General features: G+C 69.5%; 47 protein-coding genes (1 of these 47 running past the window's edge). 28 read left to right on the top strand and 19 right to left on the bottom strand.

The features are described from left to right. On the bottom strand, positions 1-1,187 hold the 5' portion of the coding sequence (gene hemG / locus FJV41_RS08625) for a protoporphyrinogen oxidase (protein ID WP_141641943.1). It extends 199 nt beyond the left edge of the window; the window shows 1,187 of its 1,386 coding nt (coding positions 1-1,187); it begins with the start codon at positions 1,185-1,187; its stop codon lies beyond the left edge, outside the window. 106 nt (positions 1,188-1,293) lie between these two features. Between hemG and FJV41_RS08620 the strand changes: the two genes are divergently transcribed. Then, positions 1,294-1,983 (top strand): SDR family oxidoreductase, encoded by a 690-nt coding sequence (locus FJV41_RS08620; RefSeq protein ID WP_141641963.1) that lies wholly within the window; start codon positions 1,294-1,296, stop codon positions 1,981-1,983. Positions 1,984-1,998: 15 nt separating this feature from the next. Here FJV41_RS08620 and pdxH read toward each other — a convergent pair whose 3' ends face one another. Beyond that, positions 1,999-2,583 (bottom strand): pyridoxamine 5'-phosphate oxidase, encoded by a 585-nt coding sequence (pdxH, locus tag FJV41_RS08615; RefSeq protein WP_141641942.1) that lies wholly within the window; start codon positions 2,581-2,583, stop codon positions 1,999-2,001. 77 nt (positions 2,584-2,660) lie between these two features. On the opposite strand from pdxH, the gene glgA reads away from it, so the two are divergent. Genes glgA through FJV41_RS08600 form a run of 3 tightly spaced genes read left to right on the top strand, consistent with a single transcriptional unit; the run spans position 2,661 to position 5,532 of the window. Further along, on the top strand, positions 2,661-4,094 hold the full coding sequence (glgA, locus tag FJV41_RS08610; protein WP_141641941.1) for a glycogen synthase GlgA: 1,434 nt from the start codon (positions 2,661-2,663) through the stop codon (positions 4,092-4,094). A 35-nt stretch (positions 4,095-4,129) separates the two neighbouring features. Then, positions 4,130-5,047 (top strand): serine/threonine protein kinase, encoded by a 918-nt coding sequence (locus tag FJV41_RS08605; RefSeq protein WP_141641940.1) that lies wholly within the window; start codon positions 4,130-4,132, stop codon positions 5,045-5,047. Then, the gene (locus FJV41_RS08600; protein ID WP_141641939.1) at positions 5,047-5,532 is read left to right on the top strand and encodes an LEA/WHy family protein; all 486 of its coding nucleotides are present in this window, start codon (positions 5,047-5,049) and stop codon (positions 5,530-5,532) included. Before FJV41_RS08605 ends, FJV41_RS08600 begins: the two co-directional genes overlap by 1 nt. 140 nt (positions 5,533-5,672) lie before the next feature. Here the strand turns inward: FJV41_RS08600 and FJV41_RS08595 are convergent, their stop codons facing one another. Next, the gene (locus tag FJV41_RS08595; RefSeq protein ID WP_141641938.1) at positions 5,673-7,016 is read right to left on the bottom strand and encodes a hemolysin family protein; all 1,344 of its coding nucleotides are present in this window, start codon (positions 7,014-7,016) and stop codon (positions 5,673-5,675) included. A 54-nt stretch (positions 7,017-7,070) separates the two neighbouring features. Here FJV41_RS08595 and FJV41_RS08590 point away from each other — a divergent pair, with 54 nt between their 5' ends. Further along, complete coding sequence (locus FJV41_RS08590) at positions 7,071-7,856, top strand: pilus assembly protein N-terminal domain-containing protein (protein WP_141641937.1); 786 nt, start codon at positions 7,071-7,073, stop codon at positions 7,854-7,856. Here FJV41_RS08590 and FJV41_RS08585 read toward each other — a convergent pair. Continuing rightward, the gene (locus tag FJV41_RS08585; RefSeq protein WP_181790491.1) at positions 7,853-9,412 is read right to left on the bottom strand and encodes an LVIVD repeat-containing protein; all 1,560 of its coding nucleotides are present in this window, start codon (positions 9,410-9,412) and stop codon (positions 7,853-7,855) included. The two genes, FJV41_RS08590 and FJV41_RS08585, sit on opposite strands and share 4 nt — an antisense overlap. A gap of 244 nt (positions 9,413-9,656) precedes the next feature. On the opposite strand from FJV41_RS08585, the gene FJV41_RS08580 reads away from it, so the two are divergent. Together FJV41_RS08580 and FJV41_RS08575 are read left to right on the top strand one after the other, a co-directional pair. After that, complete coding sequence (locus FJV41_RS08580; RefSeq protein ID WP_141641935.1) at positions 9,657-10,664, top strand: hypothetical protein; 1,008 nt, start codon at positions 9,657-9,659, stop codon at positions 10,662-10,664. 58 nt (positions 10,665-10,722) lie between these two features. After that, entirely contained in the window at positions 10,723-11,715 is a 993-nt protein-coding gene (locus FJV41_RS08575; protein WP_141641934.1) for a WD40 repeat domain-containing protein, read from the top strand. Positions 11,716-11,717: 2 nt separating this feature from the next. On the opposite strand, the gene aat is transcribed toward FJV41_RS08575, so the two are convergent. Beyond that, on the bottom strand, positions 11,718-12,416 hold the full coding sequence (gene aat / locus FJV41_RS08570; RefSeq protein WP_141641933.1) for a leucyl/phenylalanyl-tRNA--protein transferase: 699 nt from the start codon (positions 12,414-12,416) through the stop codon (positions 11,718-11,720). A gap of 12 nt (positions 12,417-12,428) precedes the next feature. Next, a complete protein-coding gene (locus FJV41_RS08565; protein ID WP_174487811.1) occupies positions 12,429-13,271 on the bottom strand; it encodes an LEA/WHy family protein in 843 nt (280 codons plus the stop codon). Positions 13,272-13,327: 56 nt separating this feature from the next. Between FJV41_RS08565 and FJV41_RS08560 the strand changes: the two genes are divergently transcribed. The 11 genes from FJV41_RS08560 to FJV41_RS08510 all read left to right on the top strand — a co-directional run bounded on the left by FJV41_RS08560 (position 13,328) and on the right by FJV41_RS08510 (position 25,535). Continuing rightward, positions 13,328-13,966: a hypothetical protein gene (locus tag FJV41_RS08560; RefSeq protein WP_141641931.1), complete on the top strand. Its 639-nt coding sequence runs from the start codon at positions 13,328-13,330 to the stop codon at positions 13,964-13,966. Positions 13,967-14,078: 112 nt separating this feature from the next. Further along, a complete protein-coding gene (locus tag FJV41_RS08555; protein WP_174454862.1) occupies positions 14,079-14,258 on the top strand; it encodes a hypothetical protein in 180 nt (59 codons plus the stop codon). A gap of 138 nt (positions 14,259-14,396) precedes the next feature. Beyond that, positions 14,397-16,535 carry a TonB-dependent receptor plug domain-containing protein gene (locus tag FJV41_RS08550; RefSeq protein ID WP_246137095.1) on the top strand — a complete coding sequence of 713 codons (2,139 nt, stop codon included), beginning with the start codon at positions 14,397-14,399 and terminating at the stop codon, positions 16,533-16,535. A 27-nt stretch (positions 16,536-16,562) separates the two neighbouring features. Further along, a complete protein-coding gene (locus FJV41_RS08545) occupies positions 16,563-17,285 on the top strand; it encodes an HmuY family protein (protein WP_141641930.1) in 723 nt (240 codons plus the stop codon). Positions 17,286-17,317: 32 nt separating this feature from the next. Further along, positions 17,318-18,409 carry a hemin-degrading factor gene (locus tag FJV41_RS08540; protein WP_141641929.1) on the top strand — a complete coding sequence of 364 codons (1,092 nt, stop codon included), beginning with the start codon at positions 17,318-17,320 and terminating at the stop codon, positions 18,407-18,409. Next, on the top strand, positions 18,406-19,323 hold the full coding sequence (locus tag FJV41_RS08535) for a heme/hemin ABC transporter substrate-binding protein (RefSeq protein ID WP_141641928.1): 918 nt from the start codon (positions 18,406-18,408) through the stop codon (positions 19,321-19,323). The genes FJV41_RS08540 and FJV41_RS08535 overlap by 4 nt, the downstream gene beginning before the upstream one ends. Next, positions 19,320-20,417, top strand: a complete 1,098-nt coding sequence (locus FJV41_RS08530) for a FecCD family ABC transporter permease (RefSeq protein WP_141641927.1) — start codon at positions 19,320-19,322, stop codon at positions 20,415-20,417. The genes FJV41_RS08535 and FJV41_RS08530 overlap by 4 nt, the downstream gene beginning before the upstream one ends. After that, positions 20,414-21,217, top strand: coding sequence for a heme ABC transporter ATP-binding protein (locus tag FJV41_RS08525; protein ID WP_141641926.1), 804 nt, complete (start codon positions 20,414-20,416; stop codon positions 21,215-21,217). The genes FJV41_RS08530 and FJV41_RS08525 overlap by 4 nt, the downstream gene beginning before the upstream one ends. 304 nt (positions 21,218-21,521) lie before the next feature. Continuing rightward, positions 21,522-23,189 carry a hypothetical protein gene (locus tag FJV41_RS08520; RefSeq protein ID WP_246137094.1) on the top strand — a complete coding sequence of 556 codons (1,668 nt, stop codon included), beginning with the start codon at positions 21,522-21,524 and terminating at the stop codon, positions 23,187-23,189. 432 nt (positions 23,190-23,621) lie between these two features. Beyond that, on the top strand, positions 23,622-24,230 hold the full coding sequence (locus tag FJV41_RS08515; protein WP_220137841.1) for a hypothetical protein: 609 nt from the start codon (positions 23,622-23,624) through the stop codon (positions 24,228-24,230). A gap of 456 nt (positions 24,231-24,686) precedes the next feature. After that, complete coding sequence (locus FJV41_RS08510; protein ID WP_141641924.1) at positions 24,687-25,535, top strand: EamA family transporter; 849 nt, start codon at positions 24,687-24,689, stop codon at positions 25,533-25,535. A gap of 60 nt (positions 25,536-25,595) precedes the next feature. On the opposite strand, the gene FJV41_RS08505 is transcribed toward FJV41_RS08510, so the two are convergent. Genes FJV41_RS08505 through FJV41_RS08470 form a run of 8 tightly spaced genes read right to left on the bottom strand, consistent with a single transcriptional unit; the run spans position 25,596 to position 36,914 of the window. Continuing rightward, positions 25,596-27,515, bottom strand: coding sequence for a tetratricopeptide repeat protein (locus tag FJV41_RS08505; RefSeq protein WP_141641923.1), 1,920 nt, complete (start codon positions 27,513-27,515; stop codon positions 25,596-25,598). Further along, positions 27,515-28,153: a hypothetical protein gene (locus FJV41_RS08500; RefSeq protein WP_141641922.1), complete on the bottom strand. Its 639-nt coding sequence runs from the start codon at positions 28,151-28,153 to the stop codon at positions 27,515-27,517. The genes FJV41_RS08505 and FJV41_RS08500 overlap by 1 nt, the downstream gene beginning before the upstream one ends. Continuing rightward, positions 28,150-28,668, bottom strand: coding sequence for a hypothetical protein (locus tag FJV41_RS08495; protein WP_141641921.1), 519 nt, complete (start codon positions 28,666-28,668; stop codon positions 28,150-28,152). The genes FJV41_RS08500 and FJV41_RS08495 overlap by 4 nt, the downstream gene beginning before the upstream one ends. Beyond that, complete coding sequence (locus FJV41_RS08490) at positions 28,665-31,940, bottom strand: tetratricopeptide repeat protein (RefSeq protein WP_141641920.1); 3,276 nt, start codon at positions 31,938-31,940, stop codon at positions 28,665-28,667. The genes FJV41_RS08495 and FJV41_RS08490 overlap by 4 nt, the downstream gene beginning before the upstream one ends. After that, positions 31,937-33,598, bottom strand: a complete 1,662-nt coding sequence (locus FJV41_RS08485) for a hypothetical protein (protein WP_141641919.1) — start codon at positions 33,596-33,598, stop codon at positions 31,937-31,939. Before FJV41_RS08485 ends, FJV41_RS08490 begins: the two co-directional genes overlap by 4 nt. Further along, entirely contained in the window at positions 33,595-34,230 is a 636-nt protein-coding gene (locus FJV41_RS08480) for an outer membrane beta-barrel domain-containing protein (protein WP_141641918.1), read from the bottom strand. The genes FJV41_RS08485 and FJV41_RS08480 overlap by 4 nt, the downstream gene beginning before the upstream one ends. Before the next feature lie 53 nt (positions 34,231-34,283). Beyond that, complete coding sequence (locus FJV41_RS08475) at positions 34,284-36,497, bottom strand: AgmX/PglI C-terminal domain-containing protein (protein ID WP_141641917.1); 2,214 nt, start codon at positions 36,495-36,497, stop codon at positions 34,284-34,286. Positions 36,498-36,536: 39 nt separating this feature from the next. Beyond that, positions 36,537-36,914 (bottom strand): hypothetical protein, encoded by a 378-nt coding sequence (locus FJV41_RS08470; protein ID WP_246137093.1) that lies wholly within the window; start codon positions 36,912-36,914, stop codon positions 36,537-36,539. 318 nt (positions 36,915-37,232) lie between these two features. On the opposite strand from FJV41_RS08470, the gene FJV41_RS08465 reads away from it, so the two are divergent. The 6 genes from FJV41_RS08465 (at position 37,233) to FJV41_RS08440 (ending at position 48,956) form a co-directional block, all read left to right on the top strand. Further along, entirely contained in the window at positions 37,233-39,533 is a 2,301-nt protein-coding gene (locus FJV41_RS08465) for an MtsA protein (protein ID WP_181790493.1), read from the top strand. Between the two features lie 143 nt (positions 39,534-39,676). After that, entirely contained in the window at positions 39,677-41,272 is a 1,596-nt protein-coding gene (locus FJV41_RS08460) for a thrombospondin type 3 repeat-containing protein (RefSeq protein WP_141641915.1), read from the top strand. Positions 41,273-41,442: 170 nt separating this feature from the next. Beyond that, positions 41,443-42,768: a cell-cell cohesion MYXO-CTERM protein MtsC gene (gene mtsC / locus FJV41_RS08455; protein ID WP_141641914.1), complete on the top strand. Its 1,326-nt coding sequence runs from the start codon at positions 41,443-41,445 to the stop codon at positions 42,766-42,768. A 34-nt stretch (positions 42,769-42,802) separates the two neighbouring features. Next, positions 42,803-44,791, top strand: coding sequence for a cell-cell cohesion protein MtsD (gene mtsD, locus FJV41_RS08450; protein WP_141641913.1), 1,989 nt, complete (start codon positions 42,803-42,805; stop codon positions 44,789-44,791). Continuing rightward, entirely contained in the window at positions 44,788-46,536 is a 1,749-nt protein-coding gene (locus FJV41_RS08445) for a vWA domain-containing protein (RefSeq protein WP_141641912.1), read from the top strand. Before mtsD ends, FJV41_RS08445 begins: the two co-directional genes overlap by 4 nt. A 14-nt stretch (positions 46,537-46,550) precedes the next feature. Beyond that, positions 46,551-48,956, top strand: a complete 2,406-nt coding sequence (locus tag FJV41_RS08440) for a hypothetical protein (protein WP_181790487.1) — start codon at positions 46,551-46,553, stop codon at positions 48,954-48,956. A 334-nt stretch (positions 48,957-49,290) separates the two neighbouring features. Here FJV41_RS08440 and FJV41_RS08435 read toward each other — a convergent pair whose 3' ends face one another. Then, complete coding sequence (locus FJV41_RS08435) at positions 49,291-49,728, bottom strand: hypothetical protein (protein WP_141641910.1); 438 nt, start codon at positions 49,726-49,728, stop codon at positions 49,291-49,293. A gap of 48 nt (positions 49,729-49,776) precedes the next feature. On the opposite strand from FJV41_RS08435, the gene FJV41_RS08430 reads away from it, so the two are divergent. Then, positions 49,777-50,265 (top strand): hypothetical protein, encoded by a 489-nt coding sequence (locus tag FJV41_RS08430; RefSeq protein WP_246137092.1) that lies wholly within the window; start codon positions 49,777-49,779, stop codon positions 50,263-50,265. On the opposite strand, the gene FJV41_RS08425 is transcribed toward FJV41_RS08430, so the two are convergent. Beyond that, positions 50,262-51,932 carry a GMC family oxidoreductase gene (locus FJV41_RS08425; RefSeq protein ID WP_141641908.1) on the bottom strand — a complete coding sequence of 557 codons (1,671 nt, stop codon included), beginning with the start codon at positions 51,930-51,932 and terminating at the stop codon, positions 50,262-50,264. The genes FJV41_RS08430 and FJV41_RS08425 overlap by 4 nt on opposite strands. Beyond that, positions 51,929-52,636 carry a gluconate 2-dehydrogenase subunit 3 family protein gene (locus FJV41_RS08420; RefSeq protein WP_246137091.1) on the bottom strand — a complete coding sequence of 236 codons (708 nt, stop codon included), beginning with the start codon at positions 52,634-52,636 and terminating at the stop codon, positions 51,929-51,931. Before FJV41_RS08420 ends, FJV41_RS08425 begins: the two co-directional genes overlap by 4 nt. 81 nt (positions 52,637-52,717) lie before the next feature. On the opposite strand from FJV41_RS08420, the gene FJV41_RS08415 reads away from it, so the two are divergent. Together FJV41_RS08415 and FJV41_RS08410 are read left to right on the top strand one after the other, a co-directional pair. Then, positions 52,718-54,082 carry a hypothetical protein gene (locus tag FJV41_RS08415; RefSeq protein WP_141641907.1) on the top strand — a complete coding sequence of 455 codons (1,365 nt, stop codon included), beginning with the start codon at positions 52,718-52,720 and terminating at the stop codon, positions 54,080-54,082. Beyond that, positions 54,079-54,633, top strand: coding sequence for a hypothetical protein (locus tag FJV41_RS08410; protein WP_141641906.1), 555 nt, complete (start codon positions 54,079-54,081; stop codon positions 54,631-54,633). Before FJV41_RS08415 ends, FJV41_RS08410 begins: the two co-directional genes overlap by 4 nt. 66 nt (positions 54,634-54,699) lie before the next feature. On the opposite strand, the gene FJV41_RS08405 is transcribed toward FJV41_RS08410, so the two are convergent. Beyond that, positions 54,700-55,344, bottom strand: a complete 645-nt coding sequence (locus FJV41_RS08405; RefSeq protein ID WP_141641957.1) for a DUF3332 domain-containing protein — start codon at positions 55,342-55,344, stop codon at positions 54,700-54,702. 138 nt (positions 55,345-55,482) lie between these two features. On the opposite strand from FJV41_RS08405, the gene FJV41_RS08400 reads away from it, so the two are divergent. Next, entirely contained in the window at positions 55,483-56,316 is an 834-nt protein-coding gene (locus FJV41_RS08400; protein ID WP_246137090.1) for a M15 family metallopeptidase, read from the top strand. 3 nt (positions 56,317-56,319) lie between these two features. On the opposite strand, the gene FJV41_RS08395 is transcribed toward FJV41_RS08400, so the two are convergent. Further along, on the bottom strand, positions 56,320-57,671 hold a 1,352-nt coding region (locus FJV41_RS08395; protein ID WP_246137089.1), incomplete at its 5' end, for a sigma 54-interacting transcriptional regulator.

Below are 57,671 nucleotides of genomic sequence, written 5' to 3'. Positions count from 1 at the left end.
TGCGTGAGCGACGGCGTCGCGGTGACACCCGCGAGCGCCTTCAGCTCCTCGCGCGCCAGGGCCACCAGCGCGGGCTCGTCCAGCCCCACCAGGTCCGGCCGCTTCGCGCCGCCCACCATGCAGGTGTACAGCACGCGGCCCGCCTCCACGCGGAAGGGGAACACGGTGGAGGCGTGGATGGAGCCCAGCAAGCGGCGTCCCTCGGTGGGAGGGACGAGGAAGCCGAAGCCGTCCGGTGCGGGCGTCGTCCCCGCGTCGAAGCCCAGGTGCACCACGGCGATGGGCGCGTACTCGATGCCGCCCACGCGCGCCGCCAGCTCCGCGTCCAGGGGATGCAGCAGCCCCTGCGTCACGTATGCGGGCGCCGCCAGCACGACTTCGCTCGCGTCCAGCTCCGCGCGCCGTCCCTGCTCGCTCACCGCCAGTCGCCAGCCGCCGTCCACGCGCGTCAGGCCCTCCACCGTGGCGCCCACGCGCACAGCGTCTCCCAGCGAGGTGCCCAGCGTGTCGATGAGTGTCCCCAACCCGCCCTCGAAGGTGCTCAGCGCGCCGCTCAATTTCGGCGCCGGAGTCCCGCCCGCGGGCAGGGCCTTGCGCTGGGCGCGCTGTGCTCGGATGGCGCCCAGGATGAGACTGCGGTGCTCACGCTCCAGCTTCACGAGCTGCGGAAACGTGGCGCCCACGCTCAGCCGCTCCACGTCTCCAGCGAAGATGCCCGTCTGCACCGCGTCCAGCAGCACCCGCGTCGCGGTGCGCCCCAGGTGCCGCCTGCCGAAGTCCGCCAGCGATTCATCGACGCCCGCCGCCACCCGTCCACTGAACAGCTCCCCCATGACGCGCAGCTTCGCGCCCAGCGGGAGGATGTCCGAGCCGAGGAACGCGGGCGGAGACGCGGGCACCGAGCGCAGCCGGCCTCGGGTGTAGACATACCGTCGCTTCGCCGCCGGGTCCGCCGCGCGAATCCTGTCTTCCAGTTTCAGCGCGGATGCCAGCTCTCGCGTGGCGGGCTCGCGGTCCAGGAAGCTGTTGGGGCCTGTTTCGAGGAGGAAGCCCTGGTGCTGTCGGGTACCCACTGCCCCGCCGAGCCGGGTGGATGTCTCCAGGACAACGGCAGCCCTACCGCGTGAGCGCAATCGCCAGGCGACGACCAGACCTGAAATCCCACCTCCTACGACGGCGACAGTCATCGGTTGTCCCTCCTGAATCAAATTTTCCGGTGACCAGCGTGCACTCGGTGCTCGACAACATCGCGTGTTTTGCCAAGGACAACCATTCGGCGCGTTAATGAAGGGTATGCGCTACGTCATCACCGGAGCGAGCAGGGGCATTGGTTTCGAGTTTGTCCACCAGCTCCTCGAGCGCGGCGACATCGTCGACGCCGGGGTGCGCACCGAGGAGGGGCTTCAGCGACTGGAGCCCTTGAAACGGGGCAGTGCGGGGCGCCTGCGTCTTCATCCGCTCGACGTGGCGGAGGAGCGCAGCGTCAGGACTTTCGCCTCGGCGGTGTGCACCGAGCCGGTGGATGTGCTCATCAACAACGCGGGAGTCCCGGGGCTGTGGTGCGCCTTGACGGACGTGGACTACGCGGACGTGGTGCGCACGTTCGCCGTCAACGCGCTGGGGCCCTTGCGTGTCACCAGCGCGTTGTTGCCCGCACTGCTGCGTGGTGTCGCGCGCAAGGTGGCGCACGTCACGTCTCGCATGGGCTCGCTCGCGGGGAACAGCGAGGGCGGTGCGTATGCCTATCGGATGTCCAAGGTCGCGCTGAACATGGGCGTGCGCAACCTGTCCAATGACTTGCGTGGCCAGGGCATCGTCTCCGTGTTGCTGCATCCCGGCTGGGTGAAGACGGACATGGGCGGCCCGGACGCGCCGCTGCCACCAGGCGACTCGGTGCGCGGCATGCTGAACATCATCGACGGGCTGCGCGCCGAGCACAGTGGCCGCTTCTTCGACTACCAGGGCGAAGAGGTGCCCTGGTAACCGGCGCGGGACGCGTCACGGATAGAGCATCTGCGCGTGCCAGCCATCCGGCTCGCGCAGGTAGACGTGTCGGTCGTGCAGGCGACTTTGGCGCGAGTGCCAGAACTCGATGCGGTCCGGCACCACGCGGAAGCCGGACCAGTGCGGAGGCCGGGGCACCTCGGCTCCGGCGTAGCGCTTCTCCACGTCCTCCACGCGCGTCTCCAACTCGTCGCGCGAGCCGAGCCGCTGGCTCTGGAGGCTGGCCCACGCGCCCACCTGGCTGCCGCGCGCGCGGCTCTTGAAGTACGCGTCCGCCTCCTCGTCGGAGACGACCTCCACGCGGCCCTCCACGCGGACCTGCTCCTCCAGCGGCTGCCAGTAGAAGCACAGCGCGGCGAAGGGATGGGCGAGCAGCTCGCGGCCCTTGCGGCTCTCGTGGTTGGTGAAGAACACGAAGCCGCGCGAGTCGAAGTCCTTGAGCAACACCACGCGCGCGCTGGGGCGACCGTCGGCGCCCACGGTGGCCACCACCACCGCGTTGGGGTCCACCGGAATGGCCTGTTTGGCGCGCTCGAACAGGTCCGAGAATCGCTGGATGGGGTCGGGAGGTATCAGCACGGGCGCAACATAAGGGACGGGGAAAGGGCGCGCACGTTCGCGGTTGACTCATCCCGTGCAACCGTCATGGTTGCCACATGAAGATTCTCTTCATCTCCTCGGAGGTGGCGCCCTTCTCCAAGACGGGAGGGCTGGGGGACGTGGCCGGCGCGCTGCCCGTCGCGCTCGCGTCGCTGGGCCATGACGTCAAGGTCGTCACCCCGCGCTACCGGGATTTGCGGGACGCTGGGCGCCTGTCTCCCACGGGCCAGTCGCTCCAGCTTCGCTTCCCCTTCGGAGAGCAGGGCGGCCCCATCCTCTCCGCGCGGATGTCGGAGCGGCTGGAGGTCCTCTTCCTGGAGAACGAGTTCTTCTTCGGCAACCGCCACGGCCTGTACGGCGATGCATGGGGCGAGTTCGGCGACAACGCCCGGCGCTTCGCCTACCTGTCCGTGGGCGCGCTCCAGGCCGCCCAGCGGTTGGGTTTCGTGCCGGACATCATCCACGCCAACGACTGGCAGACGGGGCTCGTCCCGGTGGCGCTGCGGCGCGGCTTCCAGTCCACCGCGCTGGCTTCCGCCAGGAGCGTGTTCACCATCCACAACCTCGCGTACCAGGGCCAGTTCCCCAAGGGTGTGATGGCGGACCTCGGGTTGCCGTGGGACTTGTTCACCTCGGAGGGGGGGCTTGAGTTCTACGACACCGTCAACCTGCTCAAGGGCGGCCTCGTCTTCGCCGACGCGCTCACCACGGTGTCCCCCACGTACGCGCGTGAAATCCAGACGCCCGAGCAGGGCTACGGGCTGGACGGCCTGCTTCGCCGCCGCTCCCATCGGCTGCACGGCATCCTCAACGGGGTGGACACCCACGAGTGGAACCCGGCCACGGACCCGTTCCTCCCGGAGCGCTTCGGCCCTCGGGAGCTCGCGGGCAAGGCGGTGTGCAAGCGCGAGCTGCTCAGGCGCTTCGGGTTGCCGGAGGGGGATGCGCCGGTGTTCGCCATCGTCAGCCGGCTGGCGTGGCAGAAGGGCATGGACCTCCTGCTGGACGCGCTGCCCACCGCGCTCCAGGCGGACATCCGCTTCGTGGGCGTGGGCAGCGGCGAGGGTCCCCTGGAAGAGGGGATGCGCGCGTTGCAAGAGCGTTACCCGAAGCAGGTGTCCGTGCACCTGGGCTTCGACCCGGCGCTGTCACATCTGGTGGAAGCCGGGGCGGACTTCTTCCTGATGCCCAGCCGGTATGAGCCGTGCGGCCTGAATCAGATGTACTCCCTGCGCTACGGGACGGTGCCCATCGTCCGGGCCACCGGAGGGCTGGTGGATACCGTGGAGGGAGGGCTGGACGGCAACGGAATCCTCTTCGAGGCCTTCCACCGGGCCGCCCTCCTGGCCGCCTTCCGCAGGGCCCTCTCCCTCTACGCGGACCCGCTCCGGCTCGGGGATTTCCGGCGTCGAGGCATGGAGAAGGACTTTTCCTGGGATGCGTCCGCCACCCGGTACGAGGCGCTGTATTCAGCCCTCGTTGCTGAATAATGGGTGCGGACGGAAAATCGCAGTAGGCTTGTGCCGTGGCGGAAGCTCCGGACCTGGGTGGTTATGAGGTAGTCGGCCGGTTGGCTGTCGGCGGCATGGCGGAGGTGTACCAGGCGAAAGCCCGGTCCACGACGCAGCGCTCGCCGGGCGAGCCGGACGAAGTCGTCATCAAGCGACTGCATCCGTCGTTTCGCAACGACACGGCCTATGTGAAGGCCTTCGTCGACGAGGCGAAGCTGACGGTGCGCTTGCGGCACGCGCACATCGTCCGGACGTTCCGCCTGTTCAAGGCGGGGCCGGACTACCTCATGGTGCAGGAGCTCGTGAGTGGCCGGACGCTCGGCTACATGCAGGAGCTGTTGCTCAAGGCCGGCGCGGCGATGCCGCCCGAGTCCGCCTGCTACATCGCCTGGTGCATGCTCAAGGCGCTCGACTACATCCACCGGGCGAAGGTGGGGGAGAACGGCGCCACCATCGTCCACCGCGACATGAATCCGGCCAACGTGCTGTTGGGCATCAACGGCGACGTGAAGGTGACGGACTTCGGCGTGGCGGAGGTCGAGGGGATGATGCGCGGTGATTCCGGAGCGCTGCGCGGCACGCTGCCGTACATGAGCCCCGAGCAGGTGCTGGGGCAGGCGGTGGATGCGCGCACGGACCTGTATGCGGTGGGCGTCATCCTGTGGGAGCTGTTCGCCAGCCGGCGGCTGCACTCCGGGGAGAACGAGTCGGACCTGATGCACCAGGTGCGCGACGCGCGGGTGCCGCTCTTGTCGTCGGTGACGTCGGACCTGCCGGACTACGCGGTGCAGGTGGTGCGCAAGGCGCTCTTCGCGGACCGGGTGCGGCGCTTCCAGTCGGCGGCGGAGTTCATCAAGGCGCTGGAGGCGCTGTCCCGCCGCGCGGGCTGGCCCCTCACGGTGGAGGCGCTCCAGCCCCTGCTGGGCGGCTGATGCGAGAGCGTCGCGAGCTGCTGGCGCTGCTGGCGGGCGCCCTCCTGTCTTCGGGGTGCCTGGGCTCGGTGCCCTTCCAGCCGCGCGCGTATGACGACGCGGTGAGGGTCGAGTCGCTGAGCGTGGACTTCCATGCGGACGGCTCGGGGGTGCTCGACGTGGGGCTCCAGGTGAAGAACCCGTCTTCGGACGCGGCCACCCTCACGTCGGTGGACTTCGAGCTGTGGGTGGACGGACGGCGGGTGGCCTCGGGGCAGCAGCACGTGGACGCGGCGCTGCCTCCCGATGGGGAGGCTCCGCTGCGCGTGCTCTTCCCACTGGCCGCCGAGCGCGTCATCGCCGTCACGGGAGAAGCGCCGGTGCCGGTGCGCGTGCGCGGTGGCGTGGTGCTGCGCTTCGGGCGCACCGAGCGGCGCGCGCCCTTCCGGGTGCAGGGCTCGCAGAAGCTGACGCATGTGCCGCCGCTCGAGGGCGCGAGCGACTGAATCACGCGACGGGTTCGCCGCAGCGGTAGCATGTGCCGCCGCTCGAGGGCGCGGCCGACTGAAACACGCGGTGCTCGCAGCGACGGGTGCCCGTGCCGTCGCTCGAGGGCGCGAGCGACTGAGGTGCTTGCGCCGTGCGCTCAGGACTTGGCGGCCGGCGACTCCGCGCGAGTCTCCTTGGCGCGGGGCTCCTTGCCGGGCGTGCTGCTCTTGAGCCGGGACATGCGCACGCGGTCGATGCGGGCGCCTTCCTTGTTGGCGACGACGAACTGCCAGCCGTTGTAGGTGAAGCGCTCGCCCACGTCGGGCAGATGCCCGGCCAGTGACGACAGGTAGCCGCCCAGCGTGTCGAAGTCGCCCTCGGGCAGGGGGAAGCCGAACGCCTGCGTGAAGCGGTCCACCTCCATCGCGGCGTCCACCATGAAGCTGCCGTCCGCCATCTTCTCGACCAGCTTCTCCTCCACCTCGAACTCGTCGCCGATGTCGCCGACGATTTCGCGCAGGATGTCCTCCAGCGTCACGATGCCCATGAAGCCGCCGTACTCGTCGACGACGATGGCCATGTGAATCTTGCGCTTCTGCATGTCCCGCAGCAGGTCGCCGATGGGCTTCATCCACGGCACGAAGTGCGCGGGGCGGATGATGTCCTGCAGGACGATGAGCTCCGGGTGCTGGAGCAGCGGGATGATGTCGCGCGCGTGCAGTACGCCGATGATGTGGTCCACGTCGTCCCGGTACACGGGGATGCGCGAGTGGTTCTCCTCGGCGAGCAGCCGCAGCAGGTCCTCGGAGGAGATGGTGCTGTCCACCGTGACGACTTCCGTGCGCGGCACCATGACGTCGCGGCAGCGCTTGTCGGACAGCTCGAAGATGGAGCGGATGAGCTGCGGGGCGCTCTTGTCGACCTCGTTCTTCGCCGCCTGCGCGGCCAGGAGCTTCTCCAGCTCCTCCAGCGGCGGGGGAGGGGGCTCGAAGCGCAATGTGCGGCCGAACGTGCGGGCCACCAGGTTGAGCACCCCCAAGACGAAGCGCATCGGCGGATACAGCACCGCCACCAGCAGCGACACGACGCCGGACAGCCGCAGCGCCCAACGCTCCGGGTTGGCATTGGCGAGCCCGCGCATGGTGACTTCCATGAGGCTTGCCAGCACACCGACGAAGAGCGCGCCCGCGGCGACCGTGGCCACCGGCAACCAGGCGGCCTCGCCGTAGCGCGTCAAGTCCAGCATGCGCGGCGGGACGAAGGCGCCGATGGCGGCGGCCAGGAATCCGCTCAGCAACGTGCCCAGCCGCAGCGCGGTGGCGGTGGCCTCGCGCTCCGTCTTGTGGCGGAGGACGCGTCGGCTCGACGCGCCTTTGTGCTGTTCCGCCAACTCCTGGGCGCGCAGGTCGGAGGTTCCGTAAAGCGCGGACTCCGCCGCGGCGACCAAGGACCTGACGAAGCACAGCGCCAGGCAGGCGACCCAGAGGGCCCAGGTAGGCATAGAGGCCCGTTCTTATCCCGTGCTAAGGGTCCGTTCCACCCCGCCGGAGCCCTCATGCCCGCTCGCATGTATTTCCTTGGCGCACTCCTGGCCCTTCTCGTCCCCGCCGTGGCTGGCGCGTGGCCGGTGGACATGGTCCTACCCCTGGAGGCGGGCAAGGAGCGCTTCCAGAAGCTGGCGGCAGTGGACTGGGTGGAGGTGGAGGACGCCTCCGTCGCCACCGCCGAGGTGCTCCCGGGCACCAACGAACTGTTGCTCACCGGTCAGAAGGAGGGGCGCACGCTCCTCCTGCTGTTCGCGGAGGGGCGCTTCGCGGTGTGGCGCCTCACGGTGGGAAATCCGCCGCCGGAGGACGTCTCGTCCAAGCTGACCTCCGCGCGCAAGGCCTGTCCGGACCTGAAGGCGACGCAAGGCGCGGAGCGCTCGCTCACGGCCACGGTGAAGGACGCCTCATGCCGCGCGGCGCTGCTGGAGATGCTGCGCACGGATGCGTATGTGGCGCGCGAGCTGGAGCTGACCTTCGAGGTGCCGGCGCTTCAGGAGCAGCTGTCCTCGGTGGTCGCCGCTCTCCAGCCGCTGGGCCTGACGGCGAACTACAGCGGCGCGGGCCTGGTGGTGACGGGCACCGCGAGTCGCGAGGACTGGCACCGGGCGCTGTGGGAGCTGTTCCGCCGCTCCGTGGGCCGCGTGCCCCTGGAAGACCGGGTGGAGCTGAAGGCTCCGGAGCCGGCCGCGGCGGTGCCGGACGCTGGCCCCGCTGTCCAGGTGGAACCGCCGGTGGAGGTGGAGATTCTCTCTCCGCCTCCGAAGAAGCCGCCGCGCAAGAAGCGCGGAGGCTAGGGCGCTGTCTCTCGCAGGATGATGAGTCCGCGCGACGAGTCCACCGTGTAGATGTAGCCGTCGCCCGGCACGCGGATGCCGAGGGCGCCGTCGTAGAAGCTCTCTCCCCGTCCCGCGTCGTCCGGCCGGAAGGTGCGGTAGTGGGCCACCTCGCGCGGAGCCTCCGGAGTGGACACATCCAGCACGCGCACGCCCTCGTGGTACCAGGCGACGTAGAGCTTCGTCCCGGACAGCACCATGTTGTGGATGGAGATGTGCTCCCGCATCCGGTGCTCGCCGAGGAGCTTCACGGAGGCTGGGTCCGTGACGTCGAGCACGCGCAGATGCGCGCCCCAGTCCTCGCCGCCCTCGAAGGCGATGATGCGCTCGCCGTAGCGCGCGACGGCGCTCGCGTGGCTGGTGGAGTGCGCGTAGCGGTAGGAGCCGAGCTGCCGGGGCGTCCCGCTCTGCTCCAGCGCGCCGATGACATAGCCGGCGCGCCAGAAGTTGACGTAGAGCTTCCCCTCGAAGGCGAACATGTCGTGCGGCCCGTAGGAACTCGCGGCGTCGAAGCCCGCGGCCTGGAAGGCGCCCGTCAGCCGTGGAGACAGGGGGGTGGTGACGTCGTAGACAAGCACCTCTCCGGTGGGCGCGGGCGAGGCGGCGAGCAGCGTGTTCTCGTACACGAACACGGTGTGCACGTTGGTGCGCGTGCCTCCCGTCGCGAACGCCTCCACGGGATGGGCGGGGTCGGTCAGGTCGAAGACGATGACCCCGCGCACGCCGCTGGCGACATAGAGCGCATCGCCGTGGGACCAGACGCCGTTCCAGTACGTGTCATTGGTGCGCTGGATGTGCTCGGTCAGCACGGGGCGCGCCGGGTCCCTCACGTCGTAGACGAAGAGGCCTCCGCCGAGCGAGACGACGTAGGCGTGCCCGTGAGTGACGTACACGTCGACGGGCAGTCCCGGTGTCACAGGCGTCTCGGACACCCGTTCCAGACCGGAGGACTCCGGTTCGTCCGTGGGGACGGTGACCTTCTTCGCGTCGAAGGTTCCTTCGCCCTCCACTCGTCCGTTGAGGCATTCCACGAAGCAACCCTGCAGCCGTCCGGGCTCTGGAGACTGGCAGCCCAGGAACGAGCGGCGACGGACACCGTTCGTGCCTTCTGTGCGCGAGGCGGAGAGGAAGATATTGCCGCCAGCCACACCCACCAGTCGCGTGTCCAGGTTCAGTCCACCCGCGGACTGGGTGCCGGTGGAGGCCAGCCTCATGGACAGGGGCGCGAAGCTGTAGGTGTTTCCGTAGCGAGGATTCCTCGCGCGGACGTGAAGGGTATAGACGCCGTCCAACTCCAGTGTCGCGAGCCCTCCCGGAGTGCAGCCGCTCGCATCGAAGCTGCCCTGGCTTCCGCAGGCATTGGAGGCTGTGTCCACCTTGCATGCGGCGAAGGCGCCGTTGTCCTTCCAGTCGCCCTCGTCCGAGCCGCCCGAGGGGCCGGGCATTGGTGTCTGCTTGTCGTTGCTGCAGGCCGTCAGGGCCAGGGTCACCGCGGCCAGCGTCAACAGGGCACGCATGGAGCTCATCCTGATGGGGGTGGGGTGTGTCCGCGTCGGAGGGACGCGGAGGTGTTCATATCGCGACGGCCGGCGCTTCGCCTGTCGCGTCCGCATGCGGCAGGTATCCGCGTGGGAAGGGTCGACGCTGGGGACGTTTCAGGGTGTGCCGTGAGGAGGCCGGCATGAGGTATGACGTCGCGTGTTTCCGGCCCGGGCGTGGCGGGTTCGTGCGTCACGGCGCCGGGGTCTTCTGGAGGAGCCGATGCGATTCAAGATGCGGTCGACTTCACTGGTGCTGAGCCTGACGCTGCTCGCGCCGCTGGGGGCGAGCGCCCAGTTCGATGATGGCGAGGTGGTGCTCACCGCGCCCACCGAGCCGGAGCGGGGCTGTCCGAAGCGCCCGGACCTGGTGCCCTTCACGCCGCGCGCGCAGGTGGGCATGGAGGGTTCGGGTTGGCTGGTGCATCAGGCCATCATCCCCGAATCGAAGGACACCTTCTTCAAGGGCCGCGAGCGGGAGCGCTCGGGGGTGAAGCGGGTGCCGGAGGAGGAGGTGCGGCGGCTCGGCGCGCCGGACCCGACCATCCCGCTGTGGGTGTTCGGCAAGGCGGACACGGCGGCCTGTCGCGCGGTGCCCGTCAGCTGGTGGGCGGCGCGGATGGGGGCGACGGACGTGGACCGCAAGACGTTCCTCATGGCGGAGATTGAAGTGGACTGCGACGTGCTGCCACCCGGGCGTCTGTCCGGCACGCCGGTGGCGTTGCGGCAGAAGGATGAGCCCACGGGGTGCAAGCTGCGCAGGCCCACCGAGCGCGAGACGGGCAAGGATGGAGAAGGCCTGCCGCCGGATGTGTTGGAGTTCATCCCCGCGCGCGACTGTGAGTCGCCGGAGTGCATGCGACTGTGGGAACGCATCGGCGCGAGCTGGGATGACAGCACCACGGTGGGTGACTTCACGGTGTCGTGGATGGAGCGCAAGGGGAAGAAGGACCCATGCGACTGGCCCACCGAGGACCTCTCGCTGTTGCTCTACCGTCCTCCAGGGGCACTCACCCCGGCGCTGTTGCGCAACGGGGGCACGCAGTTCTTCGGCGGCTTGCACGACAGTGCGGGGCTGAGGTTCGTGCTCAGTCGAGACCTGGGCTCGCTCTATATGCACGAGGCCGCGAAGCCGAAGGCCGCACCGAAAGCCGTGCGTTATGGGAGTCCGACGGAAGAGGACCTCATCCTCACCAAGCGCACCCTGTCTCCGTGCAAGGTGAAGCGCTGACCTCGATTTTCGCGGGGCCTGTCAGGCCGTGATGGCGCCGCCTTCGGTCAGCGCCATCATGGACTCTCGCTTCCAGGTCATCACTCCGGCCAACGTCTCGCGGTTGAAGCAGGTGGGGCAACTCGGCCCCGCGCTTCCGTCCTACACCTCGGGCCAGAAGCTCGCTTTCGAGCCGGGCGGCACCGCGCTCCTCGCGTTGAGCAACAGGGGAGCACTGCTTCGGTGGTGGGACGTGAGGGCGCCGTCGGAGGGGCCGCTGCATGCCCACGAGCAGCGGCTCGAAGGGAACGCGGCGATGTTTCTCGACGCCGAGCGCGTCCTGGCCGTCGCTCCCGCGAACCGCTCGCCCTCGGGGCTTTGGCGCCCGAGGTTGGTGCTCCTCTCCACGAAGGATGGGTCGCTGATGCGTGAGCAACACCTGGCCCATGCGGTGACCCTGTTCGCCATGTCTCCGGGCGGGGAGCGGGCTCTGCTGATTCCGTTGGATGGCGATGCGCCCCTGATTTGGGACGTGAAGTCCTGGCGTCCCCACTGCGAACTCGCGCCGCTGGACACGGGCGTGTCCCTGACGGCGTGCGCGCTGTCTCCGGATGGGCGCTTCGCGGCGGCGACCGTCACCCCGGACGACAAGCGGAAGGAGAACCTCTGGCTCTGGGACATCGCCGACGGGGCGCGCCCGGTGGCGCTGTCCATCGAGGCGCCGACGACGTGGAGCCTCGCTTTCCATCCGACGGAGTCCCTTCTCGTCGTGGGTGGCAACACGGAAGATGTTGCCGTGGTGCACGTGGGCGAGCGTCGGCTGGTGAGGACGCTTCATGGCTTCAGCGGCTATGCGTGCAACCTCAACTTCAATCCCCAGGGTGACCTGCTCGCGGCCTCACGTGATGGACAAGGTTTCGGTGTCCATCACTTCGATACGGGGGAAGAGTTGTTCAGCATCAGCGACCAGGATTCCCTGCAGACGAGCGATGCGCTCTTCTCGCCCGATGGCCGGCTCGTCGCCTGGGGCTGGGGTGATGGCACCGTGGACCTTTGGGCGGTGACCGACTGAGGTCACTGCGCGGGGACTTCCGTCCACTTCCCCTGCCGCGTCGGCTCGCGCAGGGCCTTGTGGAGCGCGGCGAGGAAGCGCTTTCGTGGCCATGACTCCGCACCGAACCTCGCCAGGTGTTCGGTCTCCACCTGGCAGTCCACGAGCTGGAAGCCCCAGTCCTTGAAGCGCTCCACCGAGGACACGAACGCAACCTTCGACGCATCCGGCGCCAGCGCGAACATGCTCTCACCGAAGAACGCCGCGCCCAGCGACACGCCGTACAGCCCGCCCTTCAATTCGCCGTCCTGCCACGCCTCCACCGAGTGCGCGAAGCCCCGCTCGTGCAGTTCGACGTACGCCCCCAGCATCTCGTCCGTAATCCACGTCCCGTTCTGCCCGGGACGTGTCACGCGGCCGCACTCGGTGATGACGCGCGCGAAGGCCGTGTCGTAGCGCACCTCGTACTCACCCCGAGCCATCGTCTTGCGCAGGCTGCGGCCCACGTGCAGCGTGTCCGGCGTCAGCACGAAGCGCGGGTCCGGCGAGTGCCAGAGGATGGGGTCCCCTTCACTGAACCAGGGGAAGATGCCGCGCGAGTACGCGGCGAGCAGCCGCTCCGGGCTCAGGTCCCCGCCCACGGCGAGCACGCCGCTCTTGTCAGCGCGCTCCGGAGGCGGGAACAGCTCCGGGTGCTCGTCACTCAACAGATAGATGGGCACGCACCGCCCACTCTACCGGGACACGTTCAGCTTCACCTCGCCCGAGAGTGAATACGGCACCCGCATCAGTGGACCGGTCAGCTCCCCTGTCACCCCATAGGGCAAAACGCCCCGGGAGATGAGGGCCTTCACCTCCGGCCCCCACGAGTCTTTCGTCACCGCCACCTCCACCGGATACACCCCCGTGGCGGACGCATCCACGCTGTCCGACTGGGCCAGCGTTCCGCTGTCCAGCGCCTTGCCCGCCACCGCCATCTGCCACGTCAGCCCGCTGAGCTTCAGCGGGAAGGGATTGGGGTTCTGGATACCCAGCCGGAGGTTGAGCTGCACCTCCTCGGCGGAATAGCGCGCCCCATCCAGCTCCTCCACGACGATGGTGGGCAGCCGGGGCACGCGCACCGCGCGACTCGCGGCGAACGGAATCTGTTGTTCGGAGTCACCCGAGCGCACCACCAGCACACCCCTGAGCGCCAGGAGCACCGTGCCACCCTGGGCGCTCAGCCGCGCCAGGTCTTCCGCGCTCTGCACGTAGGCCGCGCGCTCCTCGAAGGACACGTCGCCCGGAGCGCCCGGCGCAAGCCGTGTCTCCAGCTTCATCGTGCCCTTCTTCAGCACCTTCCCCTCGGAGACCAGCTCGTAGTCGGCGCGCTCCACCACGCCGGGCGCGGCGCTGGACACCTGGGCGCTGTAGCGCAGGGTGGCCTCTGTCAGGCCCTGCGACACGACGGACGTGTCCTGCGCGGTGAGGGTGGCGGAACCAGCCGGCCGGGTGGAGGACGAGGCACACCCCAGACCCACCAGGAGCAGTGCGGCAAGCTGGACGACGGGCGAAGTCGAGCGCATCACGTTAGACATTGTGTGCACCCCGGAAGCCGCCCCCAAGGGCTTTTCCGCTAGACTGTCCACCACTCGTGGTCCGACGCCGCCCCAACTTCAACAAGACGGTTCGCTCCCTCATCAGGGACATCGCGACGAAGCTGCCGGAGTTCGCCCACGTGAAGGCGGGCCGCATCCTGGTGGTGGCCGGTGAGGCGCGCCGCGCTTCCCGTGGCACCGTGAAGCCCTTGTGCTTCCGGGGCGGCAAGTCCACGGACCGCACGGGTCGGCGCAAGCCCGTCATCCGCATTCGCGGCCGGCGGATGCTCTACTGCATCACCCTGCGACCCCTCTTCTTCAGGGGCTCCACCGCCCAGGCCCGCCTGGAGACGGTGCTGCATGAGCTCTTCCACCTGTCGCGCCGCTTCGACGGCACCCTGCACTCGGGCCGGCGCCACGCCGTGCTCGGCAAGGACTTCTCCCGGAAGCTGCGCCCGCTCGTGCGCCGCTACCTCAAGCTGTGCCCTCCGGAGCTGCTGTCCGCCCTGGCCCTCACCGGCGAGGTGCGCGTGCTCCAGTGGCTGGAGCGCCCAGGTCCCGCCTATGTCCCGGGGACGCACCGACGTGTGCGCAAGGTCTACACCGAGGACCAGCTGTACTACGGCATCGCGCGCATGGTGACGCCCAAGCCCCGCGTCCCTCGCGAAGCCGCCGTCCGCCTCAAAGTCCACTAGCAGTCCGCTTCCTGGCCGCCCCTGTACACCCCAGGACACTGCCCGTCTGAATGGTTTGACTTTGATAATGAGTATCAATATCGTCCGTTGCGTTTCAGACAGCGGAGCGGTGATGAGCGACGGGTGCCAGCAGGGCGGTGGAGCGGACGAACTGCGGTGCCTGTGCGGGAGTCTGCTGGCGAGGTTGGTGCCGGAGGGTGTGGAGCTGAAGTGCCGTCGCTGCCACCGCACGCGAGTGGTGCCGCTGGAGCGACCGCCGGGTGGTGGGAGCGCGCCGAACACGGGCGGCTGAGCAGGTGGGAGTGCCCGGGCGTGACCAGGCCCGGCGTGTATCGAGAGTTGACTGAGGCCAGAGGCCCTTGAGCCCAGCGCCCCGCGGGGATTCCATCCGGAAGTGGAGTCCCACCGGCCATGAGCCGGAGGACGTTGAATGCGTGGGAGTTGGTGTCTCCTCGTGCTGGCCTGCGCCGCCCCCCAGGTGGCGTGGGGCCGCGCGTCGCCCGAACTGGCGCAGGCCGCGGCCCCGGGTGAAGCGGTGTCCGCCGAGGCGGAGCAGCCTTCTCCCGCGTCGAATCCGTCCCTGAATGAGCAAGCGCCTGTCGCGGCCGAGCCTGGCTCCGCCGAGTCGAGCGCTTCCGAGGATGCGGCAAAAGTGTCGAAGCAGGCCGAGGTCGTCGCGGGTCCAGGGGCCTCGACGACCTCGGCATCTTCGACACCCGCCGAGGCCTCGCAAGACGAGGTGCCGGTGGCGCGCACCGTGGTGACGGCGTCGCGCACCCAGGAGCGCCTGGGTGAGACGCCCGTGGCCACCGAGGTCATCACCCGCGCGGACATCGTCGCGAGCGGCGCGCGGGACGCGTCGGAGTTGCTCGCCGCGCATCCGGGCCTGGAGGTGGTGCAGACCTTCGCCGGAGCGTCGCTCCAGGTGCAGGGCCTGGGGCCCGAGTACGTGCTGGTGCTGGTGGATGGAGAGCGCGTCGCGGGCCGTGTCGCTGGCAGCGTGGACCTGTCCCGGCTGTCGCTCGAGGACGTGGAGCAGGTGGAGATCGTCAAGGGGCCGTCGTCAGTCCTCTACGGCAGTGACGCCGTGGGCGGCGTGGTGAACTTCATCACGCGACGGGCTCGCAAGCCGCTCGGCGGTGAGCTGCGCGTGGCCTATGGCGAATTGGAGCGGCTGGACCTGGATGCGACGGGCGAGGCGCGTGGCGAGAGCTGGGGCCTGCGGCTCAGCGGTGGCTTGCAGCGCCGTGCGTCCTACGATTTGGAGCCCGCGGACGTCGGCACCACGGGCAGCAGCCTGGAGGGCTTCGACGTCTCCGCCAGCGGAGACCTGAAGGGCGAAGGTCCCCTGTCACTGGAAGGGTCCGCAGGCTTCTCCCGACGCACCCAGCGCGGCGTCGACCTGGGCGTCGCGGGCGCGGTGTTCGACAGGGCGAGCCGCGACACGTCCATCAACTCGCGGCTGGCGCCGTCCTGGAAGTTGAACAGCGGCGCGACGCTCCGGGTGGAGGGTTCGTATTCCCACTTCCAGCGTCGCTACCTGAGAGACCAGCGCCGCGCCTCCGCGCTGGACACGGTGGAGGACACGCGCGAGCAGCAGGGCCGACTGGGCACGCAGCTCGACGCGCGCGTGGGCGAACGTCACGCGTTCGTCGTCGGCGCGGAGTTCCTGGGCGAGTGGCTGGTGGCGGACCGACTGGAGACGGGCGAGGGTGACCGGGGCCGCGCGTCGCTCTACGCGCAGGACAGTTGGACGCTGGCGACGGGCCCCAAGCTGGTGGTCGTCCCGGGCGCGCGCGTGGACGTGGACACGCAGTTCGGCACGGCCGTCACGCCTCGACTCGCGGCGAAGGTGGACCCGCTGTCCTGGCTCACCGTGCGAGGCAGCTACGGCTGGGGCTACCGGGCGCCGGGCTTCCAGGAGCTGCTCCTCGACTTCGAGAACCCCAGCGTCGGCTACTCGGTGCGCGGCAATCCGGACCTGAAGCCGGAGCGCTCGCGCAGCTTCAGTGTGTCCACGGAGGTTCGGCCGTCGGATGCCTCGCTGATCTGGGTGAGCGCGTATCAGCACGCGTTGCGCGACATGATTGGCACCACGCTCCAGCAGGGCGGAGAGCAGCAGCTCTTCACCTACGTCAACGTGGCGCGTGCGCGCGTGCGTGGCGGTGAGCTGGGCTTGCGCCAGCGCTTCCCGTGGCGCCTGTCCGGCGAGGTGGCCTACACGCTCACCGACGGACACGACGAGGAGCTGGACCGGGCGCTGGAAGGTCAGGCGCTCCACCGGCTCACCGCGCAGGCCACGTGGCGTCACCGCGAGTGGGGCCTGGAGACGTGGGTCCGCGCGGCGCTCGTGGGCAAGCGTCCCTTCTATCCGGACACGGATGGTGACGGCGTCGCCAATCCCTACAAGTCGGAGGCCTACGTCACGGTGGACGCCCGCATCGCCTGGAGGGCGCGCGAGTCGCTCCAGTTCTTCGTGCTCGGCTCCAACCTCGCCGACGCGGGCAATCCCACGGACCTGCCCATTCCACCACGCACCTTCCAGGCCGGCCTCTCGTTCCGGCTGTGAGTCACCCCGAACCTTCAAGGAGCCTGAATGTCCCGCCCCACCTTCTTCTCCGTGTCTCGTTTCGGCCGCGCCGCCGCGGTCCTGTGCCTGTCCGGCCTGCTGTCCGCCTGCGGTGACGACCTGGTCCCCACGCCTGGGGACGACGATGACAACACGCCGGAGCAGCCGGGCGTCGAGGTGCCGGCGAACGGCACGCACGTGCGCCACGTGGGCAACACGGACGGCTCCATCACCACCGTCGTCGACGCCACGAGCAAGACGGATTGGGTGGGCCTGGACCTGGACACCGGTCTGCAGGTGAGCGCGAGCACGGACGCGACGTGGGACCTGTCGTTCCAGCGCTTTGGCATCCGCTCGCGCGGCGGCGTGAATGGCACGGGCGGCGTGGAGGTGGCGGTGCTGCCCTCGCAGGACTTCGCCCAGCTCACCCAGGCGCCCGCGGGCGGCTACTCGGTCGACGCGGATGACGGCGACGACGAGGGCGTGGACCCGGACACCGTCTTCCAGGCCAACGGCGCCTGGTACGCCTACGACGTGTCGACGCACAAGCTGTCCCCGCGCGCGCAGGTGTACGTCGTGCGCTCCGACGCGAAGGCGTACTTCAAGGTGGAGATGCTGTCCTACTACGACGACGCCGGCACGCCCGCGATGCTCAAGCTGCGCTGGACGAAGGTGACGGCGCCCGTCTCGGCTGGCGCGCTCGAGGATGGCGTCTCTCCCAGCGGTCTCCCTGTCGAAGCGTCTCACTGAAGTCGAAGTCTTCCTTTCCCCTGGTGTCTGCCATGATTTCCCAACCTGTTTCGCCGGCGTCTTCTCTCGAGCCCACCGCCCTCCGTCAGCGCTGGCAGTCGCTGCGCGAGGAACAGCCGCGCACCCGTATTCGTGACGCGGCGGAGCAACTTGGCGTGAGCGAGGCGCAGTTGCTCGCCACCGGTGTGGGTGAAGACGTCGTCCGGTTGGACCTGCGCCTCGACACGTTGTTGCCGCGCCTGGAGTCGCTGGGCAAGGTGATGACGCTCACGCGCAACGAGAGCGCCGTGCACGAGAAGCGCGGCCTGTACCGCAACGTCGAGGTGAACGGCGCCGTCGCGCTGGTGCTGGACGAGAACATCGACCTGCGGCTGTTCCTTACGCGCTGGCGCTTCGGCTTCGCGTTCCGAGAGGTCCGTCCGGAGGGCACGCGGCGCAGCCTGCATTTCTTCGACGGCACGGGCATGGCCGTTCACAAGGTCTACCTGGAGGACGAGTCCGGCGTCAGCGCGTTCGAGCGACTGGTGGAGGACTACACCCACGCGGAGCAGTCGCGCGGGGTGCCGGTGGAGGCGGCCACCGCGGCGGAGGCCCCCCGGCCCGATGGCGACATCGACGTGGAGGGCCTGGTGTCCGGCTGGCGTGCGCTCCAGGACACGCACGACTTCTTCCCGCTGCTGCGCCGCTTCAAGGTGGCGCGGACCCAGGCGCTCCGGCTGGTGGGGAGTGAGTTGACCACGCCCGTGGCGACCTCCTCGCTGACGTGGGTGCTGGAGAAGGTGGCGGCCTCGGGCCTGCCCATCATGGTGTTCGTCGGCAACCCGGGCGCCATCCAGATTCACACCGGCCCCGTGCACACCGTGCGCGCCATGGGCCCGTGGATGAACGTGTTGGACCCGAGCTTCAACCTGCACCTGCGCACGGACCACGTCCACACGGCCTGGATTGTCCGCAAGCCCACGCGTGATGGCGTCGTCACCTCGCTGGAGCTGTTCGACGCGGCCGGTGAGAACATCGCGCTGCTCTTCGGCAAGCGGAAGCCCGGCATCCCCGAGCAGCCTGAATGGCGGGCGCTGATGGAGGAGCTTATCGCCGCGCTGCCCGCGACCGGGGTGGCGTCATGAAGCGCGTGACGGTGCTCCTGGCGGCGCTGCTGCTGTCGCAGGCCGCGCTGGCCGCTGCTCCGGCCGCACCCGCCGCCGCGAAGGCGGCACCTGCTCCTGTCGCGGCGAAGACGGCCCCGGTTCCCGCCGCGCCCAAGCTGGTGACGGTGGGGCCCGCTGTCACCGAGACGGTGTTCGCGCTCGGCGCGGGAGCGCAGGTGGTGGGCGTGGACGACACCAGCCTGGCGCTGCCCGTGGCCCGGAGCCGGCCGAAGGTGGGCTACCAGCGCGCGCTGGCCGCGGAGCCCCTGCTCGCGCTCGGCGCGGCGTGGCTGCTGGCGTCGGAGGAGGCGGGACCTCCTGGTGTCCTCGAGCAGCTTCGCACGGCGGGAATGGAAGTCGTGGTGCTGTCCAACCTGCCCACGCTGGATGCGGCACGGCAGCGCATCCGGACGCTCGCGACGAAGCTGGGCCGGGTGTCCGAGGGTGAGGCGCTCGTCGCGGAGCTGGAGGCGGACCTGAAGCGCGCCGCTGCTCGTGCCGCGTCGGCGAAGCAGGCGAAGCCCAAGCGCATCCTCGCGCTGTATGCCCGGGGCGCCAACGCCCTCATGGTCGCGGGCAAGGACACGGCCACCGATGAACTCATCCGGCTGGCGGGGGGTGTGAATGCCGTGACGGGCTACACCGGTCACCGGCCGCTGACGGCCGAGGCCGTGGTTGGCGCGGCGCCCGACATCATCCTGCTTCCCGGCAGCTCGCTGGAGGCCGTTGGAGGTGAGGCGGGACTTCGGCTGGTCCCTGGCCTGTCCCAGGTGCAGGGCTGGAAGCTGACCACCATCGAGGACGTCCACTTCATGAGCCTGGGGCCCAAGCTGGGCAAGGCCGTGCAGCGCTTGCAGGACGGCATGGGACTTCCGGCGCAGGACGGGACATGAGCGCTTCGGACGTGGCTCCCGCTCCCGCGACGTATCCGGCGCGGGAGCAGGTGAGGGTGCCTGGTGGCCGTCCTCGCCCATGGTTCGTGCTGGGCGCCGCGCTCGTGGTCGTCACGCTCACGTCGCTCTCGGTGGGCTCCTACCGGGTGCCACTGTTGGGGCTGTTCGGCAGTGCGCTGGAGGCGTTGGGGCTGGAGACGGGATATCGGCTGGAGCCGATGCAGCAGGCGGTGTTGCTGTCCATCCGTCTGCCTCGCGTGGTGCTCGGGGTGATGGTGGGCGCGGTGCTGGCCACCAGCGGTGCCGCGCTCCAGGCGTTGTTCCGCAACCCGCTCGTGGAGCCGGGCCTCCTGGGGACTTCCAGCGGCGCGGCCCTGGGCGCGGTGGCCGCCATCGTCATGGACGTGGCCCTCAGCTCGCGGCTGGGGCCGTTCCGGTTGCTCGTGGTACCGGGCGCGGCGTTCCTGGGCGCGCTGAGCGCCACGTTGCTCGCGCAGAGGTTGGGCGGGGGTGGTGGGCGCACGGAGACGGCGCGCATCCTCCTGGCGGGCGTGGCGGTGAGCGCGGGCGCGGGCGCGGGGATTGGCCTGCTCACGCAAATGGCCACCGACGCGCAGCTTCGCACCATCACCTTCTGGACCTGGGGCAGCCTGGCCGGCGCCTCCTGGAGCGTGGTGGTGGCGTCCACGGTGCCGCTGCTCATCGCGCTGGTGTTGCTGCTGAGGGATTCACGCTCGCTCAACCTGCTGCTTCTGGGAGAGCGCGAGGCATGGCACCTGGGCGTGGACGTGGAGAAGCTGAAGCGACGGCTCATCCTCGCGGCGGCGCTGGGCGTCGGCGCGGCGGTGTCCGTCACGGGCATCATCGGCTTCGTGGGGTTGCTCGTTCCGGCGCTGCTGCGGCTCGCGCTCGGGCCGGACCACCGGCGGTTGATGGGGGCTTCGGCGCTCCTGGGCTCGGCGTTGCTCGTCGCCGCGGATGTGCTCGCTCGCACGGCGGCGGTGCCCCAGGAGCTTCCCGTCGGTGCGCTCACGTCCATGCTGGGCGTTCCTGTCTTCATCTCGATGCTGGCGCGCGGCAAGGGGATGTCATGAGCCTGGAGGCACGGGGAGTCGAGGTGTGGCGAGGCCGGGGTCGCGCGCTGGGACCGGTGTCGCTGAACCTGGTGCCTGGCGAGGTCCTCGCAGTGGTGGGGCCGAACGGCGCGGGCAAGTCCACGCTGCTCTCGGCCTTCTCCGGGGAACTTCCCTGCACCGTGGGCGAGGTGCTGATGGATGGGCGCCCGCTGTTGAAGTGGCCTCCCCGGGAGCGCGCGTTGCGGCTGGGCGTGCTTCCCCAGGAGTCGTCACTCGGGTTCGGCTTCACCGTGCTGGAGGTGGCGCTGCTGGGACGCAGCCCTCACGCCACGCGGGGCGAAGGAAGCGCGGACATGGATGCGGCGCAGGCCGCGCTGGAGGTGATGGACATCCGGCACCTGTCGTCGCGGCCGTATACCTCTCTCTCGGGAGGAGAGCGTCAGCGGGTGCAGCTCGCGCGCGTGCTCGCGCAACTCTGGGAGGCGCCCGAGCACGGTCATCGTTATCTGTTGCTCGACGAGCCGACGTCGAGCCTGGACCTCTCGCATCAGCATCTCGTCCTGGAGGAAGCGACGCACTTCGCGCGGGACGGAGGTTCGGTGCTCGCGGTGCTCCATGATTTGAATCTGGCCGCGCGTTACGCGCATCGAATCGCGGTCCTGGCGGACGGCAAGCTGGTGGAGCTGGGGTCTCCCGCCCAGGTTCTCCGTCCGGAACTCATCGCCAGCACCTTCGGTCTGCAGGTCCGTCTCGTCGAGTATCCAGACTCACCCGCGCCTTTCATCATTCCCTCGGGCCGGGCCCCGCATCATCCATGAGCGGGTGTCTTCAAGTTTCGTGAGTTGCTTCTCGCGGGGGTGTGCGGCGAACCCGGCCTCCCTCCATGTCGCACCGCCGGGCGCCCGCCCCCGCGAGGAGTGTTTGTCGATGGGCCTGCCTGCCCCTGAGCAGACGAGCAGGCTGGAAACAGAGCCTGTCGTGTCGGATGTCTGACATTGCGACACGGTGAATGCGGGCAAGCAGGGGACCCCCGCGTCTCCTGCTCATGCTGTTCTTCGAGGGCACCATGTTGTCCTGCCGCGCACTCGTCACCAGTGTGGCGGACGTGGAGGTGGGACGGCGTTGGGCTTCGAGTCGGCTGTTCGCGCGAGTGGGTGGGCGCTCGTGTACTGGGCGCTGGGCGTGGGGTTGCTGGCGTGTGGCGCGGGCTCGGGAGCCGTTCCGTGTGATGCCGCGTGCGAGGCTTCCGACGAAGCCTGCCGGATGAGCGCGTGCTCCACCGGGCCCGAGGAAGCCGTGAGGGCCCAGGTCGACTGCGGCGCGCTTCCTGTCGGAGGACGGTGTCTGGGGCCTCGCGTGGTGGAGCGCTGTCACGACGGACAGCTCGCGCGCGAGGACTGCGCGGTGAGCGAGGCCTGCGTCGAATCGCAATCCTCCGATGGCGCGCACTGCGAGCCAGGCGCGGCCTGTGTGGAGAGCACCACGCGCTGCTCGGACATGGGCGCGCTGGAGCGGTGCTCGGCGGGGCGCTGGCTCGAACAGCGATGTGAGGCGGGCTGTGTCGCGGAAGGGAACCGGGGCTGGTGCGGCGCGCCCGGGCGCACGCTGAGCGGTGTCGCGCGTTACGAGCGCCGCTTGCCCGACGCGGCCTTCCACGACTGGACGCCGGAGACGGAGTGGGTGCCGGCCCGAGGCTTCCTCGTCGCGTCCTTCCATGCGGGCACGCTCATCGACCTGGGGGTGACGGACTCAGTGGGGCGCTTCACCGTGCGCCTGCCGACGGAGGTGGGCCCGGAGGACCTCGTCGTGGTGTACGCGGCGGGGCAGGGGAAGCCCGGCACGGTGGACTACGCGGTGGCGGACCCGGGCCTGTCTGGGCCACAGACGCTGCCTGTGACGCCGGGGGCTTCCGCGCGGCTGTGGAGCTGGGCGCGCCCGACGCGGGAGTTGATGGACGCGCCCGTGGTCGCCATCGAGGAGTCGGAGGGCTCGGGCGCGGCGGCGGTCTTCGAGGCGCTGAGCGCGGCGTGGAATGGCACGCGGGAGCGGTTTGGCCGGACGGGGTTGCCCGTGGTGGCGTGGTTGGGCTTCGGCACGACGTGGTCGTGTGGGGCGTGCTTCGCGCCGTGGCAGGTGACGGCGGCGGGGCGGCGCTGGGGCGCGCAGCTCTGGCTGCCGGGAGACTCCGACGCGGCGTGGTGGTCCGAGGCGATGGTGCTCCACGAGCTGGGGCACTGGGCGATGGCCAGCCACGGGACGAGCCCCTCCGAGGGCGGACCGCACTATGTCGGGGTGCCCACCTTCCCGGGCCAGGCGTGGAGTGAGGGCTGGGCCACGTGGTTCAGCTCCGACACGCGCGGCAATCCCCGCTACTACGACAGGCAGGGCGGGACGATGTTCTGGCTGGACCTGGAGACGCGTTCACCGGAGCTGGTCGCGTGGTCTCGGCCGAAGCCCGAGGACGGATTGCTCCAGCCCATCGAGGAGAACGAGGTGGCCGCCATGCTCTATCGGCTGGGCACCGGTACGCCGTCGCGGCAGGTTTTGTACGAAGCGCTCGCGGCTCCGGCGATGAACCTGGCGCCATGGGCGCGGGGGTATCGCAAGCACACGTGGAGGATGGTGGAGGGAAGGCAGGTGGACGTGGTGGAGACGACGGAGGCCGCACCGTGTCTCGCGGACTTCCTGGACACACTGATGTGCAAGGGCTACCCGCGGGCATTGATGGACGCGGCCACCGAGCCGACCCTGGCGTATCCGTATCCCAGCCATGAGCCCCTGTGCCGGTGAGGCTGTGATGCGCAAGTTGGAGCGGCAGGGGCCAGTTCTGGAGTCCGCGGTGTCGATGATGGAACGTGTCCGGCGGGATGGCCGGGAGGCCCTCGTTCGCCCTGATGTTGTGTCGGTGTTCGACGTGGTGGGGCTCGTTGCCCGAGCGCGCGTGGGGCGTGCCATTCGGGGTGCGTGCTCATGACGTCACGACGACGCATCGTGGGCGCCGTGCTGGCGCTGGCGCTGATTGGAGCACTTGCGGCGGGAGTGGCTTCGGGCGTCGAGCGAGCCCGAGGCCGACTGCGCAAGCCTCCCGAGCCTCGACCTCCCTTCTCCCAGAGAGACGAGGTTCCGTTGAGTGGTCCCGTGCACGGGGAGGAGGCTTCGCGCCTCGCGACGCGGACTCGAGCAGCTCCGGTGTCCGCATCGAGGCCTGTGTCGGCGGTACGCATGTCGACCGCGTCACCGTCGAAGGGGAAGTCTGGAGGCGCCGGTCTGGTGCGCGATGCGGTCCACCGCGTGCATCCGCGAGGCGTGGCGGTTGGCGAGGAGCACACGGAGGAGTCCTCGGACGACAGCGCGGCCACCGCGTTGAGCGGAGGTTCATTGGCGGGGCTCACCACGCGAGTGCCCGCTCCGATGCGCGTGAACTGGCGCGTGGTGGACGCCGAGGGCGGAGGACTCCTTCTCGTGGCCGAAGTCGAGCGGAGGGCGGGCTTCAACGTGCCCATCGCGGTGAGCATCGTGCTGCCTCCGGAGGCGCGGCTCATCGAGGGGACGACGGACTTCGTGCTGCCGGAAGGTGAGGGTGAGGATGTGCGCGCGGTGCCGTGTGTGGTGAGCGTGACGCCGGGGGTGGTGCCGCGGACGGACCTCGTGATGGTGGCTCATGCGGAAGGCTCGGCCTTCGGAGCCCATGCGGAGGCGCGTTACACCTTCGGTCGACAGCACCTCGTCGAGCGGCGGCCTTCGCCCACGGGGCCTGTCCTGCCAGCGCGCTTCCTCTCGGGCGACGTGTCGGGGGACTCCGAGGACTCCGGTGAGGATGATGCTCCCTGAGTGAGCGGCGATGAGGCGAGCGAAGCCTGTCGCACTTCCGACAGGCGCACCCTGCTCAAGCCCTTGCGGGAGATGCGAAACCTCCTCGTGGGGTGCTCGTCGCCCCGGGAGTGGAGCGAGTGGCTTGCGTGTCCTCGCCACGCGCGAAGCACCGCTCCCCGAGAAGGCACGGCTTCTTCGAGTGGACTGATGCTCCGCGCTCCAGGTCTCGCGGAAGGAGCGGTGCGCCTCTCTCCCGAGCGGTGAGCACGTCACGCCACGCGGTACCAGTCGCCTGCCGAGCCTTCCCTGTCTGCCCGCTTGTCCGCGGCCGACGCACCGACGGTTCGGGCGAACTCCGAGGAGGACTGTGCTCCCCTCGCATGACCAGGAGTGTGCCTCCCTCGCATGAGGACTGCGAGGCGCGCGGCGACGCGCTAGATACAGGCCTTCGCCGCTGTCCAGGAGCCTCGCCCGTTGGAGACCGTCGCGCTGGGGTTGGTGTTGGTGTCCGCGTTCCTTCACGCGTCCTGGAACGCGATGCTCAAGAAGCATCCGAATCCCGAGGCAGGCGTGGTGGGCGTCATCACCGTGGCGGTGGTGGGCGGTGGTCTGTGGTCGCTCGGTATGAAAGGGGAAGCGTTCCCCTCCTGGCGGGGGCTCGCATGGGCGCTCGGGGCAGGCGTCTGTGAGAGCGTCTATCTGGCGGCGCTGTCTCGTGCTCTGCACCGCGCACCGTTGGGCCTCGCGTACACGGTGTCGCGAGGTGGCGCGATGCTCCTGGTCTGGCCGGTGTCCGTGCTGGCACTGGGTGAGCCCATCTCCGCGTGGACCGTCACGGGCGCGGTGGTGCTGGGCGGTGGGCTCGCGGTGATGCATCTGTCGCGTCCCACGGGGCCCGCTGCGTCTGGAGTCGCGTGGGCCGCGCTGTCGGCGGTGGCCATCGCCGGCTATCACCTGAGCTACAAGATGGCGCTCTCGGACGGCGCGCAGCCACCCGCCCTCTTCACCACGGGCCTGCTCGTCGCGCTGCCCGTGCTGGTGCTGGAGCGGAGCCGGCAGATGGGGTGGGCCACCCTCCAGCGAGAGGCGTGGAGCCGTCCCGGTCTGGTCGTCTTCGCGGGGGCCATCTGCATGCTGTCCTTCGCGCTGCTGCTCTCGGCGCTGAACGACAGTGGGGCAGGGGCGGTGCTCACGCTGCGCAACACCTCCATCGCCTTCGCGCTGGCCCTGGCCGCGCTTCAGGGAGAGAGGCTGGGACGCCGCCAACTCGTGGGCGCGGCGTTCGTCTCCGTGGGCGCGGTGTTGCTCGGCATGCCCGCGTAGCCGCCCAGCCTCGTCCGCCTGGGCCGAGGCTCCGCGCCAGACGGGGCGGAGCCGTCGCGCCTACTCCGCCTTGGCCGATGCACCCAGCCGCTTCAAGGACAGCTGCGCGTCCTCGTGGTTGGGCTGGAGCTTCAGCGCCGTCTCGTACTCCTGCTTCGCCTCATCCAGCCGCTTCGAGGCTTCCAGCAACTGGCCCAGCGCGTTGTGCGGCTCGGCGAAGGTCGGGTCCACCTGAGAGGAACCCCGGAAGGACTTCTCCGCGTCCTTCGCGTTGCCCTGCTGGTACAGCGCGTGGCCCAGGTACAGCAGCGCCAGCGCGTTGCGAGGCTCCACCGCCAGCGCGTCCGTCAGCACCTTGCGCGCCTTCGCGCCGTCGCCGCCGCGCAGGTACAGGAAGCCCAGCTCGGCCCGCGCTTCAATCTGCGCCGGGTCCTTCGCCACCACTTCCTCCAGCTCCGTCACCGCCAGGTCCGGACGCCCGCGTCGCGAGTGGACGATGCCCAGCCGCGCCAGCGCCGCCGTATCCGACTCCTCGCCTTCCTTGGGCCGCAGGTACGTCTCCGCACCGGCGTAGTCCCCCATGGCCATCAGGAGGTCCGCCAGGGCCAGCTTCGCCACGCGGTGGTTCGGGTCCTCCTTGAGGACCGCCAGGTAGAGCGGCTGCGCCTTCGCCGACACGCGCTTCTTCGCGTAGGTGTCCGCCAGCGCCAACCGGTTCTCCACCGTGGGCGACAGCGCGACACATTCCTCGTACTGGGCAATCGCGCCGTCGAAGTCACCCTTGGCCTTCAGCGCCTCGCCGTAGCCCGCCCTCGCGGCCGCGTCCTTGGGGAACGCCTCCACCGCCGTCTTCAGCGTGGCCACGGCCTCCTCGGCCTTGCCCAGCGACAGGTACGCACGCGCGAGACCCTGGTACGCCTCCGTCGTCTTCTTCCCGTCGTCGGTGCTCTTCTCGATGGCCTTCTTGAAGGCCTCCACCGCCTGCTTCTTCTTGCCCTGCTCCAGGTACAGGTGGCCCAACTGCGTGTACGGCCCGCTGGCCCGACGCGGCTCCAACACCAGCGCCTTCTCGAAGGACTTGGTGGCGCGCACGTTGTCGCCCAACTGGTAGTAGGCGAGCCCCAGATTGAAGTGGGCCTCCGCGTACTTCGAGTCGGCGGCGATGGCCTTGAGGAACGCCTCGGTGGCCTTGCGCGGGTCGCCCTTCTCGTTGAGCGCCACGCCCAGGTTGTTCTGCGCGCGTGCGTGCTTCGGGTCCGCGGCGATGGCGCGCTGGTACTCGGCGATGGCACCGTCGAAGTCGTTCTCGCGCAGCAGCAGGACGCCCAGGTTGTAGTGCGCCTCCGCGTCGCCCAGCTTCTCGCGCGTGGCCTCGCGCAGCGTCTCCTTGGCCTCGCCGTTGAGCCCCTTCTCCGCCAGGGCCTTGCCCAGGTTGACGCGGGCGACGTTCAGCTTGGAGTCCAGCTTGAGCGCCTCACGGTACGCCTCGATGGCGTCGTCCGTGCGGTTGGCGCGCTGCAGGGCCTCGCCCAGGTTGAAGCGCAGCTCCGCGTCCTTCGGCGCCAGCTCCACCGCCATCGAGTACTGGCTGATGGCCACGTCCGTCTCGTCCAGCACGCGGGCCAGAAGGCCCCGCTCCGAGCGCAGCGACGCATCCTCGGGAAACGCGGCGATGGCCTGGTCCAGCAGCGTGCGCGCGGCCTCCGCGTCGCCCGCGAGCCTCAGCGCCCGACCCAGTGCCAGGCGGGGCGGAATCAGGTCCGGCTCCACCTCCACCAGCTTCTTCAGCGGCTCCACCGCCTTCTTCGGCTTGTTCAGCGCGAGAAAGGCCGTGCCCAGGCGATAGAGCGCATCGGCGTCGTCCGGAGACGCGCGCAGCCGGGCACTCTCCACCGCCGCGGTGCGCTCGAGCGCGGCCGCGTCGGGTGGAGGCGTCTGGGCGGTGAGCAGCTGGAGGACTAGGACGCCGGCTTTCGTCATCACAGGTTCTCCACGTAGGGACTGGCACGCGCGTCGAACGTCTTCTTGGCGAGGGCCGTCTTCTTCGCCTCCCAAGCCTCCCGCGCCGTCTTCTCTTCCTTCTGGTCCTCGGAGAGGTCGGCGAGCTCCTCCTTCACCTCCGCGTCGCACTCGGCCACCTGCTCCTCGAACTCCTTCGGGTCCAGCTCCTCGCTGCCCTCCACCTTCGCCTTGCGGGCCGCAGTCAGCTTGGCCAGCTCGAACTTGGCGAAGGCGCAGTTGCGCGCCAGCTCCGACACGTCACGCAACCCCACCGACAGCCGCTGCTTCGCGCGCAGGTACTCCACGCGAGCCTCGGACTCCTCGATGGCCAGCTTCGCCACCTCGCGCGAGACTTCGTCCGTCGCGCGGTCCACCTCGTCCTCCGCCGCCTCCTGGCGGGAGCGGGCGCGGCGGATGTTGTCGCGGGCGCGGTCAATCTCGTTGTTGTTCTCGTCCACCTTGTCGACGGCGAGCGCCAGCTCGTTCTCCGCCTCCAGCAGCTCGATGCGGACTTCAAACGGGAGCTTCTTCACCAGCGAGCCAGGCACCTTCATGCCGTAGCTGGGGCCGCACGCGGCCAGGAAGAGCGGGAGGGTGAGCAGGACGATGTGCTTCATGGAACGGTCGCCTCGAAGCTGCCGAAGATGGTGCGGCCGGAATAGATGTCGATGCCGTTGACGAAGGTGACGTGGAAGTCACCGGTGACACGCTGGCCCTGCGCCGTGGGGAGGTTGTCCACCACGAGCGAGCCTCGCTCCAACTGCGGGAAGACGCGCGCCGGCTCGTCCAGCACGCTGCGGCCGATGACGCCGCGCTGCGCGCCGCCTTCCAGGGCCTCGGCCAGGTTGATGGTGAGCCCGCCGGTGTAGCCCTCGGGAATCATGTCCCCCACGCGCGCGCTGACCTTCAGCACGGTGTTCACCCCGGAGCCCTGGGGCGAGACGAAGTTGATGGACAGCTCTCCTTCGGCCAGCACCGCCTCCGCGCGCTTGTACTTCAGGTCCAACAACGGCGACACGCTGCCTTCCAGCGCGCCGCCCTCGTCGCTACACGCGCACAGCCCGGCCACCAGCGCCACGAGCGCCAGGGTCCGGAAGCCGTGCGAGTGCGTCGGGTGGAGACGCGGGCTCACTTGCACGCCTTCCAGCCCGCGGTGTCCACGTCGGCGCCGTTGAGCGAGCCCACGTCCTTGAGGACGGCCAGGTCTCGCCGCGCCCCGTCCACGTCGCCGAAGCGGCAGCGCAGCGCGGCCAGGTTGAGGCGCGCCTTGTCGTAGGTGGGGTCGGAGTCCATCGCCTTGGCGTACGCGGCGCGCGCGCCCATGGCGTCACCCATGTTGAGCAGCGCCCAGCCCAGCGCCGAGTGCGCCGAGGCCTTGGTGTCCTGGAGCTCCGTGACGCGGCCGAACGTCAGCTGCGCCACGCCGAACTGGCGCGCCTCCAGGTACGCCATGCCCAGCGCTTCCAGCGACTCCACGCTGAGGGTGCGCTCGGCCTTCTTGCGCAGGTCATCCAGCGCGGCCAACTGCGTGGGCGCACCCGGCTGGGGCACCGGCAGCGCGGCCTGTTCGGCGCGCGAGCGGCAACCCACCACCGCCGCGCTGAAGACCTCCAGCGACTCCGCGCGGGACAGACACGCCTTGAACGCCTCCTCCGAGCGCGTCTTCAGCGGGCCGACCTGCTCCTTCACCGCCGCCTGGAACTGCTGCGACTCCGAAGCGGAGAGGCCGCCCGGCACCGGCGTGGACTCGACGACGTCCGCGATGTGCCCGTACGCCAGCGCCAGCCGCCACAGCGAGGCCACCGCCCACTCGGGGTAACCCAGCGACGCGGCCTGCGTGTAGATGCCCTCCAGGCTCTGGAGCGCGGCGACCTTCTCCTCCACCTTGTCCGCCGGCAGGTCCTTGTAGCCGCGGTAGAGAATCTCGCCCAGGAACCACAGGCCCCTGGCCGCCTCTTCCGTCTGGCCGTTGGGGCCCTGCACCGCCGTGGTGAGCGTGGCCACCAGCGCGTCCGCGGACGCCGTGGGCGCCGTGACTGCCTGCACCTCCGCCAGCACCGCCGCCGCGCCCGCGCTCCTCGGGTCCAGCTTCAGCGCCGCGTCGGCCGCGAGCTTCGCGCGCGAGTAGTCCTTCGCCTTCAGCCGCGCCTCGGCCAGCAGCACCAGCACCTCGGACTTGCGCGCGCCCGACACTTCCGCCGCCGTCTCGAGGTTGCGGGCCGCTTCCTTGTACTCACCCAGCGCCATGCGCAGCCGCGCGCCGGCGAGCCACCCATCCACGCCGGCGATGTCCGCGCCCAGCTTCTGGCCCACCTGCTCGAACCACGTGGCCGCCTCGCCGAACGCCGCCGCTTCCGCCGCGTGCCGGCCGAGCGTCAGGAGCACGTCCGACAGGTACTGGCTCTTGGGGTAGTCCTGCACCAGCTTGGCGCCCAGGTCGCGCTCGGCCTGCAGGTCGCGCTTCTCGCGCGCCGCCGTGAAGGCGCCGTACAGGGCCTTCTCGCCGATGTCGCTGTTCTTGTTCTCGTCGGCCACCTTCACGAGGCCCTGGATGACGTCGCCCGTCTCCTGGGCGCTCTGCAGCGCGAGCTCGTCCAGCGCCTCGGCGCGGCTCTGGGTGAGAATCTTCTGCACCTCCGCGCGGAAGTTGCCGGGCAGGGGTGAGGTGAGGAACTTCTTGCCCGTCTCGTCCAGGCCCTTGAAGTCGTTGACCTGCCGCAAGCTGTCCAGCGCCAGGTTGCCGGCGACGGTGGCTTCCTTGTGCTGCGGATGGGTGAGGGCGAAGGCGGTGAACAGCTCCGCCGCCTTGGGGTAGTCGCCGTCCTCGTAGAAGGCGCGCGCGATGTTGAACTTCACGTCCAGGACGTTGGGGCTCTTGGGGTAGCGCGAGACGTACTCCGCGCCCAGCAGCTTCATCGCCTGACGCGCGTCCGCGACTTCATACGCGTTGCGCTTGAGCGCCTCCTCCGGCTTGAGCGTGGAGAAGTGCGCGAGCAGCGCGGCGTAGAGGGCCTCTTCCTCGCCCTTGGCGTCCTTCGCCTTCGACTCGTAGCGGGCCAGCTCCTCGAACTGACGCGCGGCGCGCGTGTAGTCCTTGGCGGAGAAGAGCGCCTCCGCGCGGTTCTTCATCATCGGCCGCACGTACTGGTCGGGACGGAAGAGGCTCAGGTACGCCTCGTACGCCTCGGCGGTGCTCAGGTAGAGCTCCTTCTCCTCCTTCTTCTGCGCCGCCAGGTGGAGCAGGGTGGCCAGGTCGCGCCCCATCTCCTCCAGCTCCACGAGCTGCTTCTTGCGGTCGACCTCCGACAGCTCCGGGTCGGTCTTGGACTGCACCGCCGCGCGCACGAGGATGCGCAGGTCCTCCGGCTCCGGCAGCACCTTGCCCTTGGACGCCTTGAGCGCGTCGTAGAGCTTCTGGCCGCGCTCCAAATCCAGCTCGGGATCGTGCTGAATCTCCATCAGCTTGCGCAGCGCGGGGATGGCCCACTCGTACTGCTGTTTGATGAAGTAGCGGTTGCCCAGCTTGTCGAGCGCCAGCGCGTAGGTGGCGCGGCTTTCGCTGAGCTTCTCGAAGTAGTTGAGCGCGCCCTTGGGCGGCTTCGCCTCCGTGTAGCTGTAGACGAGGTCAAGCAGCGCCTCGCGCTTCACGTTGAGCGCCTTCTTCACGTCCATGCCCGGCAGGGGGGCGCTCGCGGCCGCGGCCTCGAAGAACGTGACGGCCTCCGCGTGCTTGGCCTGGTTGACGCGAATCCAGCCCATCTTGTAGCGGGCCAGGTCGTGCACGGGGGAGGGCGGGGCCTCCAGGATGGCCTGATAGTGGCGCTCGGCCTCGACGAGGTCCGCCTTGTCGAAGAAGTGGTCGCCGAGAATCTGCTCCGACTCCAGCCGCAGCGGGCTGTTGGGGAACTTGCGCGTCAGGTCGCCGAGCGTCTTGAGCATCTCGTCGAACTGACCGAGCTCTCGCTGCTCGTGCGCCAGGTAGAACGTCACCTGGTCCCCGTCCTTGAAGTCCGGGTACTCGCGCAGCAGCCGGTAGTACATCTGCACGGCCTTCTGCTTCATCAGCCGCGTCTCGGGGGAGACGATGGCGCCCGAGGCTCCCTCTGGCCGGGACTCGGCCTGGAGGTAGTACACGTAGCGGCTCTTCTCCACGAAGAGCTCGGCGAGCCGGAACTGGAGGTCCGGCAGGTACGGCGCGTTGCGGCTCTTGGAGATGAGCTTCTCCGTCTCGCCGATGGCGCGGTCGACCTTGAAGATGTCTCGCTTGAGCTTGGCGATGAACTCGTCGCGCTCCTTCGCCTTCGAGACCATCGGATTGAGGCCGGGGCCCGCCGCGCGGCCCGTGCCTCCGGGGGACGCCGCGAGCAGGGCGGCGGTAATCAGGCCGGTCAGGGGGCCGGTCATGGGGTCTCCTCGATGCAGCGGCTCTCGATGCTGACCCGGTACGACTTGAGCTCGTCGTTCCAGTATTCGCCGTCGAAGCGGAAGGCGACGCTGTCGGGCGTCAGGAGTTGTTCATCCTCGGGCGCCACGATTTTCGCGCCCTTCTTCACGCGCTCGTACAGCTTCAGTCCCACTTCGTATTCCATCAGTCGCACCTGCTCCGCGGCGCGCAGGAGCGTGTCCGCTTCCTGGCGCACGGCCTCCGCCAGTCGCGCGTCGTACACGCGCACGGCCTCGGCGCGAGACAAGTCGTACAGCTTCGTCAGGTGCGAGAAGAGCCGGTCGCCGAAGCTGCCGGCGTAGCGGCCCAGGCGCTCGCCCTCCAGGTCCAGCGTCTCCACGAAGCGCGAGGCGCGCTGGGTGCCACCGTGCGAGTTGGCCGCGCGGCGCAGGCGGAGGTCCTGGGTGAGGTCGTCGCGGTTGCGCACCGCCTCCAGCGAGTCCGCGAACCTGCGCGTCAGCTCCTTCGCCGCGCGCTTGGCGGGCAGGTAGTGGCAGAGGTCGCGGTAGATGAGGGCGCGCAGCAGGTACTTGTCCGGCAGGAACTCGTCGCGGAACGACGGAGCATCCAGGGTGGTGAGGATGCCCAGCGACGCGCGCGGCTCACCCAGCTTGTAGCGGGTCCACGCTTCCTCCAGGTAGAGGCTGGCGCGGCCCGGGTCCAGCTCCGGCAGCTTCACCAGGTTGTACGCCTCCAGCGCGCCCGTGTAGTCCAGCCGCTCGTAGCGCAGGCGGGCCACCGCGAGCGCCGCCTCGTTGCGCGCCTCGCGCGTGAGCTTCTCGTCCTTGGACAGGCCCAGGAAGTCCGCGATGAGCTCCTCGGAGGGCTCCTTCACCTGCTTGAGCCGGGTGACGAGCAGCGCGAACTTCGCGCGGCTGGCCTCGGCGCTCGTCTCCGACAGCTTGGCGAAGTGCGTGTTGGCCCAGCGCTCGTTGCCCACGCGCAGGTCGACGAGGCCCTGCTGATAGTGCGCGTACGCGCCCGTGTCTTCCGGGAGGAAGCCCAGGTCGAGCGCGCCGAAGACCTGCTCGTCGATCATCACGTCGTCGTGCGGCCGGTCCGTCAGCTCCTTCAGCGTGTCGAGCGCGCGGGGGATGACGTTCGGGTTGGAGCGCTCACGGGCGATGCGCGCCAGATACGACGCGCCCGCGTGCGTCAGGCCCAGGTCGATGAGGCTCCGGGCGAGGAAGTACTGCGCCCAGGCGTAGTTGTCGTCCGTCTTGGGCGCGGCCTGGAGCCACGCGTAGAGGGGACCCGCGGCGTCGCGCGGCTTGCCGTCGAAGTAGTCCTGCAGCGCCTGGTCGAAGATGGCCGGGTCCACCTTCTGCGGCACGGGCGGCGGCGCCTCGGCGGCGGCCTCCGGCTTCTTGTCGGACGCGGCAGCCGCGGGCGCGCCCTCGGTGCCGGCGGCCGGCGCGGGTGCACCGGACTCGGCGGGCTTCGCGGCCGGAGCGGGGGAGCCCGTCGCGGGTCTGGCGGCGGCGCCGGGCGTGGCCTTCGCGCCGGAAGGAGGTGGCGGCATGGGCAGCGAGCCACCGCCAGACTGGGCGGGAGCCGTCGCTGGAGACACGACGAGCGCGGCGCTGGCGAGCGCGGCGATAAGTGAGCGGGGGGTCATTCCGTGGCGCCGAAGTTGAACGCGGTACCGAGCTGGACCACGGGGACATTGATGATGCGGGAGGCACCCGCGAACACGACGTTGTTCGTCACGTCGAGCCGGAACGACAGCGTCTTGCCGGAGAACATGCGCACGCCCAGGCCCAGGTTGATGGCGGGGCGGAAGCCGTCCTGCCGGTCAATCTTCACCACCGTGCCGCCGCCGAGCAGGAACGCCTCGAAGTGCAGCACGGAGCTGTTGAGCACGGCCGTCTTGCCGTAGAGCGGGCTCCAGACGAGGTCCGAGCCCACCATCCACTGCACCTGGTCCTCGAACGCGGAGGCGGTGGGGGCCACGTCGAAGTCGCGCTCGAGCTGCCGGCGCAGCGACGTCTGGATGTTGTAGCTGTACGTGCCGCGGCCCACCTGCCACGCGAACGTGTCGCTGAAGTGGTACGTGTACGAGACGCTTCCAGTGAGGCCCTTGTAGAAGGCGTCGGCCGGCAGCACGCCGACCCCGAGGTACAGCTCGTGGTTCATCCGGTACTGCCGCTCCTGGATGGCGGAGACGGCGCCGGGATTCTCGAGCGCCTCGGCCTGGGCGCGGGCAAGGCCGGGCGCCAGGAACAAGAGAATGAGCAGGGCGTATCGCACGGTGGGGGCTTCCTGGCGGATGAGCGGAACGAAACGCGGGTGGGGGGCCCGCGTCAGTAGCCGACGGAGTTGAAGAGGAACGGGTAGGTGATGATGACCACGCCGCCCTTGGGGGCGGGGAAGGTCCAGGACTTCAGATTGGTGAGGATGCAGGCCTCGACGGAGGCATTGCGCAACGTGGAGGACTTCGTCTTCGCCGCGGCCACGCGGCCGTTGGCGCCGATGGTCCACTCCAGCACCACCTTGCCGGCGAGGCCCGGATCCTTGAGCAGCGCGCGCTCATAGCAACCGTGCACTTCGTTCAGGTGGCTGTTGATGACGCGGGCCACGGCCTCGCGGTCCACGGTGCCCTGGGTGGAGGCGATGCTGCGCGCGGTGGCGCGCGTGACGGTGCCGCCGACCTTCCCCTTGCCCACCGAGCCCGCGCCCAGCGCGCCGATACCGCCGCCGCCCTTGCCGCGCAGAAGCTCCGCGCCCAGCGTCGCGCCGCCGCCCTTGCCGCCGCCGCCCAGGCCGAACGTGCCCAGGCCCGCGTTGGCGATGGGCGCCTTTCCGATGAGGCCCGACAGCTTGTAGTTGGAGTTCTTCACGTTCTTGCTGCCCGGGCCGCTGCCCAGCTTGTCCACGGCGGCGAGCAGGTCATTGGTGGCGGGCCCGGCGGCGGACAGCTTCGCCAGCGCCTTGAGCGCCTTGTTCTCCGCGGGCGCGGCGGCCACGGCCTTGGGCTGCTCCTTGGGCGGAGGCGGTGCCTTCTCCACCGGCTTGGGCGGCGCCTTCTCCGCGACCTTCTCCTTCGGTGGGGCCTTCTTCTTGATGGCCTCCAGCTTCTGCTTCGCCTCTTCCTTCTTCTTCGGCTCGGGGGCGATGAGGCGCAGCGCGACGGGCGGCAGGCTCTTCTGGGTGAAGTCCGCCGTCTCCGGCGTGGGCGGCTTGAGCGCGATGAAGGCGCCCATCCCCGACGCGAAGAGCAGGAAGCACATCATCGCCAGCCACGGCAGGCCCTTGAGCGGGTTGACGAACACGCGCGTGGGGATGGGGGCGGCATAGGCCACCAGCGACATCTGGCCCTGCGTCAGCCGGGCGCCCACGCCCTCGCGCAGCGTGATGAAGCGGCGGCTGCCGTCGGACTCCAGCGCCGCGCCGGTGACGGGGGTGAAGCGGCCGTCATTGCCGCTCTTCTCCACCTCGGTGCCAGGAGGCACGAAGAGGCGGAAGGCGCCGTTGGCCGACTCGGCCAGGGTGAAGGGCCCGGTGCTCTCCGGCAGCGTGAAGCCCCACAGCGGCATCGCGTCGGGGAGGTCCAGCGACGCCTTCACCGGCTGCTTCTTGTCCGGCTTGAAGCGGCGCGCGTCGCGGCGGATGGTGCCCCAGTAGAGCTCCAGGTAGAGCTGGGGCGTGCCCTTGCCCGGGTCCAGGCGCGGCGCGTGCGTGGGCCTGGACGCGGTGACGCGCGGCTCCTGGAGCAGCGGCCCTTGCGGCGCGGGCAGCGGCTCCAACGCGACGTCCGCGAGCAGATCATCCGCGAACAGCATGCCCGTGTTCGCGGCCTGCGGCGGCTCCTGCGTCACGCGGCGGCGCACGGACGGCACGGTGCCGGCGGGCACGGGCTGGTGGGGGGCCTGCAGCGGCACGGGCTGCGGCGCGGCGGCCACGTGGGCCTGGGCGTTGATGGAGGCCTGCGGCGCGTGCGCGACGGGCGCCGGCATGGGGACCATGGCGGGCGCGGCGGACTGCTGCGGATAGATGGCCTGCGTCGCCGCTTGCGCCGGATGGGCCTGCTGCTGTGGCACGGCGCGAATCGCGGGCACGGTGGTGGCCAGTGGCTGCGCGGGCGCGGTGGCGGGGCGGAGCTGACGCACGGGCGCGGCCTGCTGCGCGGGGGGAGGCGGCGCGGGCTGCGGCGTGCCGAACAGCGCGGCGACCTCCGGCGGAGGCTGCGGCTTGGCCTCGTGGGGCTTCTGCGCCAGCACGCGCGTCTTGAGGACGAACGGTCCGCACAGCACCTCGTCCACGGAGCGAATCTCGCACGCGGTGACGCGGTGTCCGTTGACGAACAGGCCCGTGGCGGTGCCCGCGTCCTGGATGGCCGCGCGTCCGTTCTGGAAATAGAGCAGCGCGTGGCGCGGCTCCACGGCCGGGTCTTCCAGCCTCAGGTCCGCGGACGGGTCTGAACCGAGCGCATACGTGCCGGGGACGAAGACTTCCGTCCCAACGAGGAGTCCGTCGCGGAGGATGACGACTTGCAGGACGCTGGGCTGGCCGCTCAACGGTGACGCTCCCTTCAAGGGCTGGTGGGCGGTGCTGCCCTACTGGTCGTACACCGTGGCGAGCGTTTCGGCGCGGAAGCTGTCGCGCTCGCGGATCATCGACCGCGTCTTCAGCTCCTTGCGGTCATAGAGATAGACGGCGCCCGACTTGTTCGTCTGGCCCTGGATGAGCCGGTCGTCGAAGTCGATGCGGGACGGGCCGCGCTGCGGCGGCGCCGAGGAAGTGGCGGCCTCGGACTCGCCCGTCACCGGGTCCGTCACGGGCGCGCTCTTGGTTTCAATTTTTGGCGGGGCCTTGGCACTGGACTTCTTGCCAGCCTTCGACTTCGCCGATTTCGCGGAACGGCCGCGGCCCTGGGCCCAGGCGTCGCTCGGGATGAACAGCGTACCGATGCCGAGGAGCTGGGCGACGGCCATGCAGAGGAGGAAGCGTCGCATCATCAACAGGTTAAGCGATGCGTGTATGGACCTGTCAACGCACACTCCAGGGCTGTTCGTGAGACGTCGGTCAACAGGTGTGGGGGGCACTCCACCCCATGTGGGGCGCGTGCTCCACGACTGCACTTGCTCGTTGCCGGCCGAGCGGAAAGATGTCGTGCCGCTCCGTGTCTGAAGTCGCTGTCCAACCGGGCGGGCACGGGGAGAATCCTCGTGGCCTCGCGCGAGAGGAGGGAGGATGCTTTCTCGCGAAAGGCACCGGGACACGACGTGACGAGCGCGGCGCGCAAGTGGGCAATGCTGGCGGTGGGCGTGGCGCTGTGGAGCGCCGCCGGGTTTGTGGGTTACCGCCTGAGCACGCGGGGCGAGCGCACATCCGCGCCTCCCGGGTCCTCCGCGCCCCCCTCCTCGGGAACGGCGCCGAGGCTCGATTCGGTGGGCCCCCGGCTCACCAGCAATGAGACCTCCCAGCCCCTGTCCATCCAGGGCGCGAGGCTGGTAGCGGGATTGCGTTTGTCACTCGGTCCACCACTGTCACGCGAGCTGCCGTTGACGGTGGTCGACTCGGCCCATGCCTTCGCCCGGCTGCCCGCGGGGCTGGCGCTGCCAGAGGACCTGCCCCAGGTGGTGGTGGAGGTCCGGCTGGTGGCGGACGGGGGCGCGCCTGTCGAGGGGAGCGCCCCCCTCACGCTGGTGAATGACAGCGCCTTTCCCGACCTGATGGGGATGGTGGCGTCGCCGGATGGGCGCACGCTGTTCGTCGTCTCGCCGCCCACGGACACGGTGTACTCCCTGGACGTGGGCTCGGGTCGCGTGGAGCGGCTGGCGGTGGGGGATGGGCCCTCCGCGCTGGCGACGTGGAAGGATGCGCGCGGCCGGTCCTTCCTCGGCGTGGTCCATCGCTTCCAGCCGGAGCTGCGCGTGTTCGCGCTGGACTCTGAAAGCGAGCCGCGGGTGTTGCCCGCGCCCCTGGGGGCCTCCGGACTGGAGGTGGACGGCGCGCGTGGCGTGGCCTTCATCGCGGAGCAGGTGAGGGACACGGTGCGGGCTGTCTCGCTCGAGGATGGACGCGAGCGCTGGGCCGCGCCGGTGGACCCCAATCCGCGCGCGCTCGCCCGATGGAAGGACCTGCTGGCGGTGGGCAGCCTCCAGACGGGGCAACTGGAGCTCTTGCGTCAGGAGGACGGCGCGCGCGCGTTCACCGTGGTGCCGGGGCCGGGCGTGGCCATCGTCGGCGGCAACACGGAGCGCTTCCGCGCGCAGGTGATGGGGGGGAAGGCGCCGCGCGCGCTTGTCGCGAGCCAGAAGCTGGGCCGCCTCTTCATGGCGAGCCTGGGCCCCAATGTCGGGCCCAATCCCCAGCGCATGGAGGTGAGCAACAACAGCGGCGTGGCCGTCATCGACCCGGCGCGTGGCGACTATGTGAGACACCGGGGCTTCGGCGCGGGGGTGACGGAGGGCCTGGCGCTCGACGAGGCCACGGAGTTGCTCTACGCGGCGGACGTGGGCATCGGCTGGGTGCGGGTGATTGACGCCCGGGCGCTGGTTTCCAGCGACGACACGGTGGCGCGCGGCGCGGTGCTTCAGAAGGTTTCGCTGACGCCGCCCCAGGACATGCCGCGCATCCGTCCGGCCGGGGACTTCTCGACGAAGGGACGTGCGGGCGAGGAGCTGCACTCCGGGCCGCGCTCGCTGGTGCTCTCACCCGACGGCGCCACCCTCTATGTCCTCAACCGCTTCACCCGCGAGGTGGCGGTGGTGGACGTGCGCGACGCGCGCAAGGGGCGGCAGGGGGTGGTGACGCGGCGGCTCCCGGTGGTGGTGACGCGCGCGCAGGCCAAGCGCCGGTTGGGTCAGGTCCTCTATTACGCGGACCTGGGACGCACCGGCATCACCTGCGACGGCTGTCACATCGAGGGACACACCGGCGGGGTCTTCTACGAGAAGACGCGGCCCAATCGCATCTACCGCTCGCCCACCGTGCTGGGCAGCCGCGACACGCCGCCCTTCTTCACGCCCGCCAGCCAGCACAACCTGGCGGAGACGGCGAGCTTCGTGGGCGGACGCAACCGCTTCCACAACCCGGACCCGTCCCCCTCCGAAGTCGAGGCGCTCACCCTCTATACGTCGCTGATGGTGACGCCACCCAACCCGTACCGGGGCGAGGATGGCGCGCCGCTGGAGTCGGTGACGCTCCCGGATGGACACGTGGGTCGTCCCGCGCGGGGGCGCGCGTTGTTCGAGGGGCGGGGCGGCTGTCTGGCGTGCCATCCCGCGCCGCTCTACACGTTGGACCAGGACGCCCGGACGCGAGGCCAGTACCTGGATGTGGGCACACCCGTGGCCCTGCCGCTGCGCGTCGAGCAGCAGGACCTGGTGGTGGGCGCGGCGCCGCCGTCGCTGGTGGGCACGTGGGACATGTGGCCGCTGCTCACGAGCGCCACGGCGGGTTACGCGGTGAAGGATGGCCGGCTGGTGGTGGACACGCGCTTCCCCTTGAGGACGGTGCTGGAGACGGCCGGGCCCGCACACGGTGATGCGCGCGCCTTCAGCTCCGAGGAGCGGGACGACGTGCTCGCCTTCCTGCTCACATTGTGAGCACGCGTCGGAACGCGGCGCGTCCGGCGTTCCGTGGCGGGGCGAAATTACGGCCCGCGGTGTGTGCAGGCGTCTGAAGAATTCGACGCGGACACCGCTGTCACTTGCGTTGCCGTGGGGGGCTGGGGTCTACAATCCATCCGATGCGCCCCCTTCCGCGCTCCGCGTGGCCGCTGCTACTCCCGATTCTGCTCCTGTCCTGCTCCGACGCGGGTCTCTATGCCATCGACGGGCGTGGGGCCAACCAAGGTGACCGCGCCAACTTCTCCGGCACCGTCTGTGTTCCGCTCGCGGGCGGCGACGCGTTTCCCACCAAGGTCGTCTTCGCGCTGCAGGGAGGCGAGGGCGTGGAGACCGAAATCGTGGGCTATGCCACCGACGGCCTGTCCACGCTCTCCAGCCGCTTCTCCGGCCCGTTCGTGAAGTTCGGCCTCGTCGCCTACCACTCGGTGGCCACCGGCATCCTGGGCGGCTTCTCCGACGCGGCGGACTTCCAGGCCGCGCTCCCGCGCTACGCCACCTATCAAGAGTCGGGGCCCATCAGCGTCCGCTCCTCGCTGCGGTTGGGGAAGACGCTGTTGTCCGGCGACATGCAGACGGCGTGTCGCGGCGAGGTGGCCCGCACGCGTTACATGGTGGTCATCGTGGTGCGCAGCCAGGACACCAGCTGCTCCAACCCGGCCTTCAACATCGGCCTGGACGCGGCCTGCAACGCGCTGACGGACAAGGTCGCCTGCAGCGAGTGCGAGCTCACCGCCGTCACCGGCGAAATCAAGGCGCTGGCCCAGCAGTACGGCGCGGGCGAGGTGGTGGTGCAGCCCATCTATGTCCGAGGCGCCGTGCCGGACCCGGCCACCCGCGCGCATGTCGCGGCCATCGCCCATGCTGGCGGCACCGAGCCCATCGAGACGGACGCCGCGGGGCTGCCCGGCACCCTCACCGGGCTGAAGTACGCCGCGCGCACGAACACCCTCAAGCTCAAGCGCTTCCTCGCCTTCAACCGCAACGTGGCGGTGCGCGCAGGCCAGGTGCTCGCCGACAGCGACGGTGACGGCCTGCCCGACGTGGACGAGGACGCGCTCGGCACGGACCCGCTGCAGCTCGACTCGGACCAGGACGGACTGATGGATGGCCTGGAGGTGCGCGTCGGGTTGGATCCGCTGATACCCGACGTCATCAACGGCTGCAGCATCTCCCTGGACGACGATGGCGACCGGCTCAACACCTGCGAGGAGCGCGTGCTGGGCACCAACCCCTGCATCGGCGACACCGACGGCGACACCCTTCCGGACCTGGTGGAGGCCCTGTCGCAGACCAACCCGCTCGTGCCGGAGGACCTGCTCGACTCGGACCGCGACGGGCTGACGAACATCGCGGAGATTGAAGCCCACGGAGACCCGCTCAGCGCCGACCTCGACTTCCACCGCGAGCGCGGCTACGGCTACGACCTGGTGGAGACGGACCCCACCGTCGACGGCCGCATCTGCTACGCGACGCGCGTGGAGAACATCTCCCTCGTCGCGACGCGCGAGCGGCCCCACCCGCTCATCCCCGGCGAGGTCATCCCCGCGGGCACCAACGAGGTGTACCTCTACCTCCAGGCCGGCCGGGACAATGACCCGCGCGGCGCGGGCATCGGCTCGCTGCTCATCCAGCCCATCCAGTACGACAAGGACGAGGGACGTACCCCCTCGGGCATCCTCCCCCTCGACCCAGAGGCCTTCATCCTCGGAACGTGATCCACCCGCGAATGAGGGGTCTACCCCTCGTTCGGACTGGGGAGTGCCCCCCACACTCTCCGGTCCACAGCCTGATGCGCCGCGCACAAGTGCCTGAAACTGTTGGAATTTACTTCAGGCAAGGGTGCGGATCGTCTCTTGCTAATGGCCCGGGGCTGAAAGGAGTCACCATGACACTCGTTCGTCTCGCTCCCGCGCTGCTGCTCGGGGCCTTCCTCGTCGTGAACCCTGGCACTGCCCAGGCGCAGAACAACGACAACCCTGACAACCCGGAATGCCTCGGCGATAGCTGCGGCCGCCCACAGGAGGTGGGTGGAGGTTGTGGCTGTGGTTGCGGCTCTGTGTGGGTGAACTACACGGATGACGGCGACACGCTGTCGTACACGGATGACGCGGACGGCGACGGCCGCGCGGACGACCGGGACAACTGCCCGTTCGCCTCCAACCGTGACCAGACGGACGGCGACGGCGACGGCGTCGGCAACGTCTGCGACAACTGCTCCACGCTCTCCAACTTCCAGCAGCGCGACGCCGACGGTGATGGCCAGGGCGATGACTGCGACACGGACCGGGACAACGACGGCGTGGCGAACGAGCAGGACAACTGCCCGCTGATTCCGAACGTGGACCAGTCCGACCTGGATACCGACCGCGCCGGCGACGTCTGTGACTCGGACGATGACAACGACAACGTGCCGGATGGCGCGGACAACTGCCCGCGTCGGTCCAACCCGGACCAGGTGATGCCGACGGACGGCAGCCAGTGCCGCGTGGACGCGGACGCTGACAACATCTCCGACAACGGCGACAACTGCCCCGGGCTCGCCAACCCCGACCAGTCCGACAAGGACAACGACGGCCTGGGCGATGCGTGCGACCCGGACGCCGACGACGACAGCATCCTCAACGAGGTCGACAACTGCCGTGACGTCGCCAACCGCGAGCAGGCGGACGACGACCGCGACGGCCTGGGCGACGCGTGCGACCGGCTCTACTGCCTCGTGGTGGACCCCACCCAGAAGGACAAGTGCCTGGACCCGAAGTCCCCCTTCACGGTCAGCGCCGGCGGCACCATGCGCCTGTCGAAGTCGGGTGAGACGCTGCGTCCGCCGCTGTTCGCCAACCGCAACGGCGCGGCCATGGAGTACCGCTGGACGGTGACCCGGCGCCCCGATGGCTCCAACGCCGTGGTGGAGAACCCCCAGGGCGCGGTGACGCTCAGCCGCAACTGGCAGTACTCCTACGTGGACGGCAGCGTTCCCAACTTCGTGCCGGACACCGAGGGCACGTACGAGCTGACCGTGGAGGCCCGCCTGGCCTTCGCCGACCGCGTCTTCCCGGACAGCCGCGTCGCCACGTCCACCCTGGTGCTGACGGTGGGCGAGGGTGACGAAGACGGTCCGAACTGCAACTCCGTGCCCGCGGGCTTCAGCGCCACGGCTCTGGGCGCCGCGCTGCTGGGCGTCCTGATGCGCCGCCGCCGCCGCGAGCAGTAAATCTCATCGTCTGTTGCCAGGAGGTCGTTTCCCCATGCGCCGCCTTCTTCGTTTCCCGCTCTTCGCGGCGGGCCTCCTGGCCACGGGACTGCTGTCCTGTACCGACTCGATGCTCGAGCCTCGAACGGAACAGCAGTCCCATGTCGATGACAGGGTGATGCTCCAGGGGCGCGTCTGCACGCGCCCGCCCAACCCCGCCGGCTTCCCCGTGAAGGTGGTGGTCGTCATCGACGAGTCGGGCAGCATGTGCATCTCCGACCCTCCTGGCGCGCAGCTGGACAGCGGCTTCTGTCAGCAGGCCGAGGTGCAGGCCATCATCCCGCCCGGCGTCACCGAGCCCGCGCGCGTGCGCGCCCTCAAGCGACTGGTCGCGCAGTTCCGGCAGGTGAACGCGGCGGGCGGCAACGTGCAGGTGTCCGTCGCCCCGTTCGAGACCAACGTCCGCAACGTCTGGCCCCCGGCGACGACGGGCGACCGCTTCGCCCGGCCGGACACCAACATCGACACCTATATCGACGGCCTGCAGAGCCAGCTGGGCAAGGGCACCGACTACCAGGGCGCCCTGTCGTACGCCTACAGCCTCATCGCCAGCGACATCAACGCCGTCGCGCTGTCCAATCCGGAAGTCCTGCCGCGCACCCGCTACGTCGTCGTCTTCCTCACCGACGGCACGCCGTACCCGCGCTGCTCCGCCACCGACAACCTCAGCGTCTACGCCAGCCCGGACAGCCCGGACCTGACGTGGGCGGACTCCCTCATCAGCTTCTGCAACGCCACCAGCACGACGGACCGGATTGACGGCTTCGAGATTGGGACGGACCGCAACCAGAACTACCAGCTCTTCAGCTACGTGCGCCGGCTGATGGAGTTGAAGGACCAGTACAACGTGGGCGACGTGCGCATGCACACGGTGCTGCTGTTCAACCAGGAGGCCGTGCGCGCCTGCGGCACCATCTGCGAGCAGATCTACGGCGTCTACCCGGGCGTGGCGCCGGCCGAGTACCCGGCGGCGGCGAAGAAGATCGCCGCCTGGCTGCTGACGCGCTTCGCGGAGATGGGCAACGGCGTGTACCAGGAGTTCAACGACACCGCTGAAATCTCCAACCTGGGCCTGGGCGCGCTGGACTACTCGTCCTTCGCCTCGCGCAACGTGATGAAGACGTTGCTGGTGGAGCCGCTCAGCTCCGGCCCGGGGCTGGAGGCGCGCATCGTGGACAGCGACGGCGACGGCGTGCCGGACGACGTGGACAACTCCTTCACGCTGAAGACCAACCCGTTCAACGCCGACAGTGACCGGGACTGCCTGAACGACGGCTTCGAGCAGCGCCGCGAGGACCAGGGCTTCAAGGCGGCCAATGATTTGGACGCGCGCGGGTGTGACCCGGACTCTCCGCTGACGCCGCGCTGCACCTGCCGCGACACGGACGGAGATGGCTTGTCGCAGTTCGCGGAGTCGTACCTGCGCACGCGGGAGACCATCGTCGACAGCGACGGCGACGGCATTCCGGACAGCCTCGAGGCGCGCTGGGGGCTCGACCCGATGGAGCCCAGCGTCGCGGGCCTGGACACGGACGGTGACGGCCTGCCGGACGAGGTGGAGCTGCGCGCGGGCACGGACCCCACGCGTCGGGACAGGGCCTTCTTCGAGAAGAACGGCTTCCAGTATGAGACGCGCATCGCGGAGGTGCTGTCCAACGGGAGCGTCTGCTACGACTACACCGTCTCCAATCTCCAGATGGTGACGACGCCGGACCGGGTGGGCGCCAAGCAGGGCTTCAACCTCTTCAAGCTGTGGTTCGCGGAGGCCCCCGAGAGCGGCGTGGCCACCGACTACGGCGTCTGGCGCTCGGCCTGTGCCTGGTCCCAGTACGCGCCGCCGAGCGTGCGCGTGCCGGTGGGCCCGGAGCTGACGCTGACGAATGACAACTTCATGATTCCCACGGACCTGAGCAATCCCTGGGAGAACCAGGGGCGGTGTGTGGGCACGACGCCGGCGGGTCAGCAGGGAGGAGTCAACCCGTGAGTGTGGCTGGACGTATCCTGGCGGGCCTGATTGTCGCGCTCGTGCTGGTGGTGGCCTGTTCCGATTCGTATCTGTATGACCCGCGCCGGGACGTGGATGTCCCCGTGGACCGGGCCATCTCGATGCAGGGCCGCTTCTGCACCGTCGGCTCCAACGAGGTGGTGCGCCCCATCAAGCTCATCATCGCCATGGACGCCTCGCAGTCCATGCGCGTCAGCGACCCGGATGGCACGCGCGCCACCGCGCTGGTGGAGCTGATTGAAAACCTGCCCAAGGACCCGGAGGTCTACCTGGCGGTGGTGGTCTTCGCCGGCAGCACCACGGCGTTCCTCACCCAGGCGCCGGGCAACCCCCCTCAGGACGGCTTCATGCAGGTGTCCAGCATGGACGACGCCCGGATGCGCCAGCTCACCGAGCAACTGCTGACCTTCCGCAACCCGGACAACTCACCGAACCGGGACTCGACGGACTTCGTCAAGCCGCTGTCGGACATCTACTCGCTCATCAACACGGACATCGCGCGCAGCCGGCTGGAGCCAGGTGGGGCGCAGGCGCTTGCGCAGGCGCGCTACTCGCTCGTCTTCCTGTCGGACGGCAAGCCCACCCTGGACCAGGACGACGAGCTGCTCCAGGGTGACGCGGTGGTGCGCATCCGTCAGCTCCGGGACCTGGTGGAGGACGTGCGCGTCAACACCGTGCACGTCTTCAATCCCACGCAACCGGTGTCGTCGGTGTGTGACTTGTCGGGCGACGGCGGCTGCCCGCTGCTCATCATCAATCAGAACGCGGACCGGCTGGATAAGATGGCGGCGCTGGGCGGCGGCAACTTCCGCGACTTCCGCAACAACGAGCCCATCAACTTCCTGGACTTCTCCTTCGGGCAGGTGCGGCGCACCTTCATCGTGAAGGAAGTGATTGCGACCAACTTCTCCGCGCCGCCGGGCAGTCCGTTGGACGCGGCGGACACGGATGGAGACGGTCTGTCGGACGCGCGCGAGGCGGAGGTGGGCTCGAACCCCAACCTCATGGACACCGACGGTGACGGCTTCAGCGACGGCGTGGAGGTGTACTTCCGCGACCGAGGCGTGGACTTCGACCCCATCCAGGTGGCGGACCCGGACGGTGGCGGCCTGGACAAGGGCTGTCCTCCGCTCTTGCGCGCCTCGGACACCGACTGTGACGGGCTGCTGGACTGCGACGAGCAGTTCATCGGCACCAACGCGACGTTGGCCGACAGCGACCGCGACGGCGTGCCGGATGGCATCGAATGGCGCGGCGGCACCCAGGGCGCGAGCAATGATTTGGACGAGGACCCGGACAACGACGGGCTCACGAGCCGCGCGGAGCTGCGCCTGCACACCCGCCCGCTGGAGGTGGACACCGCCCACCTGGCGGCGGAGGGCTACCGCTACTCGTTCGAGGCGGACGGTCCGCCGGATGAGCTGGGCCGTCAATGCTACACGCTGAACGTGGGCAACGTGCTCCTGGCGCCCACCGTGGCCGCCGCGGATGACGCGGGCGTCGTCACGCGCGGCGCGGGCTTCAACAACGTGGCGTTGTCCGTGGCGATGGTGCCCGCGGACGACCCGACCGCGCGCACCCAGGTGCGCACCTTCCGCGTGGACTCCGTTCGCTACCCGGTGGGCGGCATCAAGTCCCCCGCCGACGGCATCATCCGCGTAGCCCCCGAGGACTTCGTCGACGGCTGCCCCGGCCGCGCCGACGTCTTGCCTCCGACGCCGTGAGAATCGACGCTCCCATGAAGACCCAAGTCCGACTGTTGTCGCTCGCGCTGCTCGCCCTCACCGCCTGCTCCTCCGGGGGCGATGACAAGGACGACGCGGGCACCCCCCAGGTGCAGGACCTCTGCAACAGCCGGGAAGAGGCGCTGACGCTGGCCGAGTGCGAGCTCAAGCCTGGTGAGCCGCTGGAGCGCCTGCTCGTCAAGGAAGGGGCGACGCGCGAAGGCGACCAGGACTGGTACCGCATCGTCCTGCCCGCCAACACGAGCGCGCGCACGCTGCTCAACCTCAACGGGCTCTACGTGGCCTCCAGCACCGCGGTGCAACTGTCCATCAGCGTGCTGGAGACGCTGCCTGACGGGTCGGAAGGCTCGCTGGCGAAGAAGGACGACAAGCATGGCCAGGGCGCGCCGAAGCCGGTGGACATGGTGGTGCCGCTGCGCGAGGACTTGAAGGGCAAGACGCTGCTGGTGCTGGTGCAGGACGCGCCGGACGTCCCGACGCAGCCCAAGTTCGACGCGCGCAATCCCTACCGGCTGACGCTGCAAATCACCGAGAACCCGGATACGCACGAACCCAACGATGCTGTCACCTCGCCCACGGTGCTGCCGCTGCAGCCGCAGGGGGCCAACGGGCAGGTGGGCACGATTGCCGGCTTCCTGGCCACGGACAACGACGTGGACCGCTACACCTTCGACCTGCCGGTGGGGAAGGTGGCGTACGTGAGCGTGACGGCGCCGGACCAGGGCTTCGTGCCCAACTGGCGGCTGTCCTACAAACTCCTGCGCCCTGGCTTCCTCGTGAAGGAGGAGAAGGAGGCCGAAGGCCAGGTGCTGCCGCAGGTGCGCCCGGGCGTGCTGGCGACGGCGCGCAAGGTGAAGGCGGAGCACGCGGGCAAGTGGATGCTGGTGGTGCGCGGCTACCGCGGCATCAGCGACCGGGACACGTCACAGGGTGATGTGCGCCAGGGGTACGACGTGGAAATCCGCGTCCTGGACGAGGCGGACCCCCAGGACCAGACGCAGCTCGGCAACGACAAGGTTGGCGACGCGCTGCTGTGGGACCTGGCCTCACCGTCACCCGCGTCGTCGAAGGCCTTCACCGGACGCATCGGCTACATCGGCGACCAGGACTGGTACGGGGTGCGCCTGCCGGCCTCCACCGTGCCCACGCGGCTGCGCTACCGCGTGGTGCCGCTGGCGACCGGGGGCCGCTTCCCCGCGCTGCCGGACACGCCGGACCGCCAGGTGCTCGTGTTCACCCTGGTGTCGAAGGGGGTGAACGTGGATGAGTGGCGGACCGCATGCACCAATGACGCGACGGCGTGCCCCAAGGGCTACGGAGAGAATCCGGACATCGTCGCGCTGGTGCAGGGGTACTGCCAGCGCACGGACCTGCCGGCGCCCATGTGCCTGCACTCGCTGCGCGAGGAGACGTCGAACAACCCGCGCTTCACCAACCTGAGCAACTTCGAGGGCGTCATCCCGGTGCCCCCGCGCGCGGCCTCGGAGCTGTACTACTTCAACGTCCAGGACGACGGCACCAACTGGGCGGATGACAAGGACTACCGGCTGGACGTGACGTGGGAGGCGGAAGACGCGGACGAGGTCAGCCGCTACGGCGGGACGTCGACGGAGTCGGCGGTGTCCAAGCCCCTGGCCTCCACCACGGCCTTCCCCGCGCCGCCGGACACGGCGGAGTACACCGTCACCGGCCGGCTGTCGCATGGCTATGGACGGCTGCGCAACGGCGATGACCGCATCAACGGCCGGGGCGTGCGCGGCCCCATGGACTACGACGCGGTGCCGTCCGACGTGGACTCCTTCATGTTCCAGCTCCCCGCCGTGCCGCCGCCGGAAGACCGCGCGTGGCTGGTGCAGTGGGAGGTGGCGAAGCAGCAGGACGGTGGCTCGGTGCACGGCCTCGCGCTGGACTTGACCTTCTGTGACGGCGACGCCGTGGCGGGCGCCGACGGAGGCACGGTGCCGGACAGTGGCATGGGCGATGGCTGCGTGGCGGTGAGGGCGGGCAGCCGCAACCAGGCGCTGACGCTGGGCTACCGCTCGGACGCGCTGCGGGCGTGGCACACGCCGGCGAATGCTCCGCTGAGCAGCTTCCAGCCGCTGTTCAACCTGGAGGAGCGCCCCGACTCCACCGTCGTCACCCTGGCCCCGTACGCGTGTGGCTGTCTGGAGCCGCGCTTCATTCGTGGCGGGAAGATGCGCGTGGATGTGTCGGCGGCCGAGCGCACGTCCTACGAGCAGGTGGAGTACACGCTGCGCACCGGCTACGGCGACTATCCCCAGTCGTACACGCGGGATGGCGGCGTGACGACGCAGTGCCCGGGGCTGGAAGACGCGGGTACGCCAGACGGTGGCGCTCCCGGGCCGCGCGGGGGCTGTGCCTTCACCCGTCAGCCGTGAGTGGGAGCCGGGCCGGGTGACTCGCTCCCAGCGGAGTCACCTGGTTCGATGCGGTGTCTCGCGATGTGTCTGACCCGGCTTCAACGAGGCGGGGCGGCTGGCGAGGCAGGGTGGATGGAACAAGGGGCGACGAAGCCGTCGCTCATGCGGGGAGACCTGGCTTTCGCGAGGCCATCACCCGGTGTCCGGCGGAATGTGTGTGATTGTCGCGAGGCCTGGCGCGCGGTGTGGGCCAGCGACTTCGCGAGGTGTGCCACGGCGGGCGGGCGAGCGAATGACACCCACCTGGGTGGGGTGGCGGGTGGTGCCCGTCACCCTTCACCCTCGGGGAGGCTCAGGGAGGCGCGATACCCTGTCCGTTGAGGGCGATGACCTTCTCTGGAAGGTTCGCCGCATTGGACTTGATGGTGATGGTGCCCTGGTACACTTGGGCCTCGCGCGGCTTGAACGTCACCTCGATGAAGACGTGCTTCAGCGAGGGCAGCTGCAGGGGCGTGCCGGCCGTGTAGTCATTGGAGACCTTCATCGTGAACACGGACGGAGCGTTGAGGGTGATGTCGGTGATTTCCAGCGTATCCTCCCCCATGTTCGTCACCATGACCGAGTTGAAGCCACTGGTTCCGACGAAGGTGCCCGCGTTGAACTCGCGGTCGAATGCCATCTCGTCGCGGTCCGAGACGAGCTGCGGGGTCTTGGGAAGTTCTTCGGCGCTCTCACCGCAGGCCGCGAGTGAGAAGAAGAGAATAGGGAGCCACGGGGTGTGCAGTCGCATGGACGTTCACTCCTCGCTAGAGGGTCGATGATGATGAATGTTGTAACAGTGTTCTGTCGTAAGGCCCAGAGCGCCGGTGCATTCCTGCTCATGTTGTTGGTGGTGGGTTGTGGCGACACGCGCGACGACTTCATCGGTCCGCGTGTGAAGGATGCGTGTGATGAGACGTGGCCGGTGTGTGGCAGCGTCGCGGGCTGCATTCTCGGAGCGGAAGGCTATGCGGAGGGTCGCTTCCCTGGTCGCAGCAAGTTCATCGTCCAGGTGCCGGAGGCGTCTCACGTCAAGGTGAGCTTCTACCTGGACGAGGTCACCGCCGCGGGAGAGGAGACGGTGGTCATCTTCCACGAGGAGGGGTGCCGGGCCCGCACGCGTCTGGCGGCGGATGGGCGCGCGGTGCTCGACTCGATGGAGAAGTTCAGCGTCTTCACGAAGGAGGCGGACGTCACCGGAGTGGGCGACCACCTCATCGAGTTCGAGTCCGACATGCAGGCGCGCTACGCCGTGAAGGTCGACGTGACGCCCCTGCGCAATCGCTAACCGCCGGAGGCGACGCCTTGCTTCAACGTTCGAACAAGGTGGCTCGCCACCCGGAAGCTGTTGGCGGCGATGGTCAGCGTGGAGGGCACGCTGCCGCCCGTGGGCATGAAGCTGCCGTCCACGACATAGAGATTGGGCACCTCGTGCGCGCGGCAATTCCTGTCCAGCACGGACGTGGCCGCGTCGTCACCGAAGCGGCAGGTGCCGTGCTGGAGGATGGTCGTCTCTCCGGCGGTGGTGGTGCGCTTGAGTTCATCCGGCTCCAGGCGCAGCAGGACTTCTTCACCGCGCTCGACGAGGAAGCGCGTGGCGACCAGGTCCGTGGGGTGTCGCTCCACGGTGATGGCGGCCACGGGGATGCCGTGCTTGTCCTTCACCGCGCTCTCCACGCCCACGTAGCTGCCGGGCGTGGGGAGGAACTCCCCGTAGACCTCGAACAGGAGGATGCGCGAGTCCCGGTAGGCCCGCATCCTGTCCTTCAGCTCCTTGCCGAAGACGGCCGAGGAGCCGCTGCCGGCAAGCCCCGTGGCGGCATGGATGGGATTGGGATGCGCCCACATGAAGCCCATGGTGCCGCCCTTGCGGAAGCCGAAGCGCTCATCCGGCATCAGGTAGAAGTCCTGGATGCTGCGGTTGACGAAGGGGCCCGGGTCCTTGAGCCACGGGCGCTTCTCGGCCTGCTTCGACAGTCGGAACGTCGCCTGGGACTCACCGAACGAGCTGAAGATGAGGTTCTTTCCCACCAGCCCGCTGCCGTTGGCCAGTCCGCTCGCGAAGCGGCTGGACGTGGAGTTGAGCAACAGCCGCGCGCTCTCCACCGCCGTGCACGACACGACGATGACCTTGGCGGGCTGCTCCTGGGTGACGCCGTCCGCGTCCAGGTAGATGACGCTGCGCGCGCGTCCCTTCTTGTCCACCTCCACGGTGCGCGCCATGCAACCGGGCCGCACCTGCACGTTGCCGGTGGCCACGGCGGCGGGGATGAGGCTTGCGTTCGTGCCGCTCTTGGCGCCCATCTCACAGCCGTAGCTGCCACACAGCGCGCAGTACGCGCACGGCGCCCGGCCCTTGTAGGGACGGCTGATGATGCCGCGCGCGGTGGGCAGCGAGTGCCAGCCCATCCCCTTGCACGCCTTGTCGATTTCCCCCGCCACCGGGTGCACGTCCAGGGGCGGCAGCGGGTACGGCGCGCTGCGCGGCTCGGCGAAGGGGTGGGCCACGGCCTGTCCGGACACGCCCAGCTCCTGCTCGGCCTTGTCGTAGAAGGGCGCCAGGTCCTCGTAGGAGATGGGCCAGTCGGCAATCGTGCTGCCGGCCACCGCGCCCAGCGTGCTGCGCAGCCGGAAGTCCACCGGCTTGAGGCGGTAGAAGAAGCCGCTCATGTGCACGGTGCCGCCGCCCACGCAGTTGGCCGTCCACGCCGCGGAGCTGCGCTCGTACTTGCCCTTGGCGCCCTTGCGCAGCAGGTGCGGCTCCTCCCAGGGCAGTGGCATGAAGAAGTTGCGGCGACTGTTGAGGATTTCGTCGTGGACGAAGTCCTGGGGCCGGTAGTGGGGGCCCTTCTCCAGCACCACGACTTTGAAGCCCGCGCGGCCCAGCTCCAGCGCCATGGGCGCGCCGCCCGCGCCGCTGCCGATGATGCAGATGTCGACTTCGGGCAGGCTCACTTGTGAACCCCGCACTCGCGCAGGCACTTCGGTCCGTCGTAGCCCTCGGGCGGCGCCATGGCGATGGTGCCCACGGCGTCGAACCCCATCAGCCTCCAGCCCACCTTGCCCTTGTTTCCCCCGTAGGACGGGTCACCCAGGAAGCCCTCCAACGTCAGCACGGTGAGCAGCTCCAGGAAGTGCGCCTCGCCGCTCTGGGGCGGGCTGTCCTTGAAGAGCGTGAGCAGCTCGTCCTGCTGCGCGGGGGTGATGGCGGAGAAGCCCTTCTGGAACATGCGCTGCGAGCGGCGCTCCAGCGCGGCGAGCCCCTCCAGGAAGTCGTCGCGCATGGGCTTCATCTCGGGTGTCTGGAGGATGCGGTCGATGTAGACAGGCACGTCGGCGTCGAGCGCGCCGGGGTCCTCGTCGCGCGGGAGGATGCGCTCGGTGGCGGCGGTGACGACGGCCAGCTCGAACGAGGAGAAGGTGCGATGGTGTTGCCCACCGGGCGCGGTGCCCAGGGGGCCGGGGTCCGTGGCGGGCTTGGGGGCTTCCTCGGAGGAGCGCTTGCAGGCCAGCGGTCCGAGCAGCACGACGCCGCCGCCCAGGAAGGTCAGCCGCCGGATGAAGGAGCGCCGCGACAGGCGCTGACGAGGGGAACGCGCACGGGGCATAGGTGCGCGAGCGTAACCCAGCGCGAGGCGCTTCGCCGCGTCGGGATGCATGGCTCGCCTGCTTCCTCGGGCGTGGTGGTGACGTAGGATGAAACGACGATGTGCAGGGCCGACAACGCAAGGAGACAGAAGATGAGACGGCATGTCTGGGCACTGGGATTGGCGCTGGCATTGGGATGCGGGAAGGATTCCAATCCGGACAATCCGGACGCGGGGCGCCCGGATGGCGGGCCGGGACCTTCGGATTCACCCTTCACCCGCTTGGAGGTGGACTCGGACCCGAGCGAGTTCAACCCCATCTCCAACATCGCCATGGCCGTCGGTCCCGAGGACCGCATCGGCATGGCGTACTTCGTGAACAACGGGACGACGACGGGCAGCGTGGTGAACTACGACCTGCGCTACCGCGAGTTCAACGCGGGCGTGCTCGGGCCAGCGGAGAAGATTGTCACCGTGCAGCGTGTGTACGGGGTGTCGATCGCCTTCGGTCCGGATGGACAGCCGGCGGTGGCCTACCTGGGTGGCGGCAGCGACGACTCCACGTTCTGGCTCCAGAGTGATGCGGCGGTGTCCTATCGCTCGTCGGCGGGCGCGTGGACGCAGCGGGTCGTCGGCACGCGCTCCAACGCGGCGGCCATCGGCAACCCGCTGAGCGACGTGGGCTTCCTCATCGGGCTCAACCCGTCCATGGTCTTCTCCGGCGGTCAGGCCCTCGTCGCGTATCGCGACGGACACAACGGCAACTTCGGTCGTCAGGACTGGGAGTCGGCGGACCTGGAGCTGGCGAGCGGCGGGCCCGCGAGCTGGACGTTCCGCATGCTGGCCTCGTCGGGCGACACCAAGGCGGGCTACGGCGGCCACATCGGTCTCATCATGGCGGGCGCGCAGCCCGCGGTGGTGCACGACCTGGTGAAGGAAGCCGCGCAGGCGACGGGCGCGGGCATCGTCTTCCAGCGGCGCAACGCGGATGGCGCGGCCTGGACGGCGCCGGTGCTGGTGGCCACGCCGGAGAGCGTGGGCAACACGCAGCTGGGGCCGTCCATCGCGTACGACTCGGTGGCGGGCTTCGGCATCGCCGTGCAGAACCGCGGCTCCTCGCGAGGCGACGTGTTGCAGTACTACGACTGCCCGAGCCCCAGCGCGACGAGCTGCGCGACGACGGGCGAATGGTCGACGCCGGACCCGGTGTTCGGCCGGGGGACGGGCGGCTGGTATCCGTCGCTCGCGTTCGACGCGGCGAACCACGAGCCGCACATCGCCCACTACGTCTGCTCGTCGGAGACGGGCCGCAACGACACGAGCTGCAACCCGAACGAGGACCAGCTCATCATCAGCGCGCGCATCGCGGGCAACTGGCGTGAGACGTTGGTCGACGCCAACGGCGGCTGGTCCCCGAAGCTGGCGTTCCTCTCCACGGGCAAGCGCGTGGTGCTCTACCGCACGCCGGTGGCGGCGCTCACGAAGAAGGGCGTCCTGAACCTCGCGGTGGAGCAATGAGAAGTGCGGTCCGCGCCCTGGCGGCGCTGACACTGGCGGGCATTGCGTCCGGCGCCGGCATGGTGGCGTGCAGCCGTCCGGACAACTCGCTGTCCGGAAGCGTGTCGGAGCTCTTCCCGCTGGAGGTGTCGCGCGTGGAGATTCTCCGCAACGCGGAGGCGCTCCAGGTGAGCTACTTCCGCAACAACGACCTGGACGTGGACCTGGTGGTGCGGCTCACCGTGTCCACGGAAGGGTTGGACCTGCGGCCGGGCGCGAAAATCAACCTGGCGGGCAACACGCCCTCGGGACTGGCGCGAGCCACGGTGGTGCACCTCAACGCGGGCGAGCCGTCGCGCGTCTTCGCGCCGGTGGAGAAGGGGGACTTGCAGTTGGAGTCCGGAGGCAACCCGGGCGAGCAGACGCGCGGGGACTTCTCCATGTCCTTCAAGAAGGGCGACGGCTACGGCGCCGGTCGCAGCCTGGAGGGGACCTTCTCCTCGGAAGCACTGGATGCGGGCTTCGGTCCGGAAGAGGGTGAGCCGCTCGACGGGAGTGTCATCATCCCGTAGCGAAGGCTCGCCGTGAGCCAGCGGTGACGCCCGGACGCTCGGGCGTCACCGCGCTCCAGCAGGGGGCTACGGCGTGGCGCAGGTGTTGAGCGCGAGCCCATTCGACACGGTGGACCGGGCCACGGTGTGCCGGGCGAGCGCCAGCGCGCCACCGTCCTCGTACACGCGCCGGGCGAGCGCCACGGCCTCCGCGCCGTGGACCGTCAGCGTGGCACCCGAGGCGTCGGTCACCGCCACCGCGCCGTCCGCCGCGCCTTCCGCGCGAACGAGCAGCGCGCCCGCGTCGTCGCGCACGGCCATGCCGTTCTCCAGCGGCTCGAAGTAGCGGATGACGGGCTCCTGGCCCGCGCGCTCCAGCTCCAGCTTCATGACGCCGCTCTCCGCGTCGCGCGACATGCGCAGCACGTCCGTGGGGCTCAGGCGGACGACTCGCGTGCCGTCGTCGGTGCCGTCCGCGCTCGACACGGGGTTGTTGCCGCTCCAGAACTCGATGCTGTTGATGATGAGCGCGTCGATGAGCGCGCCAATCTCATAGACGGGGACGATGACGAGCACGAGGAACATCAACCACTGCACGAACTTCTCACCGGAGATGTTCTTGTTGAACTGCCAGATCTTCTGCGTGAGTTTGAAACTGCCGAAGCACCCGGTCGCATGCATGGAGATGAACCCGGCGCACAGCACAGCGAGCCACGGAGACGGACGCTTCATCATGGGCCCTCCTTGGGAGGATGGAAGGACTGCGGAGGCGGACCCACCATGCCACGGTGGATTTTCCCGGCGATACTTCGTTCGCCTCCCAGTCCAATGCTCACCACTCGAACATCCCCCGGGTGCGAGGATGCGCGGGTGACTCCCGTCCACTTCTTCACGCGCGCCTGGGTGCTGTGTCTGCTGTCCCAAGGCGCGCTCGCCGCGACACCGCCCGACGCGGGTCCGTCTGTCGAAGCTCCGCGCGCCGTGCGCGATGCCCCTGGCGCACCTCCATCCGCGCTGGCTTGTCTGGCGAAGTGGTATCCGGTGCTGACGCCGGTGCGCCTCGACGCGGGCTGGGGCTTCACGCTGCCGGATGGACGCGCCCATCCGTTCGACGACGGCCAGCGGAAGTCGTTCCCTCGAAAGCTGGAGGCCCCGGACCTGGAGGACACGCTCTCCATTGCCTATGTCGCGGGCCCCATCGCTCCGGTCACTCGCGAGGACGAGGACCCCGGGCGCATCCGCTTCGAGCCGCTGTTCGAGGCCATGTACGGCGATGCGAAGGAGAAGGTGGACGTGGTGCCGCTCGTGTTCCTCGGTCAGCGGCTCAAGGTGCACCGCAAGGTGGCGCCGGCGTTCCAGCGCGTCGCCGCGCGGCTGGAGGCGCTGGTGGCGAAGGACGCCTCGCTGAAGCCCTTCCTCCAGGGCGTGGGCGGGACGTTCGTCTGGCGCAACATCGCCCACACGACGCGCCGGAGCGCGCACTCCTACGGCGTCTCCATCGACCTGAACACCGCGCGCTCGCACTACTGGGAATGGCAGCGGCCCCGGACGCCGGTGCGCTGGCGCAACGCCGTGCCCCAGGCGCTGGTGGACGCCTTCGAGGCGGAGGGCTTCATCTGGGGCGGTCGCTGGTACCACTACGACACGATGCACTTCGAATACCGGCCGGAGTTGCTCGACGCCGCGTGCGCTCCGGCGCGGTGACGCTCAGTCTCCCTCGCTCTGCACGAGGCCGTACTTGTGCAGCAGGGAGTAGAGGTGCTTGCGGTCCAGCTCGGCATCGCGAGCGGCGCGGGCGATGTTGCCCTTGGCGCGGCCGAGCAGGCGCGTGAGGTACTCGCGCTCGAAGGCGCGGATGAGCTCGTCCTTGCAGACCTTGAAGGGCCCGGTGAACTCGGCGGGGAGGAAGTCGCCCGCGGGGGCGGGGGGCTCGCGGGTGAACTCGCGCAGCAGCGTGTCCCCGGCCAGCTCCGGGATATCCACCATGTGCCGGGCGCGCTCGAGCGCGTTGCGCAGCTCGCGCACGTTGCCCGGCCAGGTGTGCCCGTTGAACTGCTCGCGAATCTTCTCCGGCAGCCGCAGCCACAGCCCCTCGCCGGCGAACGCGTCCACGAGGAGGGGGATGTCCTCCTTGCGGTCTCGCAGGGGCGGCAGGTTGACGGTGAAGACGGAGAGGCGGAAGTAGAGGTCCTCGCGGAAGCGGCCCGCCTGCGTCTCAGACCAGAGGTCCTTCTTGCTGGCCACGACGATGCGCGCGTCGAAGGAGATGGGCGTGGACGCGCCGAGCCTGCGGAACTCGCGGTCCTCAATCGCACGCAAGAGCTTGGGCTGGAGGTCCAGCGCCAGGTCGTCGATTTCGTCGAGGAAGAGGGTGCCGCCGTTGGCGCGCTCCAGGCAACCGATGCGCTGGCTGACGGCGCCGGTGAAGGCGCCCTTCTCGTGGCCGAACAGCTCGCTCTCGATGAGGGAGTCGGAGACGCTGGCGCAATCGAAGACGACGAGCGGCCCGGGTGCGCGCGGGCTGAGCTTGTGGATGGCCTTGGCGGCGGCGCCCTTGCCGGAGCCCGTCTCGCCGACGAGCAGGAGCGTGGAGTCGGTGGGGGCGATGCGCTGGAGCAGCGCGAAGATCTGCCGCATCGGCAGGCTGCGGCCCACCAGGTCTCCCAGCCGGTCCTCCAGCGTGGGCTCCACCTGGACGGGGGCGAGCTGGGGGCTGAAGCGCAGGCGCACGTCGCCCACTTCGAGCAGGGCGCCGGGGCGCAGGTACGCCTCGCGGATTTGGGCGCCGTCGAGGAAGGTGCCGTTGGTGGAGCCCAGGTCCTGGACGAGGAAGCGGTCGCCCTGGCGGCGCACCACCAGGTGATTGCGGCTCACCGTGGGGTGGTCGATGACGACGTCGTTGTCGGGCGCCTTGCCCACGCGAAGCGCTTCGTTGGCGAGCGGGAAGACGGTGCCGGCACGCTCGGTATCCAACAGGACGAGGTGGAACTGTTGCGCGGAGAGTCGCTCACCCTGTGCCCGTGCATTGATGACCGTGTGCGCGGGGATGGGGGCTGGGG

Source organism: Myxococcus llanfairpwllgwyngyllgogerychwyrndrobwllllantysiliogogogochensis, assembly GCF_006636215.1.
GTDB classification, from domain to species: Bacteria; Myxococcota; Myxococcia; order Myxococcales; family Myxococcaceae; genus Myxococcus; species Myxococcus llanfairpwllgwyngyllgogerychwyrndrobwllllantysiliogogogochensis.
This window is presented reverse-complemented; position numbering and strand designations above follow the sequence as displayed.

Excerpts from the sequence above, each read along its gene's own strand:
- FJV41_RS08620 (WP_141641963.1), top strand. The coding sequence starts at position 1,294 with ATGCGCTACGTCATCACCGGAGCGAGCAGGGGCATTGGTTTCGAGTTT.
- glgA (WP_141641941.1), top strand. The coding sequence starts at position 2,661 with ATGAAGATTCTCTTCATCTCCTCGGAGGTGGCGCCCTTCTCCAAGACG.
- FJV41_RS08600 (WP_141641939.1), top strand. The coding sequence starts at position 5,047 with ATGCGAGAGCGTCGCGAGCTGCTGGCGCTGCTGGCGGGCGCCCTCCTG.
- FJV41_RS08595 (WP_141641938.1), bottom strand. The coding sequence starts at position 7,016 with ATGCCTACCTGGGCCCTCTGGGTCGCCTGCCTGGCGCTGTGCTTCGTC.
- FJV41_RS08590 (WP_141641937.1), top strand. The coding sequence starts at position 7,071 with ATGCCCGCTCGCATGTATTTCCTTGGCGCACTCCTGGCCCTTCTCGTC.
- FJV41_RS08585 (WP_181790491.1), bottom strand. The coding sequence starts at position 9,412 with ATGCGTGCCCTGTTGACGCTGGCCGCGGTGACCCTGGCCCTGACGGCC.
- FJV41_RS08580 (WP_141641935.1), top strand. The coding sequence starts at position 9,657 with ATGCGATTCAAGATGCGGTCGACTTCACTGGTGCTGAGCCTGACGCTG.
- FJV41_RS08575 (WP_141641934.1), top strand. The coding sequence starts at position 10,723 with ATGGACTCTCGCTTCCAGGTCATCACTCCGGCCAACGTCTCGCGGTTG.
- FJV41_RS08565 (WP_174487811.1), bottom strand. The coding sequence starts at position 13,271 with ATGTCTAACGTGATGCGCTCGACTTCGCCCGTCGTCCAGCTTGCCGCA.
- FJV41_RS08555 (WP_174454862.1), top strand. The coding sequence starts at position 14,079 with ATGAGCGACGGGTGCCAGCAGGGCGGTGGAGCGGACGAACTGCGGTGC.
- FJV41_RS08550 (WP_246137095.1), top strand. The coding sequence starts at position 14,397 with ATGCGTGGGAGTTGGTGTCTCCTCGTGCTGGCCTGCGCCGCCCCCCAG.
- FJV41_RS08545 (WP_141641930.1), top strand. The coding sequence starts at position 16,563 with ATGTCCCGCCCCACCTTCTTCTCCGTGTCTCGTTTCGGCCGCGCCGCC.
- FJV41_RS08540 (WP_141641929.1), top strand. The coding sequence starts at position 17,318 with ATGATTTCCCAACCTGTTTCGCCGGCGTCTTCTCTCGAGCCCACCGCC.
- FJV41_RS08535 (WP_141641928.1), top strand. The coding sequence starts at position 18,406 with ATGAAGCGCGTGACGGTGCTCCTGGCGGCGCTGCTGCTGTCGCAGGCC.
- FJV41_RS08530 (WP_141641927.1), top strand. The coding sequence starts at position 19,320 with ATGAGCGCTTCGGACGTGGCTCCCGCTCCCGCGACGTATCCGGCGCGG.
- FJV41_RS08525 (WP_141641926.1), top strand. The coding sequence starts at position 20,414 with ATGAGCCTGGAGGCACGGGGAGTCGAGGTGTGGCGAGGCCGGGGTCGC.
- FJV41_RS08515 (WP_220137841.1), top strand. The coding sequence starts at position 23,622 with ATGTCGACCGCGTCACCGTCGAAGGGGAAGTCTGGAGGCGCCGGTCTG.
- FJV41_RS08505 (WP_141641923.1), bottom strand. The coding sequence starts at position 27,515 with ATGACGAAAGCCGGCGTCCTAGTCCTCCAGCTGCTCACCGCCCAGACG.
- FJV41_RS08500 (WP_141641922.1), bottom strand. The coding sequence starts at position 28,153 with ATGAAGCACATCGTCCTGCTCACCCTCCCGCTCTTCCTGGCCGCGTGC.
- FJV41_RS08490 (WP_141641920.1), bottom strand. The coding sequence starts at position 31,940 with ATGACCGGCCCCCTGACCGGCCTGATTACCGCCGCCCTGCTCGCGGCG.
- FJV41_RS08485 (WP_141641919.1), bottom strand. The coding sequence starts at position 33,598 with ATGACCCCCCGCTCACTTATCGCCGCGCTCGCCAGCGCCGCGCTCGTC.
- FJV41_RS08470 (WP_246137093.1), bottom strand. The coding sequence starts at position 36,914 with ATGGCCGTCGCCCAGCTCCTCGGCATCGGTACGCTGTTCATCCCGAGC.
- FJV41_RS08465 (WP_181790493.1), top strand. The coding sequence starts at position 37,233 with ATGCTGGCGGTGGGCGTGGCGCTGTGGAGCGCCGCCGGGTTTGTGGGT.
- FJV41_RS08460 (WP_141641915.1), top strand. The coding sequence starts at position 39,677 with ATGCGCCCCCTTCCGCGCTCCGCGTGGCCGCTGCTACTCCCGATTCTG.
- mtsC (WP_141641914.1), top strand. The coding sequence starts at position 41,443 with ATGACACTCGTTCGTCTCGCTCCCGCGCTGCTGCTCGGGGCCTTCCTC.
- mtsD (WP_141641913.1), top strand. The coding sequence starts at position 42,803 with ATGCGCCGCCTTCTTCGTTTCCCGCTCTTCGCGGCGGGCCTCCTGGCC.
- FJV41_RS08440 (WP_181790487.1), top strand. The coding sequence starts at position 46,551 with ATGAAGACCCAAGTCCGACTGTTGTCGCTCGCGCTGCTCGCCCTCACC.
- FJV41_RS08435 (WP_141641910.1), bottom strand. The coding sequence starts at position 49,728 with ATGCGACTGCACACCCCGTGGCTCCCTATTCTCTTCTTCTCACTCGCG.
- FJV41_RS08420 (WP_246137091.1), bottom strand. The coding sequence starts at position 52,636 with ATGCATCCCGACGCGGCGAAGCGCCTCGCGCTGGGTTACGCTCGCGCA.
- FJV41_RS08415 (WP_141641907.1), top strand. The coding sequence starts at position 52,718 with ATGAGACGGCATGTCTGGGCACTGGGATTGGCGCTGGCATTGGGATGC.
- FJV41_RS08410 (WP_141641906.1), top strand. The coding sequence starts at position 54,079 with ATGAGAAGTGCGGTCCGCGCCCTGGCGGCGCTGACACTGGCGGGCATT.
- FJV41_RS08405 (WP_141641957.1), bottom strand. The coding sequence starts at position 55,344 with ATGAAGCGTCCGTCTCCGTGGCTCGCTGTGCTGTGCGCCGGGTTCATC.